At 44.6% G+C, this 57,671-nt stretch carries 54 protein-coding genes (1 of these 54 running past the window's edge); 18 read left to right on the top strand and 36 right to left on the bottom strand.

The annotated features are described in order from the left end of the window. On the top strand, positions 1-720 hold the 3' portion of the coding sequence (locus BTA31_RS07165) for a CotH kinase family protein (RefSeq protein WP_076790378.1). The gene continues 366 nt to the left of window position 1, outside the view; 720 of the gene's 1,086 nt are visible here — the last part of the coding sequence; the start codon falls outside the window, past its left edge; the stop codon is at positions 718-720. Between the two features lie 162 nt (positions 721-882). Next, positions 883-1,062, top strand: coding sequence for an aspartyl-phosphate phosphatase Spo0E family protein (locus BTA31_RS07160; RefSeq protein ID WP_043927348.1), 180 nt, complete (start codon positions 883-885; stop codon positions 1,060-1,062). Between the two features lie 82 nt (positions 1,063-1,144). On the opposite strand, the gene BTA31_RS07155 is transcribed toward BTA31_RS07160, so the two are convergent. Then, positions 1,145-1,438: a DUF3784 domain-containing protein gene (locus BTA31_RS07155; protein WP_076790376.1), complete on the bottom strand. Its 294-nt coding sequence runs from the start codon at positions 1,436-1,438 to the stop codon at positions 1,145-1,147. 181 nt (positions 1,439-1,619) lie between these two features. Between BTA31_RS07155 and BTA31_RS07150 the strand changes: the two genes are divergently transcribed. The 6 genes from BTA31_RS07150 to BTA31_RS07125 are packed head-to-tail and all read left to right on the top strand — an operon-like array spanning position 1,620 to position 3,562. Next, positions 1,620-1,841, top strand: a complete 222-nt coding sequence (locus BTA31_RS07150) for a spore germination protein (RefSeq protein ID WP_043927346.1) — start codon at positions 1,620-1,622, stop codon at positions 1,839-1,841. A gap of 12 nt (positions 1,842-1,853) precedes the next feature. Further along, positions 1,854-2,096 (top strand): spore germination protein GerPB, encoded by a 243-nt coding sequence (locus BTA31_RS07145; protein ID WP_076790374.1) that lies wholly within the window; start codon positions 1,854-1,856, stop codon positions 2,094-2,096. 18 nt (positions 2,097-2,114) lie between these two features. Then, on the top strand, positions 2,115-2,729 hold the full coding sequence (gene gerPC / locus BTA31_RS07140) for a spore germination protein GerPC (protein ID WP_076790372.1): 615 nt from the start codon (positions 2,115-2,117) through the stop codon (positions 2,727-2,729). Further along, positions 2,726-2,905 carry a spore gernimation protein GerPD gene (locus tag BTA31_RS07135; RefSeq protein ID WP_076790367.1) on the top strand — a complete coding sequence of 60 codons (180 nt, stop codon included), beginning with the start codon at positions 2,726-2,728 and terminating at the stop codon, positions 2,903-2,905. Before gerPC ends, BTA31_RS07135 begins: the two co-directional genes overlap by 4 nt. Further along, the gene (locus BTA31_RS07130) at positions 2,902-3,288 is read left to right on the top strand and encodes a spore germination protein GerPE (RefSeq protein WP_076790364.1); all 387 of its coding nucleotides are present in this window, start codon (positions 2,902-2,904) and stop codon (positions 3,286-3,288) included. Before BTA31_RS07135 ends, BTA31_RS07130 begins: the two co-directional genes overlap by 4 nt. A 55-nt stretch (positions 3,289-3,343) precedes the next feature. After that, complete coding sequence (locus BTA31_RS07125) at positions 3,344-3,562, top strand: spore germination protein (protein ID WP_016885923.1); 219 nt, start codon at positions 3,344-3,346, stop codon at positions 3,560-3,562. Positions 3,563-3,606: 44 nt separating this feature from the next. On the opposite strand, the gene sbcC is transcribed toward BTA31_RS07125, so the two are convergent. The 6 genes from sbcC to modA form a co-directional block, all read right to left on the bottom strand. Continuing rightward, entirely contained in the window at positions 3,607-6,999 is a 3,393-nt protein-coding gene (sbcC, locus tag BTA31_RS07120) for an exonuclease subunit SbcC (RefSeq protein WP_076790360.1), read from the bottom strand. Then, complete coding sequence (gene sbcD, locus BTA31_RS07115) at positions 6,996-8,177, bottom strand: exonuclease subunit SbcD (protein ID WP_076790357.1); 1,182 nt, start codon at positions 8,175-8,177, stop codon at positions 6,996-6,998. The genes sbcC and sbcD overlap by 4 nt, the downstream gene beginning before the upstream one ends. Positions 8,178-8,242: 65 nt before the next feature. Continuing rightward, on the bottom strand, positions 8,243-11,935 hold the full coding sequence (gene addA, locus BTA31_RS07110) for a helicase-exonuclease AddAB subunit AddA (RefSeq protein ID WP_076790354.1): 3,693 nt from the start codon (positions 11,933-11,935) through the stop codon (positions 8,243-8,245). Next, entirely contained in the window at positions 11,922-15,422 is a 3,501-nt protein-coding gene (gene addB / locus BTA31_RS07105; RefSeq protein WP_076790351.1) for a helicase-exonuclease AddAB subunit AddB, read from the bottom strand. The genes addA and addB overlap by 14 nt, the downstream gene beginning before the upstream one ends. A gap of 109 nt (positions 15,423-15,531) precedes the next feature. Beyond that, on the bottom strand, positions 15,532-16,188 hold the full coding sequence (gene modB / locus BTA31_RS07100; RefSeq protein WP_043927336.1) for a molybdate ABC transporter permease subunit: 657 nt from the start codon (positions 16,186-16,188) through the stop codon (positions 15,532-15,534). A gap of 8 nt (positions 16,189-16,196) precedes the next feature. After that, complete coding sequence (gene modA, locus BTA31_RS07095) at positions 16,197-16,967, bottom strand: molybdate ABC transporter substrate-binding protein (protein WP_076790893.1); 771 nt, start codon at positions 16,965-16,967, stop codon at positions 16,197-16,199. Positions 16,968-17,195: 228 nt separating this feature from the next. On the opposite strand from modA, the gene BTA31_RS07090 reads away from it, so the two are divergent. The 4 genes from BTA31_RS07090 (at position 17,196) to BTA31_RS07075 (ending at position 21,090) form a co-directional block, all read left to right on the top strand. After that, positions 17,196-17,636 (top strand): ferritin-like domain-containing protein, encoded by a 441-nt coding sequence (locus BTA31_RS07090; protein WP_076790348.1) that lies wholly within the window; start codon positions 17,196-17,198, stop codon positions 17,634-17,636. 123 nt (positions 17,637-17,759) lie between these two features. Beyond that, positions 17,760-18,401 (top strand): response regulator transcription factor, encoded by a 642-nt coding sequence (locus BTA31_RS07085; RefSeq protein WP_043927366.1) that lies wholly within the window; start codon positions 17,760-17,762, stop codon positions 18,399-18,401. After that, positions 18,398-19,765, top strand: a complete 1,368-nt coding sequence (locus BTA31_RS07080) for a sensor histidine kinase (protein ID WP_043927332.1) — start codon at positions 18,398-18,400, stop codon at positions 19,763-19,765. The genes BTA31_RS07085 and BTA31_RS07080 overlap by 4 nt, the downstream gene beginning before the upstream one ends. 83 nt (positions 19,766-19,848) lie before the next feature. Beyond that, positions 19,849-21,090 carry a cell wall-binding repeat-containing protein gene (locus BTA31_RS07075; protein ID WP_076790342.1) on the top strand — a complete coding sequence of 414 codons (1,242 nt, stop codon included), beginning with the start codon at positions 19,849-19,851 and terminating at the stop codon, positions 21,088-21,090. Between the two features lie 20 nt (positions 21,091-21,110). Here the strand turns inward: BTA31_RS07075 and BTA31_RS22390 are convergent, their stop codons facing one another. From BTA31_RS22390 to BTA31_RS23530, 3 genes are read right to left on the bottom strand one after another with little or no spacing between them, the layout of a single operon-like run. After that, positions 21,111-21,326 carry a hypothetical protein gene (locus BTA31_RS22390; RefSeq protein ID WP_083698279.1) on the bottom strand — a complete coding sequence of 72 codons (216 nt, stop codon included), beginning with the start codon at positions 21,324-21,326 and terminating at the stop codon, positions 21,111-21,113. Next, the gene (locus BTA31_RS23535; RefSeq protein ID WP_083698278.1) at positions 21,316-22,026 is read right to left on the bottom strand and encodes an ABC transporter substrate-binding protein; all 711 of its coding nucleotides are present in this window, start codon (positions 22,024-22,026) and stop codon (positions 21,316-21,318) included. Before BTA31_RS23535 ends, BTA31_RS22390 begins: the two co-directional genes overlap by 11 nt. Next, positions 22,023-22,871 (bottom strand): ABC transporter substrate-binding protein, encoded by an 849-nt coding sequence (locus tag BTA31_RS23530; protein WP_083698277.1) that lies wholly within the window; start codon positions 22,869-22,871, stop codon positions 22,023-22,025. The genes BTA31_RS23535 and BTA31_RS23530 overlap by 4 nt, the downstream gene beginning before the upstream one ends. A gap of 114 nt (positions 22,872-22,985) precedes the next feature. Between BTA31_RS23530 and BTA31_RS07065 the strand changes: the two genes are divergently transcribed. Then, positions 22,986-24,185, top strand: coding sequence for an MDR family MFS transporter (locus tag BTA31_RS07065; protein ID WP_076790339.1), 1,200 nt, complete (start codon positions 22,986-22,988; stop codon positions 24,183-24,185). A 64-nt stretch (positions 24,186-24,249) separates the two neighbouring features. After that, positions 24,250-25,869 carry an AMP-binding protein gene (locus tag BTA31_RS07060; RefSeq protein WP_076790336.1) on the top strand — a complete coding sequence of 540 codons (1,620 nt, stop codon included), beginning with the start codon at positions 24,250-24,252 and terminating at the stop codon, positions 25,867-25,869. Between the two features lie 43 nt (positions 25,870-25,912). Here the strand turns inward: BTA31_RS07060 and BTA31_RS07055 are convergent, their stop codons facing one another. From BTA31_RS07055 to BTA31_RS07045, 3 genes are read right to left on the bottom strand one after another with little or no spacing between them, the layout of a single operon-like run. Beyond that, complete coding sequence (locus BTA31_RS07055) at positions 25,913-26,482, bottom strand: manganese catalase family protein (RefSeq protein ID WP_003180413.1); 570 nt, start codon at positions 26,480-26,482, stop codon at positions 25,913-25,915. A gap of 21 nt (positions 26,483-26,503) precedes the next feature. Further along, complete coding sequence (locus tag BTA31_RS07050) at positions 26,504-26,767, bottom strand: spore coat protein CotJB (RefSeq protein ID WP_043927324.1); 264 nt, start codon at positions 26,765-26,767, stop codon at positions 26,504-26,506. Next, positions 26,764-27,006 (bottom strand): spore coat associated protein CotJA, encoded by a 243-nt coding sequence (locus BTA31_RS07045; protein ID WP_043927323.1) that lies wholly within the window; start codon positions 27,004-27,006, stop codon positions 26,764-26,766. Before BTA31_RS07045 ends, BTA31_RS07050 begins: the two co-directional genes overlap by 4 nt. 210 nt (positions 27,007-27,216) lie before the next feature. Here BTA31_RS07045 and BTA31_RS07040 point away from each other — a divergent pair, with 210 nt between their 5' ends. Continuing rightward, positions 27,217-28,371, top strand: coding sequence for an AbrB family transcriptional regulator (locus BTA31_RS07040; RefSeq protein WP_076790333.1), 1,155 nt, complete (start codon positions 27,217-27,219; stop codon positions 28,369-28,371). A gap of 24 nt (positions 28,372-28,395) precedes the next feature. Here the strand turns inward: BTA31_RS07040 and melA are convergent, their stop codons facing one another. The 19 genes from melA to allB form a co-directional block, all read right to left on the bottom strand. Beyond that, the gene (melA, locus tag BTA31_RS07035) at positions 28,396-29,694 is read right to left on the bottom strand and encodes an alpha-galactosidase MelA (protein ID WP_076790330.1); all 1,299 of its coding nucleotides are present in this window, start codon (positions 29,692-29,694) and stop codon (positions 28,396-28,398) included. Between the two features lie 30 nt (positions 29,695-29,724). After that, positions 29,725-30,555: a carbohydrate ABC transporter permease gene (locus BTA31_RS07030; RefSeq protein ID WP_076790325.1), complete on the bottom strand. Its 831-nt coding sequence runs from the start codon at positions 30,553-30,555 to the stop codon at positions 29,725-29,727. Further along, a complete protein-coding gene (locus BTA31_RS07025; protein ID WP_076790322.1) occupies positions 30,556-31,479 on the bottom strand; it encodes a carbohydrate ABC transporter permease in 924 nt (307 codons plus the stop codon). A gap of 42 nt (positions 31,480-31,521) precedes the next feature. Then, positions 31,522-32,775, bottom strand: coding sequence for an ABC transporter substrate-binding protein (locus BTA31_RS07020; RefSeq protein WP_076790891.1), 1,254 nt, complete (start codon positions 32,773-32,775; stop codon positions 31,522-31,524). A 113-nt stretch (positions 32,776-32,888) separates the two neighbouring features. Beyond that, a complete protein-coding gene (locus BTA31_RS07015; protein ID WP_076790320.1) occupies positions 32,889-33,926 on the bottom strand; it encodes a LacI family DNA-binding transcriptional regulator in 1,038 nt (345 codons plus the stop codon). A gap of 402 nt (positions 33,927-34,328) precedes the next feature. Then, positions 34,329-34,823 (bottom strand): hypothetical protein, encoded by a 495-nt coding sequence (locus tag BTA31_RS07010; RefSeq protein ID WP_076790317.1) that lies wholly within the window; start codon positions 34,821-34,823, stop codon positions 34,329-34,331. Positions 34,824-35,072: 249 nt separating this feature from the next. Continuing rightward, entirely contained in the window at positions 35,073-35,189 is a 117-nt protein-coding gene (locus BTA31_RS07005; protein WP_043927321.1) for a hypothetical protein, read from the bottom strand. Then, positions 35,189-36,286, bottom strand: coding sequence for a Rap family tetratricopeptide repeat protein (locus BTA31_RS07000; protein ID WP_076790315.1), 1,098 nt, complete (start codon positions 36,284-36,286; stop codon positions 35,189-35,191). Before BTA31_RS07000 ends, BTA31_RS07005 begins: the two co-directional genes overlap by 1 nt. Positions 36,287-36,621: 335 nt before the next feature. Beyond that, positions 36,622-36,753 carry a hypothetical protein gene (locus BTA31_RS23525; protein ID WP_275667481.1) on the bottom strand — a complete coding sequence of 44 codons (132 nt, stop codon included), beginning with the start codon at positions 36,751-36,753 and terminating at the stop codon, positions 36,622-36,624. A 186-nt stretch (positions 36,754-36,939) separates the two neighbouring features. Further along, positions 36,940-38,193: an MFS transporter gene (locus BTA31_RS06990; protein ID WP_076790312.1), complete on the bottom strand. Its 1,254-nt coding sequence runs from the start codon at positions 38,191-38,193 to the stop codon at positions 36,940-36,942. 232 nt (positions 38,194-38,425) lie between these two features. Further along, positions 38,426-39,358: a carbamate kinase gene (gene arcC, locus BTA31_RS06985; protein ID WP_076790308.1), complete on the bottom strand. Its 933-nt coding sequence runs from the start codon at positions 39,356-39,358 to the stop codon at positions 38,426-38,428. Beyond that, a complete protein-coding gene (locus tag BTA31_RS06980; protein WP_076790305.1) occupies positions 39,343-40,134 on the bottom strand; it encodes an oxamate carbamoyltransferase subunit AllH family protein in 792 nt (263 codons plus the stop codon). The genes arcC and BTA31_RS06980 overlap by 16 nt, the downstream gene beginning before the upstream one ends. After that, positions 40,131-41,396 (bottom strand): YlbE family protein, encoded by a 1,266-nt coding sequence (locus BTA31_RS06975; protein WP_076790302.1) that lies wholly within the window; start codon positions 41,394-41,396, stop codon positions 40,131-40,133. The genes BTA31_RS06980 and BTA31_RS06975 overlap by 4 nt, the downstream gene beginning before the upstream one ends. Beyond that, positions 41,396-43,153, bottom strand: a complete 1,758-nt coding sequence (locus tag BTA31_RS06970) for an acyl-CoA synthetase FdrA (protein WP_076790299.1) — start codon at positions 43,151-43,153, stop codon at positions 41,396-41,398. The genes BTA31_RS06975 and BTA31_RS06970 overlap by 1 nt, the downstream gene beginning before the upstream one ends. A gap of 17 nt (positions 43,154-43,170) precedes the next feature. Then, positions 43,171-44,220 carry an ureidoglycolate dehydrogenase gene (allD, locus tag BTA31_RS06965; protein ID WP_043927314.1) on the bottom strand — a complete coding sequence of 350 codons (1,050 nt, stop codon included), beginning with the start codon at positions 44,218-44,220 and terminating at the stop codon, positions 43,171-43,173. A gap of 25 nt (positions 44,221-44,245) precedes the next feature. Then, positions 44,246-45,274 (bottom strand): ureidoglycolate dehydrogenase, encoded by a 1,029-nt coding sequence (gene allD / locus BTA31_RS06960; RefSeq protein WP_076790297.1) that lies wholly within the window; start codon positions 45,272-45,274, stop codon positions 44,246-44,248. A gap of 15 nt (positions 45,275-45,289) precedes the next feature. Then, positions 45,290-46,078, bottom strand: coding sequence for a (S)-ureidoglycine aminohydrolase (gene allE, locus BTA31_RS06955; protein WP_043927312.1), 789 nt, complete (start codon positions 46,076-46,078; stop codon positions 45,290-45,292). A 17-nt stretch (positions 46,079-46,095) separates the two neighbouring features. Further along, complete coding sequence (gene allC, locus BTA31_RS06950; protein ID WP_076790294.1) at positions 46,096-47,325, bottom strand: allantoate deiminase; 1,230 nt, start codon at positions 47,323-47,325, stop codon at positions 46,096-46,098. A gap of 547 nt (positions 47,326-47,872) precedes the next feature. Then, entirely contained in the window at positions 47,873-49,237 is a 1,365-nt protein-coding gene (gene allB, locus BTA31_RS06945) for an allantoinase AllB (protein ID WP_076790291.1), read from the bottom strand. Between the two features lie 796 nt (positions 49,238-50,033). Between allB and BTA31_RS06935 the strand changes: the two genes are divergently transcribed. Beyond that, positions 50,034-51,647 (top strand): PucR family transcriptional regulator, encoded by a 1,614-nt coding sequence (locus BTA31_RS06935; RefSeq protein ID WP_076790287.1) that lies wholly within the window; start codon positions 50,034-50,036, stop codon positions 51,645-51,647. Positions 51,648-51,687: 40 nt separating this feature from the next. On the opposite strand, the gene BTA31_RS06930 is transcribed toward BTA31_RS06935, so the two are convergent. Further along, a complete protein-coding gene (locus BTA31_RS06930; protein WP_076790284.1) occupies positions 51,688-52,929 on the bottom strand; it encodes an MFS transporter in 1,242 nt (413 codons plus the stop codon). Between the two features lie 377 nt (positions 52,930-53,306). Here BTA31_RS06930 and BTA31_RS06925 point away from each other — a divergent pair, with 377 nt between their 5' ends. Then, complete coding sequence (locus BTA31_RS06925) at positions 53,307-55,082, top strand: S8 family peptidase (protein WP_076790280.1); 1,776 nt, start codon at positions 53,307-53,309, stop codon at positions 55,080-55,082. Between the two features lie 152 nt (positions 55,083-55,234). Here BTA31_RS06925 and lepB read toward each other — a convergent pair whose 3' ends face one another. Then, positions 55,235-55,753, bottom strand: coding sequence for a signal peptidase I (gene lepB / locus BTA31_RS06920; protein WP_043927308.1), 519 nt, complete (start codon positions 55,751-55,753; stop codon positions 55,235-55,237). Positions 55,754-55,765: 12 nt separating this feature from the next. After that, the gene (locus BTA31_RS06915; protein WP_043927307.1) at positions 55,766-56,377 is read right to left on the bottom strand and encodes a TVP38/TMEM64 family protein; all 612 of its coding nucleotides are present in this window, start codon (positions 56,375-56,377) and stop codon (positions 55,766-55,768) included. 208 nt (positions 56,378-56,585) lie between these two features. Between BTA31_RS06915 and BTA31_RS06910 the strand changes: the two genes are divergently transcribed. Further along, the gene (locus tag BTA31_RS06910; RefSeq protein WP_043927306.1) at positions 56,586-56,951 is read left to right on the top strand and encodes a YhjD family protein; all 366 of its coding nucleotides are present in this window, start codon (positions 56,586-56,588) and stop codon (positions 56,949-56,951) included. On the opposite strand, the gene BTA31_RS06905 is transcribed toward BTA31_RS06910, so the two are convergent. Then, on the bottom strand, positions 56,945-57,523 hold the full coding sequence (locus BTA31_RS06905; RefSeq protein WP_083698275.1) for a competence protein ComK: 579 nt from the start codon (positions 57,521-57,523) through the stop codon (positions 56,945-56,947). The two genes, BTA31_RS06910 and BTA31_RS06905, sit on opposite strands and share 7 nt — an antisense overlap. Positions 57,524-57,671 lie beyond the last annotated feature (148 nt).

Below are 57,671 nucleotides of genomic sequence, written 5' to 3'. Positions count from 1 at the left end.
TATTTAAAAATCGAATCTGTTGACGGTCATTTCTTAAAGAGGAGAAATTTAGAAAGGGGGGCCATTTATTATGCCGTTGATGACGATGCTAATTTTTCTCTGCTGAGTTCCTTCAATAAAAAGGCTAAGCAAAATCTCATGCAGGGATACGAAAGAAAAACGGGCTCAAACCGCCACGATGATTACCTCCAGGAATTTATCTACTTTATCAATACCGCCAAAGACGACATATTTGAAAAGGAAATCAAACGCTATCTCGATGTCAAACAATATTTGCTGTGGCTCATCGGCGCCGTCTGCACCCAAAATTTCGACGGCTTTGTCCATAACTACGCGCTTTATTTAAACGATCGCACAAAAACGTTTCAAATCATTCCATGGGATTATGACGCGACATGGGGACGGAATATTCACGGGGAAGAAATGGAATACAACCGGATTCCGGCGAAAGGCTATAATACACTGTCTGCGAGGCTGCTCGACATCCCGGCTTTTCAGTCCCAATACTTTAATTTAATGAAATACATCTTGCACCGCCAATTTACAATCAGCCGGCTTTCGCGGTTTGCGGTAAACTGGCATGAGACAATCGCGCCTTTTCTTGAACAAGATCCTTATACAACCGTCACATACAACCGGCTCGAAGATGAGCAAAAACAAATTTTTCATTTTATCGAACAGAGGAAGCGGTTCCTGCTTTTCGAGCTTTCCCGATTATAAACGGGCGCTGTCCTCCGAAAAAAATGTCACATTTTTTGTCATATTGGCGAAAAAAATCCCTTTAACACAAAATAAGGTATACTAGCAATATCAAGGGACATCAATGCTGAATACCTGAAATCACCGACTCAAAATACAAATCGAAAGTTGGAGACTGCCATGATGAACAATAAAATTGAAGCAAAAAGACTGGCCTTATTTGAAGCTGCCGAAAAGTTCGGCATCAACTCCAAAGAGGCCATTCAATGCAGTCAGGAATTGGACAACTTGCTCAATCAAAGAATGCAAAAGGATGATAGCTGCGTGCATGCGGAAGAAAGAAAGAGCCGCCACACGTCATGACCTCCGACTGCAAGCTGCGCCTGATGCCCGGCCTCCCCTCTCCTCCGTTTCATCATCCGTTGATTTCAGGACGCAGCTTTGGCTATTCGGCCATTGTTTTTTGAACATAAATCATCGTGCAAACACCATAGGCAAGAATGACTGAAGGCGTAAAGGACTCTTGATACGGGATATAAATAAACCCGTTCAGAAATAACAAAAATCCGCTGTTCAAAAAGAAATACCCTGCGATTTTTGCCAGCTTATCCTGATCCCTTACCCTTTCCCGGCGAAATCCCCGTAATATCCAGGTTTGCTTTTTTATTCCGACTGCATAGGCGGCCGCAAAGAACAGCAGGGCTGCAGCGATTGACATCGCATTCCATTGAAAATACATACGTCTCCTCCCCTTACCGCACCGTTTTCCTTATCCATACGTTTTCCCATCTGATGAGTTTCACCCGCACGTGATCAGCCCTCACAGAAAAACCTCTTTTTTATCACAAAAGCGCCTAATCAACATAAGATATGGTGTATAGCCCATAAAAAACGTTTGATTACTTAAAGGGTGTGCCATCATGCCAGCTATTGTCGGAGCTTTTAAAGTAAATGCCGTCGGTACGAGCGGCGTTGTTCATGTCGGAGACTGCATCACGATTTCTCCTTATGCAGAAGTTAAAACATTTGCAGGCGCCGGCAGCTTCAATACCGGAGACGGACTCAGCATATACAACCAGAACAGCATCACCAACACATATGACAACGATATGATCGATCAGCCGGTCGCAGGCAACCTGTAAGGGGGTGGGGGCATGAATTTTTATATCAACCAATCGATTCAAATCAACTATTTAAGAGTCGAAGGCATCAGCAACTCTTCTGTCTTGCAGATCGGGAGCGCGGGCTCTATTAAAACGCTTGCCAACCTTTATAATACAGGCAGCTACACGGAAGCCGCCCCGCCTGTCGCCGGCGAAGTTTTCCAAGATGCTTTTGAAGAGGGGCCGTCGCCGGTCTTCGTTCCTCTCATGGCTCCATCTGTTACAACAGGCTAAACGGGGGTGTGATCACTAATGAAGCAAAGTCATCCTTCATATTCACAAAACTGGTACAGCTATGTGCAGCAGCAAGCTGCTTTGATCAAAAATCTCGAAAGGCAAATGGCCGTATTACAGGCAGAATTGAACAACCTGAAAGAAAATCCCGGTACAAGAATCGACCGGATTGAATACAAATTTGACCAGCTGAAGATCGAACGCCTGGACGGAACGCTCAACATCGGGCTCAATCCGACAGATCCGGATCAAGTGGAGAACTTTGAAATCAGCCAGCAGCCGCCGGGCATCGGAATGCTTCAGCAGGAGCTCGACGGCCAGCTGATGCAGCAAACGAGACAGCTCGTCGATGCCTACTTAAACGAAGAAACCCCTCGTTTGCTGGAACAGCTGGAAGACCGGTATGACAGTAAATTGGACGATACAAACCGCCACCACATTATCGAAGACATCAGAAAGCAAATCGACAGCCGGATCCGATATTACGTCAAACATGTGAAGCCTGACGGAAACATCCAGCCCCGCGAGCATGCAGAACGGCTGGCCGATTACGTGAAACGTGATATTGCACGGGCAATCGAGCACTTTCTCAAATCGATACCTGACGAAATGAAAGGAAATGAAAGCGAATGAATTTTACTGTTGTCAACCGCTGTTTTGATGTAGGCAATATTGTGATCACCGGTGTGTCCACTTCTTCTGTTTTCATGGTCGGTGATACGGATTGCATTTCTCTGTCATCGATTTTTGATACACCGCCTGAATCTCTCATTGTCGGGCCGTTTGTCCCGCTGGCGCCGGAATCATGATTCTCAGAACGTCCAAAGTGAAATTTTTAAAAGTACACTCTGTCGGAATAAGCAGCGCGTTGCAAATCGGAGATGCGGAAGAGCAGTTCCTCAAAGCAAAAGTTCTCGCTGTTCAAAGATACCTTTCTCTTTTTTACGGTAATGAAGGGTCATTTAAACAGGATGATTTTCAGCTTTTCAGGCAGCCGATCCCGCATCTTCTTCCCGAAACCGGCGTCTGCTCGGCTTTTTTCCATGAGATCCCCTTCATCCGCGTAAGGGCGATTAAAATTAACGGTGTATCATCCTCCTCCGTTGCTCAGATTGGCTCAACGCACCGAATCAATGCCGATTCAAGAGTCAAACATATCAGAAAGCTTCCTCCTGCAAGGAACTCACAATAACAGCCCGCCCGACATATACTGGTTCAGAGACTTCTACAAAGGATGTCGATCAATCATGCCAGCCATTGTCGGACCCATTAAAATCAATGAAATCTCAGGAGGAGTAGTGAATTTCGGCGATTCTTTTTATCTATCTCCAAAAAGCTCTTCAAAGTCTGCACTCGGTTCTGGTGCTGGTAATACTGGAGATTTCCTTATCGTCAACAATGGTATAAACGCGACAAATTATATAGACCCGGATGTAAGCGACCAGAATGTTGTCGGAAATGCATAAAGCAGCCTCTTCCACTAGAAGAAGGCTGCTTTTTGGTTATCAGATTAAATCATTTCAAGCGATACGGCTGTACCTTTGCCGCTTGGTTCAGCCGGATGGACGATCAGCTTTTTCGGCAGCCTTGCCCGAAGTTCCTGAACGTGGCTGATCACACCGACCGACAGATTGTCAGACTGAAGCTTCTCCAATGCAGTAACGACCGTATCCAGCAAATCCTGATCAAGCGTGCCAAACCCTTCGTCCAAAAAGAAGAATTGGAGCGGATACTCTCCGCGAAGCTGGATCTGTGCCGAAAGGGCAAGCGCAAGCGCAAGCGAAGTCAGAAAGGTCTCCCCGCCTGACAGACTCGTCACAGGGCGCTTGACTCCGCCGTTGGCATCGTCCCTCATCACAAAGCCGCCTTCTGAGTCGACTTCAATCGCATAGCGCTGTCTTGTCAGTTCTCCGAGCCTTGCAGATGCATCTCTTGTGACGCTTTCAAGCTGCTCTTCTGCCAAGTATTCAACAAAGCTGTTTCCTTTAAAGACGGCTTGAAGTTTATCAAGGCGGTCGATGTATGTCTGCCATTCAGCTAACGAAGCTTCAAGCTCCTTAAACCTTTTATGGTTCTCGCGGATGACGGCGAGAGCTTTGCCGGCCGCTCCCCTATCTTCCAGAGCTTTGCTGAATGCCTCTTCCGCCTTTTCTTTGGTGACGGCGGCTTTTTCCCAATTCTCCTCAGAAACCGATCTTCCGTCAAGCTTTTCCGTAATCCGCTTCATATTGGATTCGCACTGCTTTGTCTGATCCCAATACATTTGAATGTCTTCTTTCAGCCGGGACAGCTCATCGCGGTCTAAAATGCTCGCTTTCACTTCAGAGGCCTTTTCAAACGGTGTACCTCCGGCTTTTTCCTGCCAGATGTCCGCCGCTTTCGCAAGCCTTGCTTCCGCTTCGCGCAAAGCGAGCTCACACCCTTTTGTCTGTCCTCTTAAACGGCTGACCTCTGATTCGGTCTCCTTGAGCCGGCCGTAAAGCGTCTGCTCCTCTTCGTGCAGCTTCGCCAATTGCGTTTTCACGTCTTGAAGCTTTTCGTCGATCGCAGCTGTATCAGGATAGCCCATCAGCTCTTTTTGATAATCGGTTATGTCTTTTTTGAGGCTTTCGACCGCATAGTGAAGGTCAAGCTTTTCTTTATCAAGCGCAAACAAGCGCTCGGTGAGCTTCTCTTTTTGCTGTTCATGTTTTGTGAGAAATTCGACGCTCGTTTCGATACGCTTTTCAAATTCCTCTGCGGCCAGATCTTTTTCTTCAATCGTTTTTTGCCATTTTTCAGCCTGTTCATAAGAGAGGCCGTCGAATTGTTCGCCGAAGCTTTTTCGGCGTTCATTTAACTGGTCATTCAGTTCGCGGACGCGGTTTTGAAGCCTGTTCTGCTCTTTTTCTTCATGATTGCGGCGCTCGCTGATTTGATCGCGTTTTTTGCAGAGCTCTTTATATATGTGAAGGAGCTTGGCCATCCGGCTTTTTGTCTCGGCGAGATCCTGTCTGATTCCTTTCCATTCAAAGCTGATGCGGCTGTACCGTTCGGGAATGGTGCCTTCTTCTAACGATGCAGCGGTTTCAGGCAGTTCGTGTTTGCTTTTGACTAAGAACGGGCATTCGCTCACCAGGTGGTCGGACTGCTGTTCGAGCGCCGCTTTGGCCGAGAGAAACTCCTGAGCCAGCGCGCCTGCCTCGGCGATGATGGTTTCCGTTTTCTCCAGTTCGGATTCCGTCTCTTTAAAGGACAGGCTTTCCGAGCTGACGCGAGCGGGCATTTCATGGTGTACAGATCCGCAGACCGGGCAAGGCTCCCCATCTTTGAGCTGCTCTGCCAGTTTGATTGCCAGTTGATCACGGTTTGCCTGTTCCCGTTTTGCCACAATCTCTTCTTTCTTTTGAGACGCGAGACGGACGGTCTCAGAGAGCGATCTGTCCGTTTCGCAAACGAGCGCATACGCTCGTTCAACAGCGGCAAACAATGCCTGGATGCGTTCGGTTTCGTCATTCACCTTTTGATCCACCGCTTGCTGTTCTTTCCGGAGCTCTTTGATCAGCGTCTCCTGCTGATCAAGCCGTTCTTTTTCTAAAGCGGCATCGCTGTTAAGCTGTTGAATGTGAAAAGCAAGCTGATTGGCATTCCGGCAGTTTTTGCGCTCTTCGCTGGATACCTGGACAGATTTCAGCTCAGCTTTCAGCTGATTCTGCTTGGCTGTCCCGCGTTCAAGCAGGCTTTTCACCTTGGCCAGTTCGTCTGCCGCATGCTTGATTTCCTCTTCTTTCAAGCGCTGTTCCCGCTGCTTTTTCTCAGCTTCTGCCTGTGCGGCAAGCCGCTTGATTTCAATTTCCTTTAAAGCGGTGAGCTGTTCTTCCTGCTTGAGAAGCTCCGGTTCTTTTTCATTTTTATGAAGCCTGAAATTCTCGTATTCACGCTCTGTTTTTTTATGAAGCTCTTCGTATTGTTCTAATTGTTCCCGCGCTTGTTTTTCTTCCCGAAGTGCGCGTTCGGCATCCTCCCGCGCTGCCAGAAGGGCGTCTGCATAAGGCTTGAGCGTATTTGCCGTTTCGGCGAGGTGCAGGCGGCTTTCTTTTTCCCGGATCTGTTCCTTTTTCTTTAAAAGCTCCGCCTCTTTTTGTAGATAGCTTTCTTTTTCCTGCTGCAGATTCCAAATCTCCTGGTACTCCGCAAAGCGCTGCACTTCTGCGTCTCGTTCGCGCTTCTTGCTTTGCAAAAGGCTTTCGGCTTCTTCCAGATGCTGTTCGGCCTGCTTCAACGCTTCTTCTCCCGCATCGCCCAATCCAGCCTGCTCGGCAAGCATCTCATTTTTTCTGGCCTGTGCTGTTTGCGCCTGTTTCTTCAATTTTTTGACAAGCCTGTCCCCGTACTGTTCGAGGTTGAACAGGCGCTGAAGCATCTGCCGTCGCTCCGCTCCTTTTAAGGAAAGAAATTCGGCGAATTTTCCTTGCGGCAGGACGACTGCCCTTGTAAAATCGTCGATCGTCAAGCCCAGCAGCTCTTCGATTTTCCGGTTCACTTCATTCGCTTTATCGGCCAGAACGATTTGTTCCTCTTTCATTTCAATGAAGCGGCAGATCGACGTTTTGACCTTGACGGCATCTGTCCGCTTAAAGACCCGTTCCACTTTATAAGCCGTCTCATGGCCTGTCTGAAGCTTAAACGTAAACGATACGGCAAGCTCATCTTCGGCATGGTTCAAAATACCGTGCGTATTATTGGCGGCCCGCTCCACTTTCCCGTACAAAGCGAGAGTCATCGCATCAAGAATCGACGACTTGCCGCTTCCGGTCGGTCCGAAGATGCCGAATACACCGGCATCGCACAGGCGCTCAAAATCGATGACCTGCTCCTGCCTGAAACTGTGCAGGCCCTTAATAGACAGGGAAATCGGCTTCATGTTTCATCCCCCTCTTCCTGTTCCGATCCTGAGGCGAGCTCCAGAAACAGCTTGACGGTTTCTTCATCTGGAACCGCTCCGCCGGTTTGTCTTTCATAAAACGCTTTAAACCGTTCTTCAATCGGGACGTTTCTGGACCGGGTCTTCTCTTCAGCCGACGCGGCTTCCTCAAAAACCGGACGAATATGGATGATGCCTTGATGCGCTTTTCTCAAACGGTGAATCTCTTCAATCGACAGCTGGTCTGTCAGATGGATTTCCAGGTCGATCCACGCGTTTTTGTCCCGCTCTTCCTCCAGCCAGCTGTACACTTGGGAAATCCCTTTTTCCGCCTTCCATTTAACGAGCGGTTTTCCGCTCGTCAAATAGACCTCTTCCCATGATGCCATCTGACCGGGTGCGGCTTCGACAATGGTGACCGATTTTGCGTATCCCGCTTCGGAAAAACTGTAGGCAAGCGGTGAGCCTGAATATCTGGCAAGCGTGCGTGCCCTTTTGATCGTCTGCGGGCGATGAAGATGCCCGAGCGCCACATATGCGGCGTTTTCCGGCAGGCTTTCCGCAGCCACCGTATATGCGCCTCCGACTTCGATCGGCCGCTCGGAATCCGTCTGGCTGCCGCCCGCCACATAGATATGGCTTGCCGCAATCTGCACCGCATCCTTTCTCGCCTTGCCGCACATACGCTGAAAGGTCTGCTTGATTTTCTCATCATACTGGTCGCGCAGCACCTTTTCATCAAATGTCTCCGATAGCACTTCATTCAGTCTGGATTCAGAAGGATAGGCGAGCGCCGCGACTGACAGGATCTCCCCCGCAGAAGCGACTTCTATGTCAACTGGCTCAGTCCTCGGATACCCGATCAAGTGGATGCCATGGTCTGTTGTTAGCGGAGAGGCCGCGGAAAGGCGGTCCGGATTATCATGGTTGCCGGCAATCACGACGACCGGACGGTTTCCTTTGTCAGATAAGGCGGAGAGGCTTTCATAAAAAAGCTGTTCAGCCAGTGCTGGCGGATTCACTGTGTCAAAAGCGTCTCCCGCCATGATAACAGCGTCGATCTTTTCATCTTTTACGATCCTTGTGAGCTCTTCAAGAAAGTCCTCTTGTTCCTTCAGGCGGCTTCTCCCCTCAAGCGTTTTTCCCAAATGCCAGTCCGCTGTATGTAAAATTCGCATGTGTGCCTCACCTCTCTTTTCATTAAAGCTCCCCCCGAAATCGTCAGGGGGAAGCCGGCTTCATATTAAAATAAGAGCACGTGTCCTCCGTCAAAAAAGTACAGCGCACGCCCTTTGAGCGGCATTTTAATCATCGTTTCAACGGCTCGTGCATAAAGCTGAATCTGTGTTTCGTAACGTTTTCTTAAAATTGGTTCGGCCCCTTCAAAGCCGTTCCGGTATTTTCCGTGTATCCGGTCGGTTTTGTAATCAAGAAGGTAAAAACCGTCCTCCGTCTCGAATAAACAGTCGATAATTCCCTGTATCAATACAGGTTCATCGGCTGACTCGAGATCCGGATAAACATCTTTGGCGGACAGTGTCATGTTAAACGGAACTTCCCGTTCGACACGGTGGGCGCCGAGAAGCTTTTGTCCGATTTCCGTATCAAAGAATGCGAGAATATCGTCTTCTTCAATAGCTGCCCGCTGGTCTTCTGTTAACAGCTCTTTCTCAACAAGTCTGTCAAGGAGGCCGCTGAGCTCATTCATTTCAGGCGTACGGGTCAGCGGAATATGCTGCATAACGGTGTGCATCGCCGTCCCCCGTTCGGCCGCAGTCAGGCCTTTTGCCATCATAAAGGACGGCCGTTTAAACAGGAAAGCCTCCTGGGATGGGCGAATCAGCGAGCGGTCGCCGTACTCATCCTCATATTCCTTCTGCCTTTTCATTTCTGAGACAGACTGTTTTGTTCGGACTTTAGCGGCGTCTTTGTATGGATATAACCATGTCAGCCGTTCTCTGACTTGTTGCTCATACTCAAACGAACCATCGATCGGAAGCCCCATTTGAATTTGGGCGAGCCGGCCGTGTCTTTCTTCACCGGCTTGATCAATATCCTCAGCTTGAAGATCCGCTGCGGACAGCCAGCTGACCTGAAAGCGCGCCGGATGTTCACGGATCTCATCAATCACCGGCGGTGCGCCGGATTCATCCATATCTCTGTGTCTCATCAAAGCAGGTCCGATGAAATCCAGGTATGATTTCGCCTGAAACCGTTCATAATCCGGGAGCAGCCACTCAGACCCGGCCGCTTGTGACCGCCAGTCGGCAAGCAGCTTTTCTTTATCCTTCGCCGTCCCGACCAGGTACAGCTTTTCCTTAGCCCGGGTAAGGGCGACATACAAGACGCGCAGCTCCTCTGATAAAAGCTCGCGGCGAAGCTTTTTCTTCATGGCGATCAGCGGCAGCGTCGGATAGCTGATCCGCCACTTCGGATGGATAAACTTCGTTCCGAAACCGAGCTCTTTATCCAGCAGATAAGATTTGTTCAAGTCCATCATATTAAAATTCCGTCCGAGACCGGCGGTAAATACGACAGGAAATTCAAGCCCTTTGCTTGAGTGGATCGTCATCAGCCGAACAACGTCTTCCTGTTCGCTCAGAGCTCTTGCCGTACCGAGGTCATCCCCCCGCTCCTGCATCCGCTCAATAAATCTTAAAAAGCGGAACAAGCCGCGGAATGATGTCGCTTCATAGGATCTCGCCCTGTCGTAAAGCGCGCGCAAATTGGCCTGCCGCTGTTTTCCGCCCGGCATTCCGCCGACATAATCCACATACTTCGTATCCCGGTAGATTTCCCAGATCAGCTCTGCCACAGAGTGGTTTTTCGCATACGCCCTCCACTTTTTGAGAAAGCCGTCAAAGCGGCGAAGCTTTTCGCTGAGCCTCTCATCGCCGTCTGCTGCAGCAAGATATACTTTCACCGCTTCGTAAAACGGCGCTTTTTTATCCTTGATTCTGATCAAGGAAAGCTCATTTTCGTCAAGACCCACAACAGGGGATCTGAGAACGGATGCAAGCGGGATGTCCTGATAGGCATTATCGATGATTTTTAATAAAGACAGTGTGACCGATACTTCTGTCGCTTCAAAATAACCCGTTGAGAGGTTCGCGTATACGGGAATCCCCTGCTGTTTAAACTCGTCCATAATTTGCGGCGCCCAAGGCATCGACCGTAAAAGCACCACGATATCACGGTACTGGATGTTCCGTGACGCTTTCGCTTTGGCATCATATACTTGAAATTTTTCTGTAATCAGCCTGCGGATTTGTCCGGCCATCGCTCTTGCTTCAAGCTGGACCGCCTCAAGCTCTTCATCCTCTTCATCCGGCGCGCCGCTCTGGTTTTCGATGAGCAGAAGCTCCGTTTTTGTCGCTTCGTTCGGCGGATAAGCCGCGCCGAGCTTCAATTCGGCTTGTTCGTCATATTCGACTTCCCCGACTTTTTCTCCCATGAGCTGTTTGAATAAAAAGTTCGTGCTGTCCAAAATATCTGAACGGCTTCTGAAGTTTTTATTTAAATCGATTTTTTGGCCGGAACCCGAGCCATCGTCTGTAAAGCGTTTATATTTTGAGAGGAACAAAAGCGGCTCAGCGAGGCGAAAGCGGTAAATCGACTGCTTAACATCGCCCACCATAAACAGGTTCCCCTCATGCTCCTCTTTGGCGACGAGCTTTAAAATCGCTTCCTGGACCAGGTTCGTATCCTGATATTCATCAACAAGCACTTCGTGGAACTGATGGCGGTAAAACTTCGCCGCTTCGCTCGGCACAGCCTCGCCCGCTTCGTTTTTCCCGGATAAAATCGCAAGGCAGTCGTGTTCAAGGTCTGAGAAATCGACGATCGCTTTTTCCTTTTTCGCTTCCGCAAACCGCTTGCCATACTCCAGTACGAGCTGGACGAGCGTCTGAATGACCGGCTTCATTTCCCTCAGGCTCTCAAGGTGCTGCTCGGGAGTGCGCGTAAAATAATCGCTTTTCAGCTTTTCAAGCTGCTTTTTCGCACTGTTGCGAAGGTCTGCCGCCTCATCAATCAAGCGAGGATCGTACTCATCTCCCTTGCACGGCTTCAATCTTTGAAACGAAACGGCAGGTACAAGCTCATGCAGGGCCGAAAAATCATTCTGCTGCTGAATTAGCCTGTCAATCTGCGCTAAATCATCGAGGAAATTTTCGGCACGCGGAGCAGGCCCCCCGGGCTGTTTTGTCAAATCAAGCGCACGCGTCAGCTTTTGCCGCATACCTTCCAGAACGAGTGCGATGTCTTCTTTAATGTAAGAATAAAACGGCAGAGCCTCAACTTTCGTATCTGAAGCCGCATCATACAGATCAACAAATGTGCGAAGCCAGCCCTCCGGATCGGGATGCGAGCGGGAAAACTCGTAGACCCGCTTGACAAGATGCTGCAAATCGAGGTCATGACGGTCTGTCGTATATCTGTCCACAAGTTCGAAAAAGGCCGGATCTTGCTTTTTGTATTCTTCTTCAAACAGTTCATCCAACACCTCATCGCCTAGCAGCTCGCCTTCCGTCTGATCGGCGATCCGGAAAGCCGGATCAACATCGATCAAATAATAGTATTTGCGGATGACTTGAAGACAGAATGAGTGCAATGTTGATATGCTCGCTTTATTTAATAAAGCAAGCTGTCTGCGCAAATGAAGCGATCCCGGATTTTCGGCAAGCTCTTTTTCGAGCGCTTCGCCGATCCTGTGCTTCATTTCAGCCGCAGATGCATTCGTAAAGGTGACGACGAGCAGCCTGTCGACATCAACCGGACGTTCCTGATCCGTTATTTTCCGAATGATCCGTTCAACCAGCACGGCCGTTTTTCCTGAACCGGCCGCTGCCGCGACTAAAATGTCCCGGCCGGATGAGACGATCGCCTTCCACTGGTCATCAGTCCAAGTGCTGCCCTTCGGTTTAGAAATCTCCATCTGCCTCATCCTCCTTTTTCAGCCGCTCCAAGATCACGTTGTCTTTTTCGGGTTTTAATATCCGGTATTCATTTTCCTCAAGCGATTCGTCAAACTGGCAGAATGACCGGTACGAACAATATGTGCACGGTGTCCGGTCTTTTAGCTTGTAAGGCTCGATCGACACTTTGCCGTCTGTGATCTCCTCGCCGGCCTGCTGAAATGTCCGGCGGATATGGCGCCTCAATACATGAAAATCCTCTTCTGCAACAACGTCAGAATCCGAACGGAGCGAACCGTCTTTTTTCAAACCGGCGCTGATCATGTTCGACCTGCCTTGTTCCAGTGTGGTGTCCATCAGCTTGACCGCTTCCTGGTCTCCCAAGAGCAGCCCTTTCATCTTGAACTTTTTGAAAATCTCTTTTTCTATTTCATCAAGGCCGAGCGGCACCGAAGCCTGGATCATCGGATCGTGCACATGAAAATAGAGCACGCCTGCCGGGGATGCTTTCATTCCGAGCCAATCGGTTGAATGCGTGATCGACAAATCGAGATATGTCAGCATTTGCAGGGCAAGACCGTAATAGACCTCGGCCAAATCGAGGCCTTTATCGCTTGATTTATAGTCGACAATCCTAAGCAGCAGCCCTTTTGAGCTCTCCGCTTTATCCACTCTGTCGATCCGGCCGACAAGCTCCATCGTGCAGCCGTTCTTCAGTGTAAAACGCATTGGAGGAAGCGGACCTTTCCCTCCGAATCCGAGCTCTATGCCGACGGGAGCAAATCCGCTTGCTTTTGCATGCTCACTTAAAATGCCCGATACCCTGGCAATGATTTTTTGCAGCTTCTGCTTCACATAATGATGACGGTTCGAGCTGAGCAGAATCTCCTTTTGCAGTTTTGGCGCGAGCCGTTCAACTGCATCGCTTGACAAAGTCTCGCATTGGGCTTTCGTTAAGTCGCGCCAATCCAGTTTAAGCTCGTGAAGCCGGTCTGAAATCAGCTTCAGCGCCGAGTGGAACAGCTGACCGATATCCGGTGCTTCAAGCTTGAAAAATTGGCGTTCCTTCAGCTTTAAACCGTGCGAAGCAAAATGGGAAAATGGACAGGCTTTGAACGTCTCCATCCGCGACACGCTTCCCTGAATGTGCTCCCCGTACAAATCGCGGCTCACATGCCGGTTCAAGTTTTCAACCTTGTTTCTGAAAAACAGGCTAGACAGGATGTTTTGAGAAAAGATGCGGTCAGGCTCATTCATTAAAAAGTTGTATGTACTCCACCATACATCGCTGATCGCATACTGCCTCGTCCAGATGCCGAGCTGCCCTGCCAAATGGCTCAAGGCGGCGCCTTTATTCACGAGAAATTCAAGCTGGGCATCATCGTCCAGCTGCTCGGGTTCATGAATCAGCATCTTTTCTTCGCCATCCGGGAACATTTCATTCAGACGTTTCACCACTGTTGAAGGAAGCAGCGTCTTCCCTTCCGAATCCGCGATCGGATAGGAGACATATAGCTTTTCAGACGGACTTGAAAGCGTCATATAGATCAGAAAACTCTCGTCCAAGAGCTGCTCTCGCCCTGTTGCCGCAAGCTGTACACCGTTTCGTTTCAGCCACTCCCGGTCATCGTCTGAAAGCACGCCGTCATCCGTAGGCCTCGCCGGAAGTATGCCGTCGTTTACACCGATGAGAAATGTGCATTTCGTGCCGTACATCCTTGAAAGGTCCATATTGCCGATAAACACTTGATCAAGTGCGGGCGGAATCAGCGCGAATTTCAAAGACTCCAATCCGGTTTCGATCATTTGCTGAAATAAAGCAAACGATATCCGCTCTGTGCCCATCATTTCAACAAACTCGTCCAACAGTTGAATCACGGCATCCCATACTTGCTCATGCTGGCGCGACTCGGCAATCGTTCCGCTTTCTTCGGCCAGCCGCCTTTCCTGTTCAAGCTTCATCGGAACATCGGCTTCTTCAAGATAAAGGTAAACGGCTTCGGCCATTTCCCTGACTGTTTCAGCTTTTTTCAAGCGCTTCTGCAGCCTGTGGATCGGCGGAACAATCCAACTCTTTAGTTCATTGAGCATATTTTCCGTTTCAATCTCTTTGTCTGTCTTGGCAAAATCCTCATCCAGTGAAGCGTATCTTCTGTAAACAAACGGATCTTTGCTTGTCCATCTGTCTCCTTTAATGCCATACGCAATACAGTAGTTTTCAAGCTGGTCAATCTGTTCGCGCAGCCGTTCCTTCGGCTGTCCTTCCGGGAATAAAAGTTCCGTTTTAACACAGCGGAACACCGCTTCATACCGCCAGTTTCCTTTAATGATATCAAGCGTCGAACGGATCAGTTCAATAAGCGGATGATTTTGCATCGATTCCTTGCCGTCTATGAAAAAAGGAAGTTCGCAGTCTTTAAAAACTTCTTTTATTGTATCTTTATAATCTTCGACATTGCGGGCGATAACGGCGATATCCCTAAGCCGGAAACGGCCCTGGCGGATTAAAGAATGAATCTCGCGCGCAATTCCTTCAATCTCGGTTCTTCTGTTCGACGCCTGCATGATACGGAGCGATTCCGTCCGTCCGGGATACGGTTTTGCAGGTCGTTCGTCAAAATAGCGTTCAAGATGCTGAAGCTCCGGATGATGCTGGTGCCGTTTCGTCTCTTCCAGCCGCACTTCAGACGGATCAAGGCCAAGTTCCTTCGCCTTCTGGTAAAGGTCATAGTACGCCTTCCCGGTCATCCTGAACAGATGGAGATCGTTCGGGCTATTGGCTATAAACGGCTTATCCGCCGTCAGCGAAAACGTGATCTCTTCCGCATGTACCATCAGCTGTTCGAGTACGCTCATCTCCTGAGGCGTAAATTGATGAAATCCGTCCACATAAACGGCAGCGTTTCTAATCTCATCCGCATACGGAATCTGCTCGGCTAAAAGCGTCAGATAATCTTCTGATTGAACATATTGATTCTCCAGATTTTCCTCAAGCTTGCTGTACAAAATATATAAGTCGTGCAATTTATCGGAAAGAATCCGTTCATCTTCGTATTCCGACTTGCCCGTCCCTTCCAACATGTCCCGGATGCTTTCAGGCGGCAGACAGTGCCGTTTAAATTCGGTCAGCATCCGTTCCACCTGCTCCGTAAATCCGCTTTTATCGCTTGCATTTTGATAGACTTTAAACTCGCCCTTATGCTCTTCAATCAGTCTCCGCAGCAGCATCTGAATGCCCGTTCCCGTCAGAAACGGCCGGTTCATGCCTCCGGTATGTTGGAGCACTCGCCAGGCAAGCCTTGAAAAACTGTACACCTGGGCGCGGATGGTTCCGCCCAAATCGGGTGTTTTGCTAAGCTCGTATTCCATTAAAAACGTCATTTGATCCGGGACTAGAAAAATGATCGGTTTTCCGAGCGGTTCATCACGAAGTTTTTCCCTGATTTCATTCAGGATAAAGGTCGTTTTCCCACTCCCGGATCTGCCTGATAAAAATACTGCTCCCACTAAGCCCGTCTCCTTTCTGTTTCTTACTCTTTATTCTATCGAAACATCTGCAAAATAACCATTCTCCAAAACTGGGAAAAAACCGTATGAGCACTTGCACCCCATACGGCTATTTTTGCTTGAACTGCACAAAAAACAGCATCAAAAACGAGATGATCGCGATAGAGGCGACCCACATCCATGCCAGCGTCATATTCCCCGAATCGATCGCCAAGTATATCGCCGTCGGCACCGTCTGCGTCACCCCTGGGATGATCCCTGCAAACATCAGTGTTGCGCCAAACTCGCCAAGCGCTCTCGCAAAGCTGAGCACAACCCCCGTCATGATTCCGTTTGATGCAAGGGGAACGGTGACAAAGAGGAACACCCTCCATTCGTTTGCTCCGTCAACCCTCGCGGCGTCCTCAATGTCGCGGTCAACAGCCAGAAATCCTGATTTTGCAGATTGATACATTAACGGGAACGCTACAACCGCCGCGGCGATCACGGCTGCCCACCAGGTAAAAATAACCGGTGCTTGAAATATATCTTCAATCAAACGTCCGATCACGCTCTGCCTTCCGAAGATCACAATTAAAAAGAATCCGACAACGGTCGGCGGCAGAACGAGCGGCAGCATCATCACCGTCTCGATAACGGACTTGCCTTTAAAGTTTCTGTTCGCCAGGAGCCTCGCTGCAGCAGTTCCAAACAAAACGGCGATGATACCCGCTGCGGTTGCTACTTGGATGGAAATTTCAATTGGGGAAAAGAATTCCTCAAGCATAACGGAGGTCAGCCCTTCTTAAATCCGTACTTTTCCATTGCCTTAACGGCTTGGTCACTTTGCAGGAATTGATAAAATTCCTCAGACTGTTCCCTGTGCTTTGTATTTTTTACAATTCCGAGCGGATAGACAATCGGTGTATGCAGATCGCTTTTCGCCGTCTCTACGGTCTCGACCTGATCTGATGAAAGGGCGTCCGTCCGGTAAACGATTCCGGCATCCGCGTTGCCTGTTTCGATATAAGAAAGAACCTGCCTTACATCTTTGCAGTAGACGATTTTAGATTGCACTTTAGACCATACGTCAAGGTTCGTCAACGTTTCTTTTGCGTATTTTCCGGCTGGCACTGATTCAGGTTTGCCGACCGCAAGCTTTTCGACTTTGTCATCGGCCAAATCTTTGAAGCTGTTGACATGCTGATTTTTCCCTTTCGGAACGATCAGCACCAGACTGTTTTCGACCAGCTTGACAGAGTCTTTTTTGTCAATTAAACCTTGATCAACCACTCTATTAAATTTGTCTTCAGCAGCAGAAAAAAATAAATCAGCCGGAGCGCCCTGTTCGATCTGCTGCTGCAATGCACCCGATGAACCAAAATTAAACTTTATAGAGACATTCGGATGATCTTTCTCATATACGGAGGAAAGTTCTGTTAATACATCCTTGAGACTCGCAGCCGCAGAAACCGTAATTTGAACTTTTTCAGACTGCCCCTTGGCTGATCCCCCTTTTTCCGCTTGGCAGCCGGCGAACAAAACAACCGACATCAATACAGCCATGGCCGTCAATATTGTCTTTTTCAATAGTCTCACTCCATTTTGATATGTATGTCACCAATTCGGCACTAACAACCATTTTACGTCAAACTTCATTTTTTTAAAATAGATTGCGCTCACCCCACACCATTTTGACACATGTTCGAGATGCGCCCTTTCCATAGGCACACGCAAGCCGATACTTACATATAATGACAGGACAACAAAATATAAGACGTTGAGGTGAAAAACATGTGGTATGTTCAATCGCATCATCCCGCCTATCCCGCCAGGCAAAACGACAGGCTGATCAAAAATCTTGAAAAAGCGGTAAACGGAGAGCACAGCGCGGTTGTCTGCTATCAAAAAATCGCACAAAAGGCCCCGGACTCCAAAACAAAACAGCAAATTTTAGAAATCAGACAAGACGAAATCCGCCACTTTAATGCGTTCCTAACATTTTATACGTCTCTTACCGGTCGAAATCCTGACATTTCCATTACGGAACCTTGTCCGGAACAGTTTCGGTACGCGCTGGAGTCCGCATTTAAAGATGAGCAGGAAACGGTCGATTTTTACTTGGACATCGCAGACTATGTCAAAGACCGGACGATACGGGAGGCGTTCAAGCGGGCGGCAGCTGACGAACAAAACCATGCAGTCTGGTTTTTATACTTCTTGTCAAAGAGGTGATCCGGGTCGTCCCGCCTTGATCAATATACCCTCATAGGGTATATTTTTAAAATAGCGGACTTATATTTTGACTAAAGAGGTGCTAAAACATTGAACGTGCTGCTTGTCGATGATGAAAACCGGATGCTCGATCTGCTGGAGCTTTATTTAGAACATTATTCGTGCACAAAAGCTGCCACCGGAAAAGAAGCCCTGGATTTAATAAGAATGCGCAATTTCGATCTTGTCATCCTCGATATTATGATGCCTGAAATGGACGGATGGATGGTTTGCCAAGAGATCCGAAGATTGACAAGCGTTCCGATTATCATGCTGACGGCAAAAAACGGGCAGGATGACATCGTGCGCGGACTGAAATGCGGTGCAGACGATTATTTAACAAAACCGTTCAGCGAAAAAGTGCTGCTTGCCAGAATAGAAGCGGTCCTGCGCCGCACCCGCCGGTTTCATGAAATCCGGTTCTGCGGTTTAATCTGGAATAAACAGCATCATACCCTGCATGTCAACCACCGGGAAATCGGCATTACGCCAAGTGAATTCGATCTGCTCGGAACACTCTTAAACCACATGGATCAAGTGCTTTCGAGAGACCAATTGATTGAGAACATTTGGGGATTCAACTCTGATATCGAGCCCCGTACCATCGATTCGCACATGAGAAATTTGCGAAACCGATTGAAAAAAGCGGGCTTTCCGGTTGAAGACCATCTCCAAACCGTCTACGGCGTCGGCTACAAATGGACAAGCAAAGGAACCGGAGCATGAAAAAGATTTCATTTAAGCTCGCAGGTTCATTTTTCATTTTAATCCTTTTCATCGAAGCCATCCTTTTTGCCGCGCTGTATACAACGATTGTCAACACGAGAATAAATGAAGAAATCCGCGCGCTTCAACTAAGGGGCAACAGCCACAGAGACGTACTCGAAAAGCATTTTGACAAAAGGACGATAGACCACGTCACCCTGATGGAAACCGAAGCCCGGACAAACGTGATCATCACGGACCAAAATAGACGCGTATTGGCGCAGTCTGCCTCGGGAGACATGACGGAACACCTTCATTTCGAAGAAAAAAACATTCCGAGGAAAGGGACCGCTTTATCTTCCCATTGGAATACATCAAAGTACATTTGTACGATCAGTCCGATCATGAACGGACGGGAAACGGCCGGCTACGTCTTCATGTATTTGGAGACCTCCTCGATAAAAGCCTTGGTGGCAAGCCTTACGAAGCGGTTTTTCCTCAGCTTCGGCTTAACCGGCGTCTTAACGGTCGCAGCTATTCTTTGGTTCAGCCGTGTTTTAGCGAAGCCGATTATTAAACTGAAGAAGGCAACCGAAAGCATCAAAAACGGTCAAGCTTCGATTCCGCTTGATATCAAAAGGAATGATGAACTCGGTGAGCTCGCCGCATCGATCGAAAGCCTTTCCTCAAATCTCAGCAGGCTTCAAAAAGAACGAAACGATTTTCTGTCAAGCGTCGCTCATGAGCTGCGGACTCCAATTACATATATAAAAGGCTACACAGATGTCGCGATGAGAGATAAGCTCGAACCACAAGCCAGAAATCAGTACTTGTCGATCATCCAAGAGGAAGCGGACAATTTAAACACCCTTGTTGACGATTTATTTTTGCTGACAAAACTGAAACAGCCCGGATTTCAAATCAGGAAGAAACAGATTCACCTATACACATTCGTGAAAAAAGAAGTTCAAAAAGCGGCGGTCGCTTTTTCGGAAAAACGAATCAGCCTTTCGTTCGACATCCCGACGGATCTATATGTCACAGTCGATGAGGTCCGCTTTTCACAAGTGATCTCAAATTTGCTGAACAACGCCCGCCAATACTCCGAGCCCGATTCAACAGCGGCCGTCACCGCATCAAAATTAGAGGACCAGGTCAAGATTATGGTAGCGGACGAAGGCTGCGGCATTCCGGAAGAAGAACGGGATTATATTTTTGAGCGCTTTTACCGGATCGATAAGTCGAGATCCAGACAAACCGGCGGTACCGGGCTGGGCCTGGCCATCGCGAAAGAAATCGTCGAGCTTCATGGCGGTCAGATTGCGGTAAAAAACAGAACCCCGAAAGGAAGCGAATTTATCATCACGCTGCCTTTTGATGTGTAACAAATGTCGAGATGTCTGCACCAGTTTTGCACATTTCCCGGGTATACTACTCAGTAATCTGAACCAAAAAGGGGGAAAACACCATGAAGTTGAAATCCGGTTTACTTTTTGTCATGCTTGTTTTCGCGATTCCGCTTGCAGCATGCCAAAATTCCGACTCAGGGAACACGGGCGGACATGAGGAGCATCAAACGATGGATCATTCGGAGATGAAAGAAAAAGACGCGGCTTCTCTTCCGAGTGATTTCAATAAGCGGGCGGAAGAAGGGCTCCTGGTGAAAAACACAAAGAACACGACAAGGCTTGACGCGAATACACCGGAAGAAATGAGCATCAAAACCTCTCAAACGATATGGCCGGCCACTCATAAGCAAAACAGGCCGGGCGCAGTGATTTTAGTTTCGGGCGGATCATGGCAGGCAGCTCTTGCATCAGCTGATTTGATCCATCACCCAAATAACGGACCTGTTTTAATCGCGGAAAAAGGGAAAATCTCCGGGCAGATTCAGAATGAAATCAAGCGCTTGAACCCGACGGGCACTTCAGACGGGACGCAAATCATGGCTGTCGGAGAATTCGATTCAAAAGCGCTTCAAGCTTTGAACGCTTTTAAAATAAAAGAGCTGAAAGGGAAGAACGCGGCTGATCTGGCAAAAGAGATTGACAAAGAATACGCAGACGCAGCCGATGAATATCCGAAGAGCGTCATCATCGGATCATCCGAGGATGATGCAGAACTTTATTCGCTCCCAGCTGTAAACTGGATCGCCCACATGCCTGAGCCGATCCTGTATGTGAACAAAAAAGGCATTCCCGATGAGACGGCTGAAGCATTAAAGAAAAGGGACGGCAAAGCAAATATCTATATTCTCGGCCCTAAAAAAGCGATTTCGGAAAAAACGGAGGATGCATTAAAGGAATACGGAACAGTCAAAAGAATTTCCGGAGACACTCCTGTCGCAAATGCAATTGCGTTTGCGAAATTCAGCGATAAGAACACCGGCTTTGGCTGGGGAATCACAGATCCGGGACACGGACTGTCTTTCGCATCAACGGCCGCGCCTGAGCTGGCGCTTGCCGGAGCGCCATTTTCCCATTTGGGAAAACACGCTCCCCTGCTTTTACTCAAAAAAGGACAGGCAGACAGCACGCTATACAGCTATTTATCCGGGATCAGGCCTTCTTTTCAGGACAGACCGCAGGACGGCCCATACAACCATGCATTCATTCTCGGATCAGAAAATGAGATTTCATTTCGGACACAAGGCATTCTTGATGACATTCTGGAAATTAAGTCCGCTCATGGAGGACATTCCGGTCATTAAGAGACACAATGGAAGGGCTCTTAAAGAAGAGCCTCTTTTTTGTACCAGACGCCGTAAAAATCAATCCACCCTTCTTCGTTCAGCGCAATGCCTTGAATAGCTTCCCCCGCTTTGACGCGTATATTGTTTTGATAAAGCGGAATCGTGTAAACATTTTCTGCCAGGGCGCGATCCGCCTCACAAAGAAGGCTGATCCGCATGGAATGATCATCAATAAAACGAAGCTCATCCCTCATCAAGGCGGACTTCCTCTGCCATTCCCCCCGGCAAGTGAACGTGTAAAAAGCTGTTTTCCGTTAAAAGGAGGTGAAGCCAGCTCATTTCTTCAGAACGGCTGAATGTCGCACTGTCGTGAATCAAATCGGCTTTGGCGATCACTTCTTCCTTCATGAGTTCATCCGCTTTCATATAACATACCTCTATTGCAATGCCGTACCGCCTGCACCTCTTTTGTATCCATGACGCGTCCTCCCGATGATCCGGTTCGGAAAACGTATAAAGCAGAAGCGGATCGCCTTTGTAATGGCCTTCCGCAAGCAGCTTACCGATGTCGTCCCCTGATTCAGGCGGAAGATCCCGGTTTAAAAAGCCTCCCGCCGGGGCCGTCCGTTGTCCGGCTAATTCACTGACCATCTCAGAAGGGGAAATGATTTGCCGCAAAGCCTTCCGGAACGCCTTATGCCCGAGAGGCCCCAATTTGTTTGCATTCAACGAGATGTACTGAACATTCCTTTCCTCATGCCATTTATCACAAACCCGGTTTTGTTCTTCTTTTTCCATATAAAAACCGTAGTCGACCGAAGAAACATCCCCATCCATATACCATAGTTCGATCCGGTCTAAAAAAGCCCGCCCTTTAAAATACCGCTCATGCGCTTCAAGCGTGAGAATCCGGTCATCCCGGCGAGCAAGTCTGAAAGGCCCCGTCCCGATCACAGCCCGTCATTCTGGTGCCGGTTTAAAATAGACAGCCTTTCATCACAAAGATGATGCAGAAACAGTGAGTTTTTCGCCTTTAAACAAATATCCAAGCTATATTCATCCCTGACGGCAACATTTTCGATATCCTTTGCAAGCCATTTGCATTTATTTTCATCATCCAGCATAAAACGCTCAAACGAATATTTAACATCTTCAGCCGTCAATGTTGTTCCATCATGGAAATAGATCCCTTTCCTCAAATAGAACGTCCACGTTTTTTGGTCTGTGTCACATTCCCAGTGGTGGGCAAGATGCGGCATAAAATCTCCTTCCTTTTCATTAAAACGGATCAATGTATCACATACTTGCTTCACGATATGGCTCTCTGAACGCAGATAAATACGGCACGGATCAAGACGCTTAAAATGCTCAGGCTCCATCGCCGTCATGAGCCTCAGCACATCTTTTTGCTTGCTGTCCCCCGATTCCTTCTGAAAGCCGAAAACGCGCTCAAGCCAATCTTTATATGACGACACTGCACCCGGACACGAATGCTGATATGCTTCAAGAAGGTATTTCGCCCGCTCGATTTTACCTTCTTTCGTATCATTTTTCGCCGTTTCAAGCAGTAATTCACAAGGTGCTTTTAAAAAGCGGATTTCTGATTTGTTTCCTCTCCCCCTCCCCCTTTTCCAAGCAATCCATTGCAAATCTTCAAGTTTCGCTAAAATCAGTTTTGCGTTTCTCGGTGTGCAGTATAGAATTTCCGCAATTTCATTGACTGAAATCTCTTCTGCCCTCTCTCCGCTTTCGCATTTTAAACCGGCGGTGAGTTCCATGTAATGCTCAATCGGTTTCATTTCCGTTATCCCCCGCTTTTAAAAAGGGGAAATTTCTCCCCAGGTTTTCTGTCCTTTTTACTGATGATTTCCCATTTTACACTAATTGCACCGCTATGTTGAAGGAGGATTGAAATGAACCGTTTAAAACAAAGGTACGGTTCCCCCGTGCTGATTTGCTTCTTCGGAGAGTTCCTGACCGGAATAACGGGAGCCATGCTCGCACCTTTCCTCCTTTTTTACCTGTATGATGTGCTTGGAACCGGAGTATTGCCGGTGTTGCTCGTCATCGGAGCAAGGCCGCTGACCGAGGTCGCGGTGACGCTGGCCGCCGGAGGACTGACGGACCGGATCGGAAGACGGAAGGTCATCCTGGCAGCGCTTGCCTTTCAGACCGTTTCTGCCGCCGGTTTTATGATGGCGGATCATATTTGGCTGTTCGCCTTTTTTTATGTGCTGAACGGCATCGGGGGAGCTTTGTACATCCCTGCGCAGCGGGCCCAGATAACGGACAGCACTGAAAGCGGGCGTCGCTCTGAAGTGTTCGCTGTCCTTCATGCCATTGAAGGATTGGGCGCGGCGGTCGGTCCGGCCGCCGGACTTGCAGTCTATTCCTATCAGCCAAGCCTGATGTTCGGCTTTCAGGCATGTGCATTTTGTCTGTACTGGCTTGCTGTTTATTTTAAAATGCCCGAGCCATGGCGGTCAAAAAAGCAAAATGAGCTTTTAGAGAGGGAAAATCTTCTTTCCGCAAAAAAGGTATTTCTTCATCATCGTCCGGTTTTGACCTTGATGTTCTTGTCGGTCCCTGTCAGCCTGTTCTATGCTCAGCTGGAGTCCAACTACCGCCTTTATCTTGAAACTCTTTTTGACGATTTCTTATTCACCTTGACTGTTTATACCGTCTGCCGCGCCCTTCTTAGCATCACAATGCAAATTCCGCTCGTCAAATGGACGGAAAGACTGAACATCAAAACGATCGTTTCCATATCATACGTATGCTACGCTGTGGCAGCGATTGGTTTCGCTTTTTCATCATCGATCTTTTGGCTGCTCTCGACTGCCGTTTTATTTACGGCGGCAGAAAGCATGCTTCTGAATCACATGCAAACCTTTGTCTCGCGCCTTGCTCCCGATCATATGCGGGGCAGATATTTTGCATTTTTCGGCCTGCATTGGGATATTTCCCGGACAATTGGACCTTTTTTAGGCGGGATGATGTTCATCAAGTTCGGCGGGGCAGCGCTTTTTCTTGCCATTGCAGGAATCGTGGCAGCCGGGGGGATTGCACAATATCGAGCAGTGTCCCGGTTTAAAAAAACTAATCCTTTATAGTACCTGGTACTAGAACAAAGTGCTATAATGGAAACAAATTTTATTCGGGAGACAAGGAGGCATTATGGTTACATTAAAAAAACAAACGATCGGCGGGCTTTTAAAATCAACCGCCAGCCGGTTTCCGAATCATGAAGCGGTTGTATATTCTGAGCTCGATTTAAGATATTCGTATCAGGAGCTTGTTGAAGAAACTTCTAAAATTGCGAAAGGACTGCTCGCGCTCGGCATTCAAAAAGGAGAGCATGTCGCCATCTGGGCATCCAATATTCCGGAATGGATTCTGCTCCAGTTTGCGACAGCGAGAATCGGCGCTGTGCTCGTCACCGTCAATACAAGCTATCAGGCGAGAGAACTCGAGTACTTATTGGAACATTCCGATTCCACCGCCCTGTTTCTGATGGACGGCTACAAAGGGACATCCTATATCGATATGATCGATGAGATCATGAAAAATCCTGAAAAGCTGCCGAAGCTGAAAAATCTCGTCTACCTTGGCAAGAATGAGGCCCCTGGACATATGACGGCTTTTGCCGACATCGCCAAAATGGGCGCAACGGTCTCTGATGCCGACCTTTTCGAAAGAGAGCAGTCACTCACACACGACGATGTGATCAATATGCAGTATACATCGGGAACGACCGGCTTCCCAAAAGGTGTGATGCTGACTCACTCCAATATCGTCAACAATGCGGCGATCGTTGCCGACAGAATGGGGCTGACAAGCGAAGACAGACTGTGCATTCCGGTTCCTCTGTTTCATTGCTTCGGCTGTGTGCTAAGCACGCTTGCCTGTGTCGCGTCAGGCGCGGCCATGCTGCCGATCATCGAATTCAAGCCGGACATCGTCTTGCAAACGGTCGAAAAAGAAAAATGCACAGGGCTGCAAGGTGTACCGACAATGTTTATCGCTGAGCTCACCCACCCCGATTTTGCAAACTATGACTTATCTTCTCTGCGAACCGGGATCATGGCAGGCTCCCCATGCCCTAAAGAAGTCATGAAAAAAGTGATGAAGCAAATGAATATGACGGATATCACGATCGCATACGGACAGACGGAGTCTTCACCCGTGATTACGCAGACAACCGTCACCGACACGATCGAACGCCGCGTCGAGACCGTCGGAAAAGTGCATCCGCATGTAGAAATTAAAATCGTCGATCCTGACACAGGGGAAACGCTCGGCCCGGATGAGCAAGGTGAACTATGCACAAGAGGATACCTCGTCATGAAAGGCTACTATAAAATGGACGAAGCCACAAAAAAGGCCATCGATGAAGACGGCTGGCTCCATACCGGCGATTTGGCCGAAATGGACCGGGACGGATACGTGAGGATTACCGGGCGCTTAAAAGATATGATCGTCCGCGGCGGTGAAAACATTTACCCGCGTGAAATAGAGGAATTCCTTTATGAACATGAGGATATTGTCGATGTACAGGTTGTCGGCGTTCCGGATGAAAAGTACGGGGAAAAAACGGCGGCCTTTATTAAATGCAAGCCGGGCAAAAAGCTGACGCTCGAAGAGGTCAGAGATTTTTGCAAAGGACAGCTTTCGTATTACAAAATTCCTGAATACGTATTTCTGATCGACGAATACCCGCTGACCGCATCCGGAAAAGTCCAAAAGTATGTGCTGCGCGACCGTGCAGAAGAACTGCTTGCGAGCCCGGTGCAATAAATAAAAAGCCGAAAATACGATCGTATTTTCGGCTTTTTGCTGTTTAAAACACTTTTTTACGGTCGCGTTCTTCCTTCAATATTTCGACAGCTTCGCGGAAGCGCTGTGAATGAACGATTTCCCTTTCCCGTAAAAACGCCAGCCCGTCATTTAAATCCGGATCATCCGACATATCAATCAGCCATTGATACGTGGCCCTCGCTTTTTCTTCAGCCGCTATATCTTCATATAAATCGGCAATCGGATCGCCTTTTGCCTGGATGTATGTAGCGGTGAACGGGACGCCGGCAGCGTTATGGTAAAACAGGGCTTTATCATGGTCTGCGTAATGATCGCCGAGCCCGGCTTCCTTCATCTGTTCGGGTGTCGCGTCTTTTGTTAATTTATATACCATCGTCGCAATCATTTCAAGGTGTGCAAACTCTTCCGTACCGATGTCCGTCAGCAATCCGACGACTTTATCAGGTATGCTGTAGCGCTGGTTCAAATAGCGAAGCGCCGCAGCCAATTCGCCGTCCGCTCCGCCGTACTGCTCGATCAAAAATTTGGCAAGTCTCGGATTGCATTCTCTCACCCTCACAGGATACTGCAGTTTTTTCTCATAAAGCCACATGAACCTGACTCCCTTCCTCTATTAAACTTGCCATGGCCAAGGACTTTTTTTCCAGCTCCAGTACGCTACTGTCTGATCTGGACTTCCCCATGTAAGAGGGCCGTATTTTGATTCGAACTTCGTTTTCAGTTTTCTTGAATATCCGGCATACTGGTTGTATTGTTTGATGGCATCGGTATCATCGGGATGTGTGTCAAGGTACAGCATCAGCTCGATCAAGACAAAATCGACCGCCTGAATCTCATGAAGCCTTTGATAGTAGTCTTGCGGCAAAGTGTGTGTCATCCCCCCTTACCTCCCATCTCATACGGATTTTCATAAGGATCGTAAAACACGGGCCAAAGCGTCCCTTTTTGCAGTGCCTCCATCGGTGAAAACTGCGGAAGGCCGCGGGGCTGAAAACCTAGATATAGATTTGGAGGGGTTCTGTAGTATCTTTTGCCGATCGGGGGACACGGATCAAAAGCGCTGTGAAACGGACGATACGATTTAACTGTGGTGAATGTTTCCTTGGTGTGCTTCACATGGTTCACCTCTATTTGTGATCGAATCTAATTTAATGTATTCATATATTCGATCTGTTATGTTCAAAAATGAACGATCAGTTTTTCTTATTAATCTTTTAAATGAATTCGTATTTTACCAATCACTAAAATTATTATATAGTGATATATAGAAATACTTTACTTAGTGAACAAAATGTTTGTGCAGTACACAGGAAGAAGGTTTTTCATTTGAGGGAAAAAAGAGATTTCCTTCGGGATATATTATTGATATTGATCAGCAGTTTTGGGGGATTTCTTCTCTCATTGACCGGCATGACGATCGGCTGGATGGTCGGTACAATGAGCGCAGCCGCTTGTCTGTCACTGTTTCGTCCGTCACCGTTAAAAGCGGCGGTCAGACAAAACGGCATCCATCATGGATGGCTTCAGTTTGGCCAAATGCTATTGGGAATTGAGCTTGGCCAGAAAATCAACATGTCTGTGATTTCGATCTTTAAGGAAAATTGGCTGATTGTCGGCGTCATGCTTCTCCTTTCCGTCGTGTTCGCCATGCTGTCGGGCTTTGTCTTGTGGAGATTCAGCAAGACCGATATGCTGACGAGCTTTGTGGGAACGGCTCCCGGCGGGCTTTCCGCGATGCCGGGCATCGCTCAGGAAGTCGGAGCGAACACGGCAATCGTCAGTCTCGTGCAGATGATACGTGTGCTTCTGGTCGTCATGACCATTCCTTTTTTCGTTTTTTTCATAAATGCGAAGCATCCTGACGCCCATGCTGCCGGCAGCCAAGCGATCGCCGCGGGAACATCGGCATTTGAAGCGCCTCATATCGTATGGACTGCGCTGATCTTGCTGGGCGGATTCGGGGTATGCAAAGCGATGAAAGCACTACGGTTTCCGGCGCCATGGCTGCTCGGAAGCATGACCGGTGCAGCCGTTCTGCAAATCGCAGGCGCCTCAATGACCGGACTCAGCACAACAGCCTGGTGGCCCCACGGCTTTTCAGTGCTGTCACAAATTTGTCTTGGGGCAACGATTGGTTCAAAAATCAGCAAAGATATGTTTATCGGCCTCAGAAAAACGCTGATCGTCGCACTTGTCAGCTCCGTCGGACTGATCATTGCGATGATTTTAAGCGCCGCCGTCACCGCTAAAGCGGCAGGCATTTCGCTGACAACGGCCATATTGGCGTTTGCTCCGGGGGGAATCGCAGAAATGGCGACAACATCTGTCACGCTTCACGCCGACTCTACGTTCGTCGTCGCCGTCCAGGTGTTGAGGGTGGTGCTCGTGATTGCGATGCTTCCTCCATTCTTCCGATTGCTTCATCAAAAAACGGAAAAATATTCACACCCTCGCATGAAAAAAGCCAGAGCTGAAGGCTGATCCCTTCGCTCAGGCTTTATTTTTTTATGCAAATTCCGGCAGCCAGTCGCCGTGTGCTTCGATCAATTCATCGCACATGCTTACAATATCATCCATCGATAATTCCGCAGCTGTATGCGGATCAAGCAATGCAGCATGGTAAATGTGTTCTTTTCTTTTTGTTATTGCCGCTTCAATCGTTAACAGCTGCGTATTGATATTGGTGCGGTTTAAAGCAGCCAGCTGTTCAGGCAGCTCTCCCGCGACGCACGGAGTGATCCGGTTCCGCTCAGCGGCGCACGTCACTTCGACGACGGCTTTTTCCGGAAGGTTTGTAATCAATCCTTTATTCAGGACATTTCCGCCGAATGTAAACGGCTGACCGGTTTCCATCGCTTCTATGATTTTTGAGCCGTATTCGTTGGACCGCTCATGGGTTAAATGCCGGTTGCCGACGATTTCATCGCGCATCTTTTCCCAGTTTTGAATCTGCTTCTCGCACCTTCTCAAATATTCGTCAATCGGAATATTCAGCTTTTCAATCAGTTCGGGATAATGGCTTTTAATGAAATAAGGGTGGTACTCTGCATTATGTTCGGATGATTCGGTCACATAGTAGCCGAATTTATCCATCAGTTCAAACCTGACCATGTCACCATGTTTCGTTTTCTGTTTTTCTTTTGCCCGTTTTTTGATTTCTGGATACAAGTCTTTCCCGTCTTGCTTTACTTCAAGAAGCCAGGCCATATGATTGATGCCGGCGATTTTTTCTTCAATTCGTTCATGCTTCATGCCGAGGGATTTGAAAAGATCTTTTGTGCATACTTGAACGCTGTGGCAGAGGCCGACCGTTTTCACGTCCGTGTAACGGAGAAGCGCACCGGTTAAAGAAGCCATCGGGTTTGTATAATTTAAGAGCCAAGCGTCGGGCGCCGCGCTTTCGATATCTTTTGCCATATCCAATAAAACGGGAATCGTTCGCAGCGCCCTGAATATCCCGCCGATTCCGACCGTATCGGCAATCGTCTGCTTGAGCCCGTACTTTTTCGGAATCTCAAAATCGATGACTGTTCCCGGTTTATAGCCGCCGACCTGAATGGCATTGATCACGTATTTCGCTCCCGCCAAAGCTTCCTTTCTATTGTCATAGGCGCGGATCGATACCGTATCATTATAGCGGTTTTTTAAATGCTCAAGCATATCTTTAGATTCTTTGAGACGCTTCGGATCGATATCATACAAAGCAAATTCAAATCCGTTGACCGCCGGAACCATCAGGCAGTCCCCCAGCACATTTTTCGCAAAAATCGTGCTTCCGGCTCCGATAAAAGCAATTTTAGTCATTCATATCTTCCTTTCCCCGTGAAATTTCCGCTAACCTTTTAGCGCTCCTGCTGATAATCCTTTTATAAAGTACTTTTGCAGGAATAAAAATAGAATCGTCATCGGCAGCATCGCCATCAGCGAAGCCGCAGCCACCAAGTGCAGGTTGTTCGCATTTTGCCCAAAGAAACCGGCAATCGCCACAGTCAAAGTCTGCACACTTTTGTCTTGAAGGAAAAAGATCGAAAACTGATAGTCGTTCCAGATGAATACGCAGGCAATAATGCAAATCGTCGCAGTCACCGGCTTTAATAAAGGAAAGACGATTCTGAAGAAGATGCCCGCCGTGCTCGCCCCGTCGATTCTTGCCGCCTCTTCAAGCTCTTTCGGAATCGTCGAGCGGATAAATCCGGCATACAAAAAAATCGTCAGGGGCATATAAGCCGCCGTATTATTCAATATCGCGATTTCGAGCGTATTCAACATGCCGAGCTCCACCACCATTTTGTATAAAGGAACCATGGATGTCAGCGGCGGAATGATCATAATGCCGACAAACAGGAAGTATACGGCTTGATTGAGCTTTGTTCTGCGCCTGGCGAGCGGATAGGCCGCCAGAGAGCCGGTCACAATCAACAGAGCCGCCGAAGCAAGAGTGATCACAGCGGTATTGAAAAACGAGCCGGCCAGACCTGCTTTATCCCATGCTTCTGCGAAATTACCGAGGCTGATTTCGTCCGGGAACTTCCATTTCGAACTGAAATCTCCCTTTGCTTTCAGCGCGGTCGTCAGCAAAATATAAAATGGAATCAGGTGAAAAACGGTAATGCATGCGGCCAGCACGGTCCACAGCGCCCGCTTCTTTTTCTCTTGACGATTCATCTAGGCTTCGACCTCCTTGCGCTTAAAATAAATAAGAGCCGTAAAGCTGATTAGCAGTATCAACGCCGCCATGAAAACCCCCTGAGCGGCTGCATAGCCGGCATCCTGCCTCTTAAAATACAAATCGTACATAAAAGTTGACATCGACTGCGAAGCATTTCCGGGACCGCCGCCTGTCAGCGCTAAAATGACATCAAACAGTTTCAGCCCCCCGATGATATTGATTACCATGTTGATCGTGACAGAAGGCATCAACAGCGGTAGCGTAATCTTCCAAAACTGCTGAAAACCGCTTGCCCCGTCGATTTGTGCCGCTTCATAAAAATCTTTCGGAATGCTTCCGAGACCTGCTAAATAAATGACCATCGCAATACCGACAAACTGATAGGAATTGACAAATACGATGATCCACGGATTGATTTCCGGGCTGCTCAAGGCATTGACAGGACCTGCCCCGAATAACTTCAGCACATCGTTCAAGGCGCCTCCTTCATAGGAGAAGAAGAAGTACCAGATATACCCCATGATCAGCGGGCTGATGATGACGGGCAAATAGACAACAGTTCGCGTCAACGCTTTCATTCTGATGCTTTTAAACAGCAGGAGGGCATAGAGAAGACCGATGACATTTTGCAAAACCGTACTGCCCAGCCCGTACAGCAGGGTGTTCCTGACGACAAGCCATGTCGCCGGGTCAGCCAGCATCCGTTTATATTGGGCAAAACCGATCCAGTCATACGACTGGGAAAAACCGTTCCAATTCGTAAACGTGATTTTAATACCGCTCGCAAACGGATAAATCATAAAGATGGACACAAGCGCCAAGGCGGGAAGGTACATCCACCAGAGCGATCCGGTTTTCTTCACAAATCCGCCCTTACTTTTCACAATAGTCAGATTTTTCCCTTTAGCTAATTCGCTCATCATTTCACCCTTCTTTTTTCATCATGATGAAAACGATCCTTTCTATTGGTCTTGTAATCTGCTGTATTCCTGTTTCATTTTTTCCGATACCTGCTTCGGCGTTAACGTACCGGCCAAAAGTTCCTGTCCCGTCGTCCCCATGACGTCCCACATTCCGCTCGGGAGGTAGACACGGTCAAAGTACGGTTCGATTTCGATTTCTTTATATTGATCATAAAACTTAGAATAGTAGTTTTCGGCTTCTGTGTTGGTTAATGCTTGAGGAAATGAGGTGGCTTCGGCGATCTTTTTCACATATTTGGGCTGTGCAGCGAATTCAATAAACCGCTTTGCTTCTTCGAGGTGTTCTGAGTCTTTCCAGACAGCAACGGTATGGCGCTCTCCTCCAATCCAGCTCGGTTTGTCGCCTTCATAAACGGCTGGAGTCGGCATCACGCCTAAATGGATATCGGGATTGACTTCCCTCGTATCAGGGCCGATCGAAGTGACCGAGAGGGTAAAACCGATTTTTCCTTGTGCCATCAATTCGACTAATTGCGACGGTTTTGCCGTCAGGATATCTTTATTGATCAATTGCTTTTCCTGCATTTCTTTAAAGGTTTCTGCGAGAAGTGTGTAACCGGACCAGTCGAATGTGCCGTTTTCCAAAGCTTTTTTTTCATTGTGGCGATCATCTGTGATGAGAAGCGGGGTGGCAAACTGATCATAAAACTGAGCTAAAGCGCCTTTATCTGAACCGGCAAACCAAAAAGGAATGACGTTCCCTTCGCTTTTTTCTTTGATCGTTTCCAGCGCGTGCATCAGTTCGTCCAACGTCTGCGGAGGCTTGAGACCGTATTTCTTCAAGAGACCGGCATTGTAGACGATCCCGTCTTTTGCCTGATTGAAAGGGTAGGCATATACTTTGCCTTTTTCATCCTTCAAAATCGGATCGAGGTTTGGATCGAGATGCTTTACCCAATCCATGTCTTTTAAATCTGCAGTGTATTCTCCGTAGCGGATCTTCGCCCAGCCGTGCGTATCGAACAAGTCAGGCATGTCGTTTGCCGCCATTTTGACACGCAGCATATTTTCATAGTCCGGGCCAGGGAAGCTGATATCGATTTTGATGCCTTCATTTTCTTTTTCAAAATCATCTGCGATGCTTCTGAGCGTATTTTTTTCACTGTCGTTTGTCATTGTCGAAAACATCGTGAGCGTGACCTCTCCGCTCTTTCCGGCATTCTTTCCGGAGCAGCCCGCAACTATTGCAGACAAAATGATCAGGAGAACAAAAGAGAAAATGATTTTTTTCATCAAATTCACTCCAATTATCATATTTTGATGGCTAATAAAAAGCGCTTTCATTTTTTACTGGAATTTAGTAAATCCATTTGCGTCACCTCCTTTGAAAGCGCCTTATCTTACCATTAGCTCCGTTTGCTGAATCCGCAGCTTTCCCGAATAATCAGCTCTGAAGGTACGGTCACTTTCAGCGGCAGTTCTCTTCCTTTCATTCTGTCGAGCAGCAGCTTCACACCCGTCCGGCCCATCTCCTCTGTATGAACCTTTACGGTTGTCAATGGCGGATTAGCAAATTCGGATGCTTCAATGCCGTTGAAGCTGACGATGGCAACATCATCGGGAACGTTGAGTCCCGATTCGCGAAGAGCCCGGAGCGCGCCGATGGCCATCGAATCGCTGGCGATAAAAAATGCTTCGGGAACGCTCTTCTCAAGAAGCGCTTTTTTCATCAGTTCATAGCCTTGCTGCATCGAATACTCGCCGATATAAATGTGCTTGTCGTTTTCTGCACCGGTCATCTCCAGAAACGCAGTCAGCCGTTTGTCTTCGATTTCAATGGCGTTTGTCTCCTGATCGCTGATTCGAAAGTGCTCTTTTTCTCTTCCGCCGATATAACCAATCCTTGTATAGCCGAGCGATTTCAAATGGTTCAGCGCCCTCCCCGTCGCCTTCTCAAAATCGACGACAACCGAGTCGCGCAGTTCTTCATTGTCTGTATGGTTGATGTACACGACGTTGTTGAGCGCGCCCATGCACTGTTGCAAACCGGCGAAGTTGATCCTTCCGATGACGATTAAGCCGTCGACATCGTCTACAGGCTGATTTGAGCGGATGCTGCTCAGCTGAATAAATTTCGTAATAAACGCTCCTCTTTCAAAACACTCACTTTCAATTCCTTGCCTGATGGAATAAAAGTATGGATCGCTCAGCTCTTCTTCCTGCGATTGGCAGACAACAATGCCGATTCGCGGGTTTTCCCCGCTTCCTGAGGCATATACCTCACGGCGCCTGCGCGTGCTTTTATAGCCGAGCCGGGCTGCTATATCCAAAATCCGCTGCCTTGTTTCAGGCGCTACTGATAATGACTGGTCATGGTTCAGAACCCTTGAAACCGTTGTGCTTGATACTTTTGCCTGAAGCGCAATCTCTTTTATCGTCGCCATTTTCATCCCGTCCTGTCTTTAGAATCCATATTCACTAAACTTTACTAAAAATATCATAACAAACAAAGAAAGTGTTTTCAATATTAAAAAAATTAAGATTTTTCAATCGTAATCTTTTAGGACTTCTCTAGTTCCGGCTGCTGTTCCTGAAGCTGCTTATCTAAATCCTTCAGTTTTGCTTTCGCCTCATCAGACATTACTTACCAAAATATAAGAGGTTGAACATTGATTAACTTTGATTCTAAAATCCTTAACGTAGCCTCAAACCCACCAAATCCAAAGGACACAAAGGTAAGAAATTATTATTCGAATAAGAGTCTATTCAATTTATGGATTTCAAAAATTAAAGCACGGAACTTTTGGCGATTGAAATTTTAAAAGAGCAGACAGCAGCCTGCTCTTTTAGTTGTTTTTTTTCTGTATGTTTTTCATGGTTGCCTTATATAACCATCTTGAAACAAGATATGCTACATTTATTAGCAAATACAAAATAAACAAAAATAAAGATACTAAGAATACACCATTATTCCTTATAACAATCTCCTGAGAATTCATTGAATAAATCAATACATATAGATAAAAAACACAAAACATCAACAAAGCTTCAATAACAAAATTGAGAAATCCCCGTTTTTTCAATAAAATCTGAGAAAACACTACGTCTACAATCCCTACGACTACCACAGTGAGAACAAAAAACTTGAATAAAACGATCACAGAATCAAAAGTACCTTTTGTATTGATTGACACATCTGGTACCAAAGCCACCAATTTAAAGACTCCGAAGAATATCAAAAAAGGGGAAGAAATAAGAAATACACACATAATAAGAACAACCAATATTGCAAAAATATGATCCCCAATAGAGTAGTTTTTTTCTTTAGTTTTTTTACCCATTTATGACTATTCCTCTCTTTTTGTTGTAATTTAAATATACAATTTTGTTATAAAATTTGACCCAAGTTCAATCACCATAAGTAGTGGTGAAGAGGTATTCAAGGCCATAGCCGCGTTTATCATGCCATAATTTTAAATATTTTAGAGCTTATGTGTTGTTCATATCCTCCAATCCTTTACCTTTATCCGAAGAAAAATCCGCCCCGTTGCTCAGGAGCGGATGTTCAATATTTGTTCCGAGTATTCGTTTTAACCAACCATCTTTTCAGCAACCTGCATGTCGCCGGATAGCGAATGAGTTTCTGCCGCAAACCATCCCGTACATACGACGGCAGCAATCGCAGCAACAATGAACAGTTTTTTCATCACATTCCCTCCACTTTTTTCATTTTTTCTTCCGCTTTAATCGCTTCCAAAAAGAAATGTGCGGCCTCTTTATAAAGAGACTTTGATCTGTAAACATTGGCCGTTAAGAGTGAAAGTTCTCTGACGGTGTCGTATTGCTTTGCTTGAAACAGGATTTCAATATTGGCTTTGCAGTCTTTAACCGCCTGTTCACCACCTCCTGCATAAGCCGCATATAAAATATCGATTTTGGCGTCAAATATTTTATTCGCCGCGGATTTCGACCTTTCCTTCCCTTCTTTGTAAAAGGCTGCGGCGCGTTCATGGTCTCCGATTTTAAACAGCTCTTTGATCATTAAAAACACAACGTTGAAATAATAATCTGATGCAGCATATGCTTGATCATTCAAAACAATTTCCAAAAATTGAATGCTCTTGTCCGAATTGTCCATCGCCGCATAAAGCAAAGCAAAATTATGAAGGAGCTGCATTTCTTTAAAATGATCGCCGGCTTTTCTGACCGTATGGATTGCTTCTGTTAAATATTCTTCCGCCTCTGTATATTTCCCCATCTCGGTGTAATTTCCGGCCATTGTAATATAAGTCGAGACAAGGTTCATGTCATGGTCGCCATGGCCCTTAAAAATTTCCATCGCCTGCCGGGTATGATTTAAAGAGACGATATTCTGGCTCAAGTAATAGTAGAGCTTTCCGACTTTATCGTGAAATTGGGCAACTTCAATTTCATCATGTACAAGAGCAAGCTTCTTCTCGGCCATTTTATAGAAGCTGATCGCCTGCTCATAATTCTTTTTATACACTTCATAAGCTCCTGAAAACAGGTAGTAGTAATAGGATGTCATATGTGATGCAGCACTGTCGCCGGCCGTTACTTCGTGCTGCTCTATCTTTTTGCCTCTCGCATCGTAGAGCATAATTTTATGCCGCAGTTCCAGCAGGGAATAGTAGATCAAAACCTCCTGATCTTCCTCCATGTCTGCCAGCAGCGGTTTGATTTGTTCAAACAGTCTGATCGACTGTTCAGCATCGCTTCTTCTAATGGCGCGGTACCATGTATTCAGCATGTTGGCGACTTCTTCCGCGGCGATTTTGTTCATATGGAGCTCCTTTCTGCCGATATTCAATTTTTTTGTATTTTATTCATTATTCATATCATACTATATTTTTCCCCCTGTATAAATTAATAGTAATAGTTCATTTTACACAGTCTTCTGAATTCCCCACTGTTTCCGCTTCTTCATTAGGTCAAATGACTCTTCAAGAGCTGTGAAACCGGGACTGATCAGACAGCAAAAAGCACCCTTGCTGAAAGGGTGCTTTCGTATACTGCTGGCTTCAATATGAATACGAACTTGTACAGGTATAAGTGATGATCATATTTCCACATCATATATGAAGCACGCGGATCGAGATCATAGACCATCAGTGTATATCAGGATGTCTGCCCCGGGAGCACTTTTCCGTTTCCTCCAGCTGAGCTGCAGCTCAGTTCTTTTCCGTCTGTGTTTCTTTTCACATATGCATTTGCCTCCAAGCCTGAGGGCACTGCTTTGTCCGGCGTCATTTTAGCCCCTGCTGTTTTGAAAGAAGCCGCTAGATTTTAACATCTCAATTCCGAATGGTTTACTATATGCATCTTATCAGTCTGGCTGTCACCTTTGTTGTGCCGCTTGAAGCGCAATTACAGTAAATGGGTCTCTTCACACTTCATCTGACTGAGCATTTCCTAGAAGTCATAAGCTTTTACTAACTAATGATGTTTAGCTGCTTTATTGACAGATGGCAAATTACTTTCATCTATTAAATATGTTGCAATCAATGCGATGACTAACAGAGCTGCTGCAAAATAAAATCCTATATTCATACTTCCTGTAGTGTCTGTCAGCCAGCCAGTAATATACGGAGCTAAAATGGAACCTAACATTCCAACAAAGTTGTAGAATCCAAATGCTGTACTTAATGATTGCTTGGGTGCATTATTTGCTACAACAGCAATTAAAACGGGGTTAACGCTAATTTTCCCTACAATTCCATACACAATTAGTGTCATATACAAAATTGGTAAGCTATCAAAGTAAACAATTGCAGCTGTTGATAAAATACCAAACGGTAACATCATGAGCAATACTGGTTTACGCCGGCCTAACTTATCTGACAGCCAACTAAAAAATAATGAACCTGGAATCGCTGCCCATGGAACAAGTGATGCAACAAAGGCAATATTTCCTCCGGTTAAACCGCGTGCTGTTTCTAAATAGTATGGTAACCAAGTAATAATCATAAAGAATCCGTAAATAGAGCAGAAAATAATAATATATGCCAAAATTAAGTTTCTATTAAATAAAGATGAAAACTTAAACGGTTCAGCGGTACTTTTAACCTCTTGATCAGTTGTCGGCTTGTCTTTAATTACTATTGCCATTGCGAAGCCGATCAGTACAACCGGTACTGCAATCACAAAAAATGGAACTCTCCATCCGAATCCCCATTCTCCTACAACATAACTGGAGATATAATAGCCAATTGAAGTACCAAAAGCCATCCCTGCATTAATCACAGCACTACCTAATGTTAAGCGGTTCTTCGGGATCATTTCGGATGATATTCCATATTGCGGCCCATAATATACCCCCTGAGCCATACCAACCATAAGCCATGCAGAGATAAACAGAAAGAATGTAGGCATCATCCCTGTAACTGCTGCAAGCGAGCCAAATAGAATAACACCTGGAACCAACACTCGTTTTTTTCCAATTTTATCTCCTAATATTCCTGCAGGAACGTTCATACCTGCATAACCGATGAAAAATATACTCATAATTAAGCCAAGTTGTGCCTTGCTTAATGAAAACGCTGATTCAATATCCCCCATAATCGGGTTTAATATGGTTCGCGTTGCATAAAGAGCTACCCAACCGAAGAAAAATACTATGACAACTTTTACCCAATAGGGAACCAGTGGTTGTTTTCCGTTACATTCAACTGATCCCGCCTCTTTTGTCATCCAACTTCCTCCTTCACCTTTTAAATGATCCATTATTCCCCACTCATCTTTTGACTTTCGATTTAGGGCTTCATAGGTTGTTTCTTTTCGAAATCTGTCTGCTCAGCATAAAGAATCCCATTATAAAGATTGTTCAGAAATTTTCGATCGAAATGACACATCAAATGTGGTCATATCTGAAAAAGGAGGAATTTTGGCTTTTTATCCTCCTTATGAACATACACGGATTGTCTTATTTTGTTATGCGTGTCCCCGCTTTTCCATCTAGTGCAGCTGCCGCTTGATCCAATGAACAAATCATTGCCTCTTTACCTAACTTTGCAAATTCTATAGCCGCTTGCATCTTTGGCAGCATACTACCGGCAGGAAATTGCCCTTCTGCCACATATTGTTCTGCTTCTTCTACCGTAATTCGGCTTAGTTTTTGCTCATTTTCTTTGCCGAAATTGATAAATACATTTGGTACGTCTGTCAACATCATGAAAACATCAGCATTTACTTGTTGTGCAAGCTTTAATCCTGAACGATCTTTGTCTATTACTGCTTCAAGACCGTGTAATAGACCGTTGTCGTCACGATATACAGGTATACCGCCGCCGCCAGAGGAGATAACAATCGTTTCATCAATTAAACGTCGAATCTCTTCTATCCCATGGATCACTTTCGGTTCTGGGGAAGGCACAACTCGTCTATAGCCACGCCCTGCATCTTCTGACATAGTAAACCCTTTTTCTTCTAATTGCTTCGCTTCTTCCTCTGAATAAAATACTCCTATTGGTTTCGTTGGTTTTTCAAATGCTTTATCATACTTGTCCACTTCAACCATTGTTAGAAATGTAGCTACATTCGCAGCAATGCCCCGTTCTTTAATATGGTTTTTTAAAGCTTTTTCCAGCATATAACCAATGAATCCCTGTGATTCTGCGTTACAAGCATAGATTGGCAGCGGTTCAACGACATTTTTGGCAGCTTCATTTTGAGCAATAATATTCCCCACTTGCGGACCATTGCCATGTGTAATCACAATTTTATGTCCTGCTTCTTTAATTTCAATCATATGACGTGTTGCAGAGATGACATTTTTGAATTGATTAGCATAAGTTGCTTCTTGTTTTGGCTGTAAAATTGCATTACCTCCTAGTGCGATTACTACACTTTTCCCCATTTCTTTCTCTCCTTTGTTAAAGCCATATAAATTCCATATAAAGTATCCATCCCAGAAGAAGAACCTACTTTTATAAGACTTTTCATACTTTTCAAAGATGAATCATGTTGTAATTTTGTAATTTTTGAACTAAACAAGCCTTCTATAGCACAAGTTAAAAAGCGCGTGCTGACAAGGGTTGTTAAGGGTTCTCTGATTAGACTTCCCAATGTTTCAAGGTGTTTTTCGGCGATAAAAGAGTTGATGAAATGTCCATATAATATACCGACCAGTATATCGTCACCCGTTGGCGTTAAACCTTGGCCCCGACCAATAAAGTAACGAAGCTCTTCCTCCAAATTTTCAGTTGGATCGTGTAATTTATTTATCAAGTCCGACACATGAGCTGATTTAAAATCAGTAGATTCATACGATTCAAATGAAATTTGTTTGACGTTTTCTTTTAATTTATTTATATTTGCATGTTTAAAATCCGTATATAACGGAAGTATTTCCGCATTAAAATTGAGTTCAAAACGGTTGTGGGAAAGATGGTTATTGTGAACGTGAAATGTATGTCCCACCTCAAGACCGGCTTTTAATGTTTGCTTCGTTTGTGAGTCAAGCAAGATTCCAAATGGAAAGGTCCCATTTTCATTTGTGCCGATAAATATCAATTCATCATTCCGATCAACAATATTCAAACCTTTTTCAAAAATGCTGTGCACAGTAAACGTTTTTCCCTCAGTTAATAACTGAAGTGCGATTGAACCAATCGCACTTGCCTGTAAAATCATCCTTGAAAACCTAGTTTTTCAGCATATGCTGTGATTGCTTTCTCAAAACATTCGATTGGAGGATGAACTGTACCAGCACCAATTTGCCCATACCCAGCAATTTTATGTGCAATACCTGTGTTGATTACCGGCGTGATACCTGTTTCAACAACTTTACGTGCATCAATACCTAAACACGCTCCTTTGAAGTCCCATGTCGGAATAACAAAGTTCGGATTTTCTCCAACACAGATTTCAGCCATTTGATTGCTTGTTTCAAGCGCATCATTAAATCCACCTGTTCCAACAAAACGTGTTACTGCAGGGGCAGCAATCATTGCTACGCCGCCAACACCGATTGTTTCTGTAATCGCTGAATCACCGATATCTGTGTTTGCATCTTCCGCTGAGTAGCCAGTAAAATATAACCCTTGCGGTGTATGAACAGGTGCTGTAAACCACTCATCTCCCATACCTGCAATACGGATGCCAAAGTTTTCACCGTTTCGGCACATTGCAGTAACGACTGTACCATGTTTGATTGTACGAGCTGCATCCATTATTGCTTTTCCAGTCGCCATGGCAATGTTTAAGAAAAATTGGTCTGTATCAGCTAAAAATTGGATCACTTCTGTCCTTTGTTCGTTTTCAACATCATCTAATGCGGCAATTACTGGAGCAACTTCTTTTAAGAACACCAATGATGCTGCAATATTGCGCTGGTGAAATTCATCCCCCATTGCAATAGCTTTAGCCATCAATACATTAATGTTTATGCCACCATCAATTTTTCTTAATGCCTTACTTAACACCGGACCCAACACATCTTTCATCCAGTGCAGGCGATTGATTACCTGCTCATGATAAGCACCGAAGCGTAATACTGCACCAATGCCTTCGTTCATTTGACAGTACGCCTCGTTGCCGCTCTCTTTGTTCATAACAACAAGAACTGGCATATTAGGTGATGTAATGCCTCCCATTGGTCCAACTGCATTCACATGATGACATGGAATAAATGTAATCTTATTGTTTTCAAGCAGTCCACGCGCGTCCTCTTCATCTTCTGCCCATCCTTCAAAAAGAATCGCTCCAACACAAGAGCCTTGCATAGGATCTGTCATATTTTCATATTTAATTGGAGGCCCGGCATGTAATAACACATAATCTTCTAATTCAGGAATCACAGACTTGGCAGGTACAACATCCGTTAAGAATGGTTCAGCTGCTATGATCTTCTGGATAACAGCTTCGTTCGCTTCATTTATTGTTTTGTACCCCATTAAATTGTCTCTCCTTCATAGTAGTTTAGAAATTGAAGTACTTTCATTAACTTTTCATCACCGCCGGCAATTGGCCGCCAGTTAAATTGAACACACTCTGATCCGCTGTTCTGAACAGCTGCTGTAAAACTTTTCAGCCCAATATTGATGACACTTGGTTTCGTATTGATTAAGGAGATAATTTTTTCGTCTACTGTCAAGTCTTCTTGGGTATGTTCAAATTTTTGTATATCTAGGACTGGCTGTTCCACTTTTCCTCCTGCCAGTTTAATCGCTGTACGAACCATTTGGTCGTTTGTCTCACAAATCATTGCTCCACTTTGTTTTAAGGTGTCAATTTGCTTTTCGTAACCTTGAGGATCTTGGGCTGTACCTACAACTGTTGCAAGTACTGCAAGTTCACGACCACTCTGTTGTGCATTGGCTAAAATACGTTTAATGGCGGGTGCTAATTCATTTGCCATATCATCATGACTGCCATAGCCAATGACGTTATCAATCATGATGACTGCTGTTTCAGGATCGTTTCCAGAAGTTTCAAGCATTTCGATGCGTTTTTCAGGATCAATCATCGGGTGTGGCTTCCCTTGGGTGTAAGTATCATCGCCTAAGTCAATAATTTCATGATGTTTTGTTTTTAGGATATAGGCATCTTTCTTCTCTTCAGGTACTTCCTCTTTGAATGCCTCTTTCACTAACACAGCTGCTTCAGCTGCCAAAGTACCACCTGAGTAATAACCTTTAATACCAACTTGCGAATCTTTTAACGACACGTTTACATTTTCAACCACTGTCGGTTCAAAATTCGGTTTGTCACCATTTGATAATTGAACAGATACAACCGCTGCTTCTTCAAGTGTGTACGCATGATAAATATTTTCTTCCTGATAAATTGGTTGATCTCCTAAAAATAACGTAACAACCGGTTTTTCAATATTTCTTAATACGTTTAATACTTTTTGCCGCACTTCCTCTGCAGGCGGTTTAGAAATGACTGTAATCACTTTTACTTTTGGATCTTGATTCAATGCTTTGATACTGTCTAAAACCGTGATAGCACCAACCTCTGTTGATAAATCCCGACCGCCTGTACCAATTGCGTTTGTTACACCTTTACCATAACGGTCAATGATGCTTGTCACTTCCTGAATCCCTGTACCTGATGCACCGACAACGCCAATATCTCCTTCATTCACGATATTTGTAAATGCAAGCGGCACACCATGAATAATTCCAGTACCGCAGTCTGGTCCCATGACTAATAATCCTTTTTCATGCGCCTTTTGTTTCAACTTAACCTCATCTTCTTTAGATACATTGTCGCTGAATACAAATACATGCAATCCTTCATTTAATGCATTTTCCGCTTCCATTGCTGCATACTGACCCGGAATGGAAATCAATGCCAAGTTCGGGTTGTTCGCAAGCTCCATTGCGCGCTTCCAGTTATGTGCTTCTTTGTCTTCAGATGTATTTTGTGAAGCGGAATCACCTTTTAAAGCTGCTTCTACTTCTTTTTTCACTTCCGATACTTTTTCTTCTTGATTTGTATCTATAACGATGACGATGTCATTTGGGTTTGCTTTTTCCAATTCATCTGTGCCCAAACCCGAAGATTTAAAAATGTCTTTGTTAGCTGGTGTTCCCATCATGATCGATACTTTGTTTACACCATCTATTGCAGATAACTTGTTTGATAAAAGCATTAACACGATAGAATCTTGATAGGTGTTTTCTTTTATAATTGTGTATAACATAATGATCCTCCATTTTGTTATTCTGCAAATCTATTCTTTCCATGATAACGATTAAAATGAACATCGCCTGAAACGAGGTAGTTATAAATATCGTCTACAATTTCAATTCCTTCTTTATCATATTTGGCACTTCTTAATTTACCGCGCTCACCCGGATAATAAATTTCCCCATAGCCTTCTGCTGCCGGTTGTGCTTTTAATTCATCGAGCATCGTCGAAATCTGTTGTTTAAAAGCGGTTAAGTCTGTGAAGTATGCTGGGTTGATCACAATATGAATTTGCCCTAAATCGCGACCTTTTGTCAGGTCTTGATACATGGAAGATACATGTACGCCATGAGGTACTCCAAGAAGACTGCCTGATAAGATATCCACCATCATCATCAATCCATAACCTTTTGGACCAGCAATTGGCACAAGTGCATGGACATCTCTTGCATTCGTTGTTGGTGCACCGGCTGCATCTACTGCCCATGTTTCCGGGATCGATTCATTTTTACTTCTTGCATCCAATACTTTTCCCCATGCCTGAACAGTTGTCGCCATATCAAATGTGATCATGCGTTCATCAGCCGATGGTGCACTAAAAGCAATTGGATTGGTGCCAAAGTATGGTTCTGTCCCTCCAAACGGTACGACCATTGGATCTGACTGGCACATGCTTAAAGCAACCATGTCTTGTTCTGCTGCCATTTCAACAAAGTAACCCAATGCACCACTATGCGAGATATTCTTCATGCCAACAACAGCAACACCTGAATTTTTTGCCATTTCGATTGCTTTTTCCATCGCTTGTTTTGCTGCTTGGTGACCTGGACCATTATCTCCGCTAAAGACAGCGGATGCAGGTCCTGTTTGTTCAAATGTGTAGGTTGGGTTTGCTGTAATACCGCCTTTTGCGATTCGTTCGGCATAGTATTCCACACGTACTGCACCATGGGAATGGATTCCTCTATGATCGGCGAATGTCAATACATCTGAAACATCGTGTGCGGCTCCTTCATTTAATCCAGCTTTGATTAGCTTCTGTTTGATTAAATGAAACAGCTCCTGCTTAGATACACGCACCTGATTCCCTCCTTCCATTACATGATTAGTAAATTTTGTCTGACTCTAAATAATCTAAAATTTCCTTTGTAACTGGGATACCTGTTTTTTTATACTGTTTCATCACATCTATTTGAATTTCACCGGGATAATACACTTTGTCAAATCCTTCAGCAGGCGGGTTGTCATGTAATTCTTCAACCATTTGAGACATTTTTTCCAAGAATTGCTCCTTCCCGCCAAAGTATTCAGGATTGATTACGAGATGAAGCTGCCCTAAGCGACGGTACTCTGATAAATCTTTATACATGGAAGTGACATGCTTGCCAAATGGCAAGCCGAGTAAACTCCCCGATAAAATATCAACCATCATCATTAACCCGTATCCTTTAGGCCCAGCCATTGGTAATAATGCATTTACCTTAAACGGGTCTGTTGTTGGTGCTCCATTTTGATCAACTGCCCATGAGTCTGGGATAGATTTGTTTTTACTTCTTGCATCTAAGATTTTCCCCCAGGCTTGTACCGTTGTTGCCATATCAAAAAGTATTGGACTACCATCTTTTCTAGGCACACTAAAAGCAATTGGGTTGGTGCCAAAGTACGGTTCGGTACCGCCAAATGGCACAACCATGGGATCAGATTGACATACAGTTAATGCCACCATACCTTCTAATGCTGCTTGACGTACATAATAACCAATCGCACCACTGTGCCCCATTTCTTTTACACCGACAACACCGATACCTGATGTTTTTGCTAATTCGATCGCCTTTTTCATTGCTTGATAACTTACATAATGTCCTAACGCATTATCTCCGTGATAAATCCCTGATGCTGGACCCGTTTTTTCGAAGCTTAGGTTTGGTTTCAGGTTATATCCACCTTTTAATGTACGTTCGGAATAGTATTGCATTCTCACTGCACCATGTGAGTGAACACCTCGTTCATCCGCAAAAATGAGTAAGTCTGCTGTTTTATCCGCTTGTTCTTCAGGTAAGCCTGCTTTCACTAATTTATCTTTCATTAGCTGCCGAAGATGGTTACTATCTACATACACTAATGGTTCACTCATTAAAATTGCCCCTCTTTATAGATTAATATCTCTATTCGCATCCTTTGAATAAATATACGAGAATGGTTCATCCAAACCGATTGCATAGGTTGCTTGCGGCGTATAAGCTCCCATAAAAATATAGTCACCTTTGTCAACTGGCATCCACTCGTTGTCTAAGTTGTAAACACCCCGTCCACTTAATATATAAGCACCATGTTCTTGAACGTGCGTTTCAATGTAACCATGCGAAGCACCTGGCTCAAATGAAAGAATATGAATGTTCATGTCATATGCGAGTTCTTTTGGCAGTAAATCTTGAATTAATACTTCTTTCATACCTTCATAGGCTTCTTGTTTGATATCATTCACATGACCCGTAACAATTTCTGGTGTATGTCCTTTAAGCGGCTGATAACGCTTTTTGTATAAAAACAAACGGCTGTCCTCACCATTATTATTATTATCAAACGTCAATTGTAAGTGTGGAGGTACATATAAGAAGCCGCCTTTTGTTAGTTCGTATTTTTTACCATCCGCAAAAGCGTTGATTTTACCATATTCAACGTACACAAATGATTGGATACCATCACCGGCAAAACCGGTTTTGTTTCCGCCCTGGTTTTTAACTGTTACCAAATAATCTACAAACCTTGCACCTAAACGCGGAGATCCTAAAATGGTTACATCACAATCCTCAAAGCCAGGTACAACATTATGAACCAGGCCATCAGGTGTGATTACCGCATAATTATCTTTTTTTATTACTGAACGTGTTTCTAATAAACCTTCTCTGTATCCTTGATTATGATTTAAGTAACTCATGAGTATCTGGCTCCTTTTCATTCTTTATAAGCTAGTTCATACAATACGTCTTTCAATACTTCAATCCCCTTCACAAGGTCTTCTATCTTCGTTTCTTCATTGGTATTGTGGCTAATTCCGCCAATAGAAGGTACAAACAACATTGCTGTAGGAACAAAATCCGCAAAAATTTGTGCATCATGACCTGCACCAGATGGCATCAATTTATAGCTGTCCCCCACATTATCCTTAGCCGCTTGTTCAACGATTTGAATGATTTCTTTATCCATCAATGACGGTGCTTCATCCATCCATAAATTAATGTCATAAGTCATGCTGTTTGCTTCCGCTACCGCTTTAACTTTATCTTCAATTTCTCTCGCAAAATCATTTAATAGTTGTTGATCAATATGACGACAGTCTATCGAAAAAGTAATTTCTCCAGGAACGACATTTACGGTGTTTGGAACAGGAGTGACATGTCCAAACGTTAATACAAGTGGCTCCCCAATTTCTCTAGCTCGTTTCGTTAAGTCTGTTACAATTTCACTATACGCAACAACTGTATCTCTGCGTAATGACATCGGAGTTGTGCCAGCGTGATTTGCTTCACCTTTCAAGTTAATTGTGTAACGTTTTTGACCGACAATCCCAGTTACAACACCAATCGCTTTATTTTCCGCCTCTAATACTTTCCCTTGTTCAATATGTACTTCAACAAATGCTTTAATATCGTCACGAACATCATCTGTTTTTCGGTAATCAAAACCAGATTCGTGCATAGCATCTTCGAATTTAATCCCTTCAGCATCTTCTATTGTGTCAACATCCGCTTTTTTGGCTAAATTAAAAAAGTTTTTACTTCCCCAAAATGTATATGGGAATCGACTGCCTTCTTCTTCTGCAAGCGATAAGACTTCTATTGTTCGTAATGGTTGACCGTATTTTTCTTTTAAATATTTCACAGCAACCAGTGCAGATAAGATACCGAATTGTCCATCTAGATGACCACCTTCCACAACTGTGTCGATATGTGATCCTGTTAAAATAGTTTCTTCAGCATATTTACTTCCAACAAGACGACCAGATAAGTTCCCAACATCATCAAAGCTTACTTCTAAACCTTCTTCCTTGAATGTTGCTTCCAGCTCGCGAACTGCATCAATCCATTCAGGAGAGTATAACAGACGCGTAATACCGCCTTGTTCTAAACCGCCAAAACTTGTGAACTTCTTATCCAACGTTTCAAAGGTTGATCGAATATCCATACTTTTTCTCCTCCTTTCTCTATTTACTTTCATCATAGAACCCTGTTTACAACCATTCATTGACATAACCAACAATAATGGAAGAGCATTTTATGCACTTTCAACAAATACACCTTTTAATGGTATCTAGATAAAAGAAAATCACAGAGCGCTCGCTTAAAGATTGGAGCGAAGCGACATCTCCTGGTTTTTGACGATTGACGATTTCTCTTACCCAACAAATAAATAAGGTGCAAATTTTATACTTCCTTATTCAATAAAAAAACTACCCTATAAATCAATAAAAACCATTGATTTATAGGGTAGTTTATCTGTTTCATTACATCATAAATGATATGCCAAGAGTCAGGATACATATGAGCAGCAGCAATTCCAGGCTGTACCTTAATGTATTTACTCCCCAACCAACATGTGCAATTAACACCTAATAAAAATTCCTCTTTATCTCTCACGAAATGGCAGATGAATGAATCGAATCTTCAAAAGAACAATCTGCCTTTACATCTTCCTTTGCCTCAAATTCCTGACAGGGCACCTGTCCCGTCACTCAAGGAATAAATCTTCCTACTTTTTTATCTGAAATCCCATTTTCTTTATCATAGATTTCGACACCACGAAGGATTGTTTTCACTACCTGTGCACCAATTTCGCGGCCGATATATGGACTAATTTTGTGTCGATATGCTAAGTCCTCAGCTTTTAATTGATAAGGTGCATCTTTCTTAATAAATACGAAATCCGCATCCTTCCCTACTGCAATACTGCCTTTTGATGTAAGATTAAAACGTTTCGCAGGGTTTGTAGCAATAATGGCTGCAAATTTGGATAATGACATATTACGCTTTTGCACACCCTCATCAAATAATACGTCAACATTATTTTGTACACCTGCGATACCCCCCCAAGCTTCAAATGCATTATCCGTAGCTTTTAAGTCCGGGGTACATGGTGAATGGTCTGATGTTACGAATGAAATATCTCCGTTTAATACCCGATTCCACATGCCTTCTAAGCGTGATTGCTCACGGATTGGCGGAGAGCATTTTACAACTGGTCCGATATGATCTAGTTCTTCTTTATAGAAATATAAATAGTGTGTACATGTTTCGCATGTAATATCGACCCCTTCCTGTTGTGCTTTGACAATTTCATCTACGCCTTCTTCACAAGCTATATGAACGATGTGTACACGACATCCCGTTTCTTTTGCAAATAGAATTATTTTTCTAATCGGTTCTACTTCAGTAAATGCGGGTCGGGAATCTACATAAGCGCGTAATGAAGTTTCACCATTTTTAGATGCTATTTCCCCTAATTTATCCGTAATTGCAGCATTTTCAGCATGTACAGATAATATTTTGCCTGTCTTTGCAATTTGTTTCATACCTTCGTAGAGGGAATAGTCATCCACGTTCATGAAATCTCCTTCTATAGAACGGTCACCACATGTTGCTACAAAACATTTATATGCCACAACACCGTTGTTATCTAACTCTTGAATACCCCCATCCAAGTTAAATGGCACTAAACCGCCGTAACTCGCAACATCTACAGATAATTTTCCTTTTCCAGCTTTAAATTTTTCTTGAATAGATTCCTCATCTACCGTTGCTGGCACTTGATTTAATGGCATTTCAATAATCGTTGTTACACCGCCTTTTGCAGAGGCACGTGTGCCTGTGTCATAGCCTTCCCATTCATCACGATAGCCGCCGCCCGGCTCTGTGATATGCACATGTGCATCAACCATACCTGGAGATACAATCGATCCTTTTGCATCGATAATTTTTGCACTTGTCCCCAAATCCTTACCGATTGCTGCGATTTTGCCATCTTTAATCCCTACTTCGACTTCTTGTTCACCATTTTCTAGAATGACTAATCCATTTTTGATAATTGAATCAAAATTCATCAAAATCATCCCCTCTTTTAATGGTTGGATATAAAATACTACCTTTCGTAGTCAGTTCATAGCTCATAATATTACCGAGTCATCACCAGCATGAATCCCCCAGATAGGCAGACTACCAAAAACAATGCAAATCATTGGATTTAAGATAGCAGTAAATTTATTTAATGTTTCAGCGCCACCGATACCGATCGCAAAGCTAATGATCCAGAATAACAAGAAAGCTATTAACCCCGGATCGTAATGTCTTAAATGGTAGCCCACCACTATCATTAAAACTGGGGAAAATCTTATTTAATAGAATCAATAAAGCTTGTGAACCAGGAAATCCAAGCCGCAACACCACAGAATACACCTGACAGTCACACCTATATCACCAGGCATGCCTTGAACCTGTGTATCCGTTTACAACAAGTCATAAGGCTGTCTAAAAAGGAACTTATAACAAGGGATACTATTACATGAAACGGTGATAATCCCAGTCGTAAAAACCACCAACAGCTGTATAATTCGGAATACTGCGCACTGCTCCCATCCACAACGTGAAAAAATAAATGAGGATGAAATTCTTTGTTCAAGTGATCTTCGGCATGATATCTTTGTTATAACCACACTTTTCAAAAAACGAAGAATCATGTTCAAGCATAATGATTCTCCTTTAATATTTTTAACTAAAGGATTATACGTATAATTACCTTCAAAAACAGTGTACTATCAGAGTGAGAAATTATCCTTGTAACATCTGACATATTTCATTTTTATTTTATCTTTTTCTAACAAAGATAAGGAGGTAGCCTTGATGACAACATTAAAAGAAATATTATCTGTACTGCAATTTTCAGATTTAACATTGCTGAATGAGCAGGGCGATTTGGAACGAGTGGTAGAAATGGTTGATATTACAGAAACGCCTGATATTAAAAATTTTACAACGCCGCACTCACTTATCGTCACAACAGGAATGAGCTATCAGGATGATCAATCCGGACTAATCAGTCTTATTAGTGAGTTAAATGATATACAAGTTGCTGGTCTCGGTATCAAGCTATCCCGATTTTTAAAAAAATTAGATGATGAGGTTATTGCATTTGCAAACAAATTAAAATTCCCAATTATTGAAATTCCAGAAAGTTGGAATTTAGGATCCATTACTCATCATATATCGTCATTTATCTTGGATGAAGAAACAGAAAAATTACACTTTGCATTAGATATCCAACAAGAGTTAAATGCTATGCTTATGCAAGGGTTAAGCCTGAACATGATGATTGAACGTTTAAGTAGACTTATAAAGGTCCCTGTCATGCTGCTAAATTCTTTTCATCAAGTTGAGTCAGCGAGTCATCACTTTCATCAACACTCAGAACATGTTCAAAAAAACCTTAATTATTTCAGAAGATATTTAAATTCAGAGCAAATCGAACCAAATCATAATGGTGTATTACAGGAAGAATATGCCATATTTAAGGTTCCTGCATTTAAATATTTTCCGTATTATCTTATGATTTCAAATGTTAATTTGCTCAACTATCCGTTTAGTTTATTAACAATAGAACAAGCAGTCAACACACTTAGTCTCGCAATTTATAAAAATAGTAAAATCAAAGAAGCAGAGCAGCAGGACGTAAACCATTTTTTTACATCACTTATGTCCGAACATCCTGATAACCTTGTTTCACTAACACAACACACCGACCTTTTAAAAAAATATCACATTCAACCTTCCAAATTCTATCAAGTGATGATTTGTGGAATTGACAAAGAAAAAAATGTAGAAAATAGCGCCTACTTAAATGAGCGATATCAGATGACTTTTGAGTGGCTAACGCATAAGTTTACTGGGATTGACCCTTCCATTAGCATATATATGTCTCACGGTGAACGCAGATTTACGATACTTTTACAAAGAAGACATCATTATTATTTGGAATACTGCAGATATATCCAAAAAGAGTATCAGCTATTTTTTAATAGCTCCCTTTCATTTGGCATTGGTAATGAGGTCTCCGAGCTTTCACAATTACCACTGTCTTTTTTCGAAGCGAATGAGGCTTATGATAATAAATATGAACAAGGCGAAATGGAATTTATAGAGCCCTATAAATCCAAAAGCGTAGAAGAATTATTGCAACTCATTCCAACGAATAAATTAAAGCCATTTATCATTTACACACTTGGTCCTTTAGCTTATCCCCAAACAATGAAGGAAAAAGAACTCAGATTTACATTAAATGTTTATATGGCCAATCAATGTGATCTTACAAAGACCTCAGAAGATATTTTTATTCACCGTAATACTGTGAAATATCGCATTAAAAAATGCGAAGAGATATTAGGTCAATCTGTAGAATCTCCTGATACATCACTGAGCATTCGATTGGCATTATTTGCTTCAGAGAAAATATCGTTGTAAATCAAAAGGAGAACCACTGGAAGTTTTCTGTTCTATTTATTTAGTTAGCTACTGTTTTATTCTGTCTTAACATAACCACAAGGAAAAATAGCAACGCTGCTGCTGCAAGAAGGATGGTTGCAATATAGAATGCTAATACTTGCGAGCCGGTTACATCACCAATATAACCAGTAAGTGTTGGTGCAATAACAGATGAACTCATTCCAAAGAAGTTAAAGAGAGTTAATGCTCTGGCAACTCTATCTCCTGATACGGAATCAGATACATAAGTTATTAAAACTGGATCAATCGCAAGTTTACCTAATAAGCCATATAAAATTAACGCAATATACAATACTGCAGGATTTGGTGCAAATACTGTCAAACTAATTGTTACTGCTGCAGCAATTAATAGAAATAAAATTAAACGCAGACGCAAATGTGCATTTTTATCTATATATTTAGTAAATATCAAAGCACCAGGTACTGCAGTGACCGCAACTAGTGCAGCTACATACCCTACTGAACCTTGAGCAAATCCTTTTTCTGCTACAAGGAAGGATGGCAACCAAGTTACAATCATATAATAGCCATAGCATGTTGCAAAATACACAAAATATACAACTAATTGTCTTGGAGAAAATAAGCTTTCATTTTGAATCTCTGTGCTTTGTACGGCGTCTTTCTTCTCTTCAGCCACTTCCTTATCCGATGTTTTATCTTGTTTAATAAACAACACAAACACAAATGTTACAGCTACAATAACGATAGCTGTTATAAAAAGCATATAATTCCATTGAATTTCAAAACCGCCTACTAAAACCGATGATCCGATTAGTCCAATTATCATCCCTAATGCTGAACCGCTATTTATAATCGCATTGGAAAAGCTTTTTTTATCTTTAGGCGTATGTTTGGCTGATAAGGAAAAGGCTGCACCGTAATATGAACCAGTCGAAATACCAGCCAATAACGATCCAATGTATACTTGCATGATAGTTGAACTTGTGCCAATTACAAATGCAGCTAGCGCAAAAACGATAAATGCAGGAATTAACACCTTTTTTTGTCCAAATTTATCAACAAGTGCCCCTGACGGAATTTGCATACCCGTATATGCAAAGAAATAAATAGAAGCAACCAACCCCATCTGTGTGTCACTAATATTTCCTAATGATTCTTGAATCTGCGGATATATTGGCGTAAGTATTGTGCGATAAATCCAAATAGCTACCCACCCTAAACACAATGCAATAATGATCTTTTTGTAATAATTGGGGTCATGTTTAATTGTTTTTTCCACGGTATGAGACGCTCCCTTCTTATTATTTAATCTATTTTTTATTTAATTAAATTGTAGGTTGTAAGCCAGTCAATAACATTGTTCACTTTCAACAAAAACAAAAGTAACATTATACATTTTAGACAAAAGGCGTCGCTTAAAAATGATTCATCGATAGAAGCTGATCTTATGACTCTTTTTTAAAACTAACTTGGAGTACCCAATTTAACTTCCCGAATAAATAGGAAGCTCCACAAACGTTGATATAACAGTGTTGTTAACGTTTTGAGAACTGAGGTCCACGATGAGCGCCCTTAAGACCGGCTTTCTTTCTCTTTGAAAATTTAAAAATTCTCCGATATATATAGCGAATGCCGCTAAATAAGGAGGAGAGCCGGATGAAAAAATTATGGAAAATCGCGGTTTCCGCTGCAATGTTCGTCGGTTTTTTTGCAAATTCACCCCGCATTCAAGCGGAAAGCAATAAGCAGGAAAACGAAGTCATTGTCGTATATAAAAATGCCAGCGGAAAAGAAACTGTCATCGAACAAGCAGAAACGGTAGAACACGTTTACCGGCACATTCCCGCAGCCGCTGTCACTGCGGACGACAAAACAGTGCGCGAACTTGAACAAGATCCCGACGTTCTGTATGTCGAAGACAACCTCCCGGTAGCTGCTGCCGACAGCACCGCTCTAAAAGCTGTCTCCAGCAGCACAGCGCAAAACGCCTCCGCGTTTTCACAGTGGAACATCAAGCCGATTCAAGCCACGCTGGCTTGGAATAAAGGTTTGACCGGGAAACAGGTGAAGATCGCGGTTATTGACAGCGGGATTTCTCCCCACGAAGAGCTGTCAATCGCAGGCGGCACATCGATGGTCGGCTATACCGCTTCATACCGTGATGATAACGGCCACGGAACACATGTTGCCGGAATCATCGGAGCGAAGCATAACGGACGGGGGATCGACGGCATCGCGCCTGGCGTGCGGCTGTATGCCGTAAAAGCGCTGGACCGGAAGGGTTCGGGGGATCTGAGAGGTATCTTACAAGGCATCGATTGGTCGATTCAGCACGGAATCGATATCATCAATATGAGCCTCGTCGTTTCAGGCGACAGTCAAGTTCTCCACGATGCAGTAGATAGAGCATACAAAAGGGGAATCATTTTAGTCGGCGCGAGCGGAAATGCCGGAAACGGAACATCCGTTTATTACCCGGCCGCCTACAGCAGCGTCATTGCCGTCTCGGCCACCAATGAAAAAAATCAGATCGCTTCATTTTCCAACACCGGCAGCGCCGTCGAGTTTTCCGCTCCCGGCACATCGATTATCAGTACATCTTCCGATCGCGGCTATGCAATCGGAAGCGGCACTTCACAGGCAACGCCGCACGTCACCGGAATGTTTGCACTTTTGAAACAGCTGTACCCAACCGCTTCAAATACTGAGTTGCGCAAGAAAATGCAGTTTTATACAAGCGATTTGGGCGCCCCCGGCCGTGATCATTTGTTCGGCTACGGATTAATCCGCTTCAAAGAGGTCACACAGCCATTGGAAAAAGCGCAAAAAGCAGTCGGACAAGCGGAAAAGACAAAGAAAAAAGCGGACATTCAAGCCGCACAAAAAGCGATCGAACCGCTGCCTGCAAACGCCGATAAAACCGCTTTGAAAAAAAGACTCGATACTGTTAAAGAGCAGCTTAAAAAAACAGCCGAAAGCAAAATGAAACTCGCTGAGAAGCAAAAAAAGAAAACCAATGCCGATGCCGCCCAGAAAGCGGTCAATGAACTCGACAGCGGCACTTTCAAAACGAATTTGCAAAAACGGGTCAATGCGGTCCGCTCAAGCCTCTTGAACACCGCAAAGCAAGCCGTTGCCAAAGCTGAAAAAGCGGCGACAGACTCAAACCTCGGCAAAGCGCAAAAAGCGATCAATGAGCTTCCTGCCGGAAAAGACAAATCAAATCTGCAAAAAAGGCTGAACACCGCGAAAAAGCAAGCCGCAGCAGCCTATAACAAAAAAGTGGCAGCGGCGAAAGCCAAAGTCAAAACGGCCGAACAAAAGAGAACGAAAAAAACAAAATCGGCAGCGCAATCAGCGGTCAGCAAGCTGAAAGCATCCGCCGAAAAAACGAAGCTGCAAAAACGGATCAATGCGATCAAACTGAAGTAGTATAAAAAAAGCCCGGGATTCCGGGCTTTTCTTGATGAACGTATTTAGCGAATACGTCCTTTTTGGGATGCTGTTGTATAAATTGACATTTTAGGACACGACATTTGTGAAATCGTATCGGTCGGCCGCTTACTTTCCGCCGTATTCTCCAATCACTTTTTATCAATTCTTTCTGTCACGATCCCGACGATGTCCCGTTCTGAAACAAAGCCGAAATGGCGGCTGTCAAAGCTGTGGATCCGGTTGTCCCCAAGGACGAAGTACTCGTTTTCGGGCACCTTCTCCTCTCCGGTCACTTCCTTCAGCGTAAAATCCCCTGTCAAGTCCCCTCCGGCAGTGACGGCCTTTAAGTCGTCCAGATAAGGCTCTTTGATCTTTTCTTCGTTGATATACAGCTGATCATCTTCATACCTGAGGGTTTCGCCCGGAAGCCCGATCACCCTTTTAATGAATATGTCTTTGTCAGGTCCTTTAAACAGCACAATGTCAAATCGGCTGATCGTTTTAAAGTGGTGGGCGAACCTGTTGATCAAAAGCTCGTTGCCCTCCTGAAAGGTCGGATTCATGCTGACGCCTTCTACTTTATATTCAATGAAAACGGCATTTTTGACCTGAATCCCGACGACGATGATAAGCAGTACCCCGGCTATGACCAAAAAACGCTTTTTCAATTCTGTGTCCCCCTAGTCTTTCTCTCTCTGGCTGAATCTCACGTTCAGACGATGTTCAACCCGTTTTCCGGCGTACCATAAGATCAGCATGACGATGATCACGGCGGCTGTCCGCAAAGGCTGGGTAAAAAGCGCCTTCAGATCATGGCCGACAAAGCTCACCATAAAAATCATCACGAACTTGCCGCAAAGCACCGCCAGTGAAAAAGGCAGCAGGCTGACTCGCGAAAGTCCTGCCACAACATTTACCGCCGCCGAAGGCGTGAATGGAAAGCAAAGCAGGAGAAACAGCGGACCGAAGCCCCGTTTTTCCACCCAGATCATCAGTTTTTTTACGGATGGATGCCTGCGGATAAAACCGAGTGCTTTTTGCTGACCGAAATGGCGGATAAAAAGAAAAACCGCTATAGAACCTAAAGATGCCCCAATCCACGTCAACAAGAACCCCTGCCATAAACCGAACGAATTTACATTGGCAACAACAAACACGAGCAGGGGTAAAAACGGGAGCAGCGCTTCAATAAACGGCAGCAGTACGGCTACAAAAGGACCAAAAGCCCTGTAGCTCTGAAAAAACTCTGTTAAATTCTCTTCTGTAAAATAGCTGAATAATTGCTCCAACATTGATTCTCCTCAGGGCGGTTGTCTACTTCTATTCTACACTTTAAATCAAAAACTTTAAATCATCCGTCTCGGTTGTTTTCTGTATTAGTGTGAAACAACCTGATCATTTTAGTCATTTTTTCCCGTTCTTGATTAAAAGGCCGTATTTCGTGTAAAATAAAAACAGAACAAATGTTCCTGATTAAAAATAGAAATGAGGAGAAAAGCCATGACAAGAATTCCCGCCGAAGCCAGGGATATGATTGAAAAGGCGATTTACCTCCCGATGACCGTCAGCATATTAAACCGGGACATAAAAATCATCCAGCAGGGGCCGTTTAAGCTGAAAGACCCCTATCTGCGTCTGATCGAACAGGCGTTAAAGCTTGCCCAGCGCGATCTGTACGACGTAAAAAATGAACTGCGCCGGCGGAAAATCAAGGTGCATGAAGTGTCACGGGACGAAGCCTTTACGATGTATTCCTTTATATATGATGGATACGAAGAAGAGCATAACTACTTTAATCCCCGCATCCGCAACCAGGTATCCGCGCTTCTTGAGCACTATTTATTCAAAGCCGCTCCAGATCAATAGCGCTTTTTCAGCTCCCTGAGGATGAATTCGTATATCAGCTGATTCCGGTCTTCTTTCGGATAGAGCATAAATTCCTGTTTCTTCTGCATGGCGTTTCCTTCAATCCGGTCGATAAATTTTGTTCTCAGCCATGCCGTTCGGTAAACCTGGTTTTCGAAAGATGTGATGGATACGGGCAGCTCCAGCTTTTCCCCGTTGACAAACGTGACAAACGTATTGTCATACTTTGCCGCGCAAAACTCGTGAACATGCGCATGGGAAAGCCACCCGCACTGAGGACGAGTTGAGGAAAATGTGGGAAAAAGAAAAATGTTGTTTGAGTGATCCACCATGATCGGCGGTTTATGGGAAACTTTAATGACTTCATATGTGCCCGCTTTTCTTCCCGCATAGCTCGATCCGAAATAGCGGCAGCTTCTTTCGATGATCTGAAACGGCTTCATATTGACGAGGAAAGTCCTGTCGGTCTCAAGTATTTTTGAAGCGGGTTTCTCCCCCTCTCCCAGAGGCAGGACAGCCATTGTCGAACTGTTTACTTCATACGTATCTTTTGTCATATCCTCTGTGCTCATCATGATCCTCCTAATCGTTAGTAAATTTATACTATTAATCTAACATTATCCTTTACAAAACGACAGGATTTTTTCCAATTAATTTGAAAATATGTTTTTAAAATTCCATTTTTATGTTTTGTTCGATTAAATCCGAGTTTCTTTGTCC

It is taken from the genome of Bacillus haynesii (assembly GCF_001969855.1).
In the GTDB taxonomy this organism is placed as follows: domain Bacteria; phylum Bacillota; class Bacilli; order Bacillales; family Bacillaceae; genus Bacillus; species Bacillus haynesii.
This window is presented reverse-complemented; position numbering and strand designations above follow the sequence as displayed.

Bases quoted from the DNA above. Each gene is read 5' to 3' on its own strand.
- BTA31_RS07150 (WP_043927346.1), top strand. From the start codon at position 1,620: ATGCCAGCTATTGTCGGAGCTTTTAAAGTAAATGCCGTCGGTACGAGC.
- modB (WP_043927336.1), bottom strand. From the start codon at position 16,188: ATGCTTGAGGAATTCTTTTCCCCAATTGAAATTTCCATCCAAGTAGCA.
- BTA31_RS07025 (WP_076790322.1), bottom strand. From the start codon at position 31,479: ATGAGCGAATTAGCTAAAGGGAAAAATCTGACTATTGTGAAAAGTAAG.
- BTA31_RS07015 (WP_076790320.1), bottom strand. From the start codon at position 33,926: ATGGCGACGATAAAAGAGATTGCGCTTCAGGCAAAAGTATCAAGCACA.
- BTA31_RS06970 (WP_076790299.1), bottom strand. From the start codon at position 43,153: ATGTTATACACAATTATAAAAGAAAACACCTATCAAGATTCTATCGTG.
- BTA31_RS07020 (WP_076790891.1), bottom strand. From the start codon at position 32,775: ATGAAAAAAATCATTTTCTCTTTTGTTCTCCTGATCATTTTGTCTGCA.
- modA (WP_076790893.1), bottom strand. From the start codon at position 16,967: ATGGCTGTATTGATGTCGGTTGTTTTGTTCGCCGGCTGCCAAGCGGAA.
- BTA31_RS06990 (WP_076790312.1), bottom strand. From the start codon at position 38,193: ATGACAAAAGAGGCGGGATCAGTTGAATGTAACGGAAAACAACCACTG.
- addA (WP_076790354.1), bottom strand. From the start codon at position 11,935: ATGGAGATTTCTAAACCGAAGGGCAGCACTTGGACTGATGACCAGTGG.
- arcC (WP_076790308.1), bottom strand. From the start codon at position 39,358: ATGGGGAAAAGTGTAGTAATCGCACTAGGAGGTAATGCAATTTTACAG.
- sbcC (WP_076790360.1), bottom strand. From the start codon at position 6,999: ATGAAGCCGATTTCCCTGTCTATTAAGGGCCTGCACAGTTTCAGGCAG.
- BTA31_RS22390 (WP_083698279.1), bottom strand. From the start codon at position 21,326: ATGAGGGATGAGCTTCGTTTTATTGATGATCATTCCATGCGGATCAGC.
- sbcD (WP_076790357.1), bottom strand. From the start codon at position 8,177: ATGCGAATTTTACATACAGCGGACTGGCATTTGGGAAAAACGCTTGAG.
- BTA31_RS06975 (WP_076790302.1), bottom strand. From the start codon at position 41,396: ATGGGGTACAAAACAATAAATGAAGCGAACGAAGCTGTTATCCAGAAG.
- BTA31_RS06980 (WP_076790305.1), bottom strand. From the start codon at position 40,134: ATGATTTTACAGGCAAGTGCGATTGGTTCAATCGCACTTCAGTTATTA.
- BTA31_RS07075 (WP_076790342.1), top strand. From the start codon at position 19,849: ATGAAGTTGAAATCCGGTTTACTTTTTGTCATGCTTGTTTTCGCGATT.
- melA (WP_076790330.1), bottom strand. From the start codon at position 29,694: ATGACTAAAATTGCTTTTATCGGAGCCGGAAGCACGATTTTTGCGAAA.
- BTA31_RS07135 (WP_076790367.1), top strand. From the start codon at position 2,726: ATGAATTTTACTGTTGTCAACCGCTGTTTTGATGTAGGCAATATTGTG.
- BTA31_RS07155 (WP_076790376.1), bottom strand. From the start codon at position 1,438: ATGTATTTTCAATGGAATGCGATGTCAATCGCTGCAGCCCTGCTGTTC.
- BTA31_RS07065 (WP_076790339.1), top strand. From the start codon at position 22,986: ATGAACCGTTTAAAACAAAGGTACGGTTCCCCCGTGCTGATTTGCTTC.
- BTA31_RS07130 (WP_076790364.1), top strand. From the start codon at position 2,902: ATGATTCTCAGAACGTCCAAAGTGAAATTTTTAAAAGTACACTCTGTC.
- allE (WP_043927312.1), bottom strand. From the start codon at position 46,078: ATGAGTTACTTAAATCATAATCAAGGATACAGAGAAGGTTTATTAGAA.
- BTA31_RS07000 (WP_076790315.1), bottom strand. From the start codon at position 36,286: ATGAACAAAATCGCCGCGGAAGAAGTCGCCAACATGCTGAATACATGG.
- BTA31_RS07090 (WP_076790348.1), top strand. From the start codon at position 17,196: ATGTGGTATGTTCAATCGCATCATCCCGCCTATCCCGCCAGGCAAAAC.
- BTA31_RS07060 (WP_076790336.1), top strand. From the start codon at position 24,250: ATGGTTACATTAAAAAAACAAACGATCGGCGGGCTTTTAAAATCAACC.
- BTA31_RS07145 (WP_076790374.1), top strand. From the start codon at position 1,854: ATGAATTTTTATATCAACCAATCGATTCAAATCAACTATTTAAGAGTC.
- allD (WP_076790297.1), bottom strand. From the start codon at position 45,274: ATGAGTGAACCATTAGTGTATGTAGATAGTAACCATCTTCGGCAGCTA.
- allB (WP_076790291.1), bottom strand. From the start codon at position 49,237: ATGAATTTTGATTCAATTATCAAAAATGGATTAGTCATTCTAGAAAAT.
- allC (WP_076790294.1), bottom strand. From the start codon at position 47,325: ATGGATATTCGATCAACCTTTGAAACGTTGGATAAGAAGTTCACAAGT.
- BTA31_RS06905 (WP_083698275.1), bottom strand. From the start codon at position 57,523: ATGAGCACAGAGGATATGACAAAAGATACGTATGAAGTAAACAGTTCG.
- BTA31_RS06925 (WP_076790280.1), top strand. From the start codon at position 53,307: ATGAAAAAATTATGGAAAATCGCGGTTTCCGCTGCAATGTTCGTCGGT.
- gerPC (WP_076790372.1), top strand. From the start codon at position 2,115: ATGAAGCAAAGTCATCCTTCATATTCACAAAACTGGTACAGCTATGTG.
- BTA31_RS07005 (WP_043927321.1), bottom strand. From the start codon at position 35,189: ATGAAAAAACTGTTCATTGTTGCTGCGATTGCTGCCGTCGTATGTACG.
- BTA31_RS07160 (WP_043927348.1), top strand. From the start codon at position 883: ATGAACAATAAAATTGAAGCAAAAAGACTGGCCTTATTTGAAGCTGCC.
- BTA31_RS07055 (WP_003180413.1), bottom strand. From the start codon at position 26,482: ATGTGGCTTTATGAGAAAAAACTGCAGTATCCTGTGAGGGTGAGAGAA.
- BTA31_RS06935 (WP_076790287.1), top strand. From the start codon at position 50,034: ATGACAACATTAAAAGAAATATTATCTGTACTGCAATTTTCAGATTTA.
- BTA31_RS07080 (WP_043927332.1), top strand. From the start codon at position 18,398: ATGAAAAAGATTTCATTTAAGCTCGCAGGTTCATTTTTCATTTTAATC.
- BTA31_RS06915 (WP_043927307.1), bottom strand. From the start codon at position 56,377: ATGTTGGAGCAATTATTCAGCTATTTTACAGAAGAGAATTTAACAGAG.
- BTA31_RS06910 (WP_043927306.1), top strand. From the start codon at position 56,586: ATGACAAGAATTCCCGCCGAAGCCAGGGATATGATTGAAAAGGCGATT.
- BTA31_RS23525 (WP_275667481.1), bottom strand. From the start codon at position 36,753: ATGACGCCGGACAAAGCAGTGCCCTCAGGCTTGGAGGCAAATGCATAT.
- BTA31_RS07125 (WP_016885923.1), top strand. From the start codon at position 3,344: ATGCCAGCCATTGTCGGACCCATTAAAATCAATGAAATCTCAGGAGGA.
- BTA31_RS23530 (WP_083698277.1), bottom strand. From the start codon at position 22,871: ATGAAACCGATTGAGCATTACATGGAACTCACCGCCGGTTTAAAATGC.
- BTA31_RS07085 (WP_043927366.1), top strand. From the start codon at position 17,760: ATGCTCGATCTGCTGGAGCTTTATTTAGAACATTATTCGTGCACAAAA.
- BTA31_RS07030 (WP_076790325.1), bottom strand. From the start codon at position 30,555: ATGAATCGTCAAGAGAAAAAGAAGCGGGCGCTGTGGACCGTGCTGGCC.
- BTA31_RS07010 (WP_076790317.1), bottom strand. From the start codon at position 34,823: ATGGGTAAAAAAACTAAAGAAAAAAACTACTCTATTGGGGATCATATT.
- BTA31_RS07050 (WP_043927324.1), bottom strand. From the start codon at position 26,767: ATGACACACACTTTGCCGCAAGACTACTATCAAAGGCTTCATGAGATT.